We start from the raw sequence: 46489 nt of genomic DNA on the forward strand, positions 1-46489 counted from the left end.
CCTCACGGTGGACACCCTTGCCTTTAGCTAACAGTTCCTACTGCCAAGTCTGTAGTGGACTTTCACCACCAAGTTATCGCCCATGCCGGGCGCACATAAAAAAAGAGCCAAGGTGACTGCGTCACCTGGCTCCTCGGTCCACCAACATCAAAAATTCATGAACCCAAAAAAATAAGTGTCGGTGAACTATTTCACTAACACTTATTTATTATATCGCTTAAAAAGATCTAAATCGTTTATTACGATTGGCTAATCGTGTATCAACATCTAGTTGACTTAATTCTTTAAACTTCGCTTTAATATCATTTATAGTACGTTTTAAGATGACATCTCTATTTAAAGGAACTCCATGATTTATCTCTGGAATGATTTTTTCTACGACTTTTAATTCGTGTAAATCAGATGCCGTAAGTTTCATGACGTCCGCTGCTTTAGAAGCCAGTTTCGCGTCCTTCCATAATATTGATGCAAAGCCTTCTGGAGATAAAATGGAGTAAACACTATTCTCAAGCATCCACACTTCATCTGTTAATGCTAAAGCTAACGCTCCTCCACTTCCGCCTTCTCCTAGAATTATCGATAAGGTAGGTACTTCAACTTTCGCAAAAGTTAATAGTGATTGGGCGATTGCTTCCCCAATACCTGTCTCTTCTGATTCTGGTGAGGCATGTGCTCCAGCTGTATTAATTAAGGTTAATATCGGACGATTAAATTTATTCGCTTGTTCGACAAGGCGAATAGCTTTTCGGTAACCAGCCGGGCCGACGGACCCAAAGTTTCGTTCAATGTTCTCACGGGTTGTACGGCCTTTTTGAATACCGATAATCGTTATAGGTTGCCCGTCATACATACCGATACCGCCAATAATGGATTTATCGTCTTCCATATGACGGTCCCCATGTAATTCAATAAACCAATCGGTTAAATTCTCAATGATATCAATCGTTGAGATTCTTTTTAAATCTCTTGCTTTTAAGACTTTTTCATATGCTTGGCTCATAATTACACACCACCTTCATATGAATGAGCTTGGACTAATTGGCTGATGATTTGTTTCTGGTTTGATCTCGGTACAATTGAATCGATAAAACCATTATCAAATACCCATTCAGCTTGTTGAAAGTCTTTCGTCAATTTACTTTTGATTGTTTGTTCAATCACACGCTTCCCAGCAAAACCTACGATCGCTCGCGGTTCAGCAAGAGTTACGTCTCCTTGCATCGCAAAACTCGCTGTGACTCCACCCGTTGTCGGATTTGTCAACACACTACAATAGAATAAGCCTGCATCTTGATGCTTAGAAACCTCTTGCGAGATTTTCGCCATCTGCATTAAGGATAAGATACCTTCTTGCATTCTAGCTCCACCCGAAGCAATGTACAGAACTACTGGAAGTTTATTCTCAGTCGCATGTTCGAACAGTCGTGTAATTTTCTCCCCAACAATTGTTCCCATACTCGCCATGACGAATCGTTTATCCATCACACCAATTGCTAGTTCTCTACCATCAATCCTTGCCTCGCCTGTGACGACTGCTTCTTTCAATTGAGTATTTTCTTGCGCTTTTTCTAACTTGGCACTATAGCCTGGAAAATCTAGTGGGTTCTTCGCGTTTAGATCGCTATCCCATTCCTTAAATGACCCTTCATCTACTAACCATTGGATACGTTCATAAGCTGGAAAATGTAGATGTTCACTGCAATGTGGGCAACAGTAATCTTCTGTAATTTGATTTTGTAATATAATTCGATTACAATGTGGACATTTTTCTGCAATATTATCTGGAATAGATGATCTTTGTGTGGCTACTTCAGCGGGACTAATTGGATTAATTCTTATTGATTTCTTTCGCCTAAATAAAGCCAAAACATCACCTCTTATTCTTCAGTATTTTCTTCTATTTCTAACCATTTTGGCATATAGTGGGTTTCTAACCACTTCGTATGCACTCTGTCCCAATCGATATATTCATCACTTACAAGTGCTTCAAGTAAGTCGATATTTGTCTCAACACCTTCAACAGTCACTTCATATAAAGCACGCTCCATTATCTTCAAAGCGTCTTCTAAAGTATTTGAATGCGTAATTACTTTCGCAACCATTGAATCATAGAATGGTGGTAATGTGTAATTAGGATATAGAGCCGATTCAACTCGTAAACCTAGACCGCCTGAAGGAAACATTAATTGATCAATGTGACCAGCGGAAGGTCTAAAATTATCTCTTGGATTCTCTGCGTTCAAACGTACTTCAACCGCAAAGCCTTCTACTTGAATATCAGCTTGCTTATACGTTAATGGTTCACCCATGCCTACACGGATTTGTTCTTTTACAATATCTACACCTGTTACCATTTCGGTTACGGGATGCTCAACTTGTAAACGAGTATTCATCTCCATAAAGAAGAAGTTATTGTCTTTATCAACTAAAAACTCAATGGTTCCAGCGTTCTGATAGCCTATGGCTTCCGCTGCTTTTACAGCTGTTTCACATATGTTTTTTCTGACCTCTAAAGGCAGACTGACCGCAGGTGAGATTTCTAGAACTTTTTGATTGTTACGTTGGAATGAGCAATCTCTTTCTCCTAGATGGATAACATTTCCGTATTTATCGCCTAATAATTGAACTTCAATATGTTTTGCAGGCGCAATGATACGCTCAATATATAAATCTTTATTCCCATATATTGCTTCCGTCTCATTTTGCGCTTGATTAAATAATAAATCTAATTGTGAAGCATCTTCAACACGGCGCATCCCTTTACCGCCACCACCATCTGCAGCTTTAATCATCAATGGGTAGCCAATATCAAGTGCGATATCACGGGCTTCTTCTATTGAATAAATTAAACCAGCACTACCGGGAGTAATTGGAATACCAGACTTACGCATTGTATCTCTGGCATGTTGTTTATGTCCCATGACATCAATAATATGACTATTTGGTCCGATGAATTCAATCCCTACATCTTCACATAAAGTCACAAAGTCACTACGTTCTGATAAAAAACCGTAACCGGGGTGAATCGCATCCACACCTGTTGCTAAAGCAGCACTGATGACAGCGACTGGATTTGCATAAGAATCCAATGATTTTGCTGGACCAATACAAATGGCTTCGTCCGCTAATTCAGTATGCAAGGCATTCCGATCTGCTTCACTGAAGATAGCCACTGAAGTAATATCCATCTCGCGGAGCGCACGTATAATTCTAACCGCGATTTCTCCACGGTTTGCCACGAGAACTTTTTTAAACATCTTATTTCGCCCCTATAATGAATGTCATTTCACATTCACATACGACTTTATCCCCAACGTATGCTTTACCAATTCCGATACCTGCATTACTTTTTAGTTTTTTAATATTAACTTCAAGACGTAATACATCTCCAGGAACAACTTTTTTACGGAATTTAACTTTATTTAAACCACCTAAGTAAGCTGTCTTTCCGTCAAATCCTTCTAATGATAATAATGGAATTGATCCGGCTTGTGCTAATGATTCTACAATTAGAACGCCTGGGAATACAGGTTCTCCAGGGAAGTGTCCTTGGAATACTTCTTCGTTAATTGTCACGTTCTTACGTGCGACAACTTTTTCACCCGGAATTAATTCATCCACTGCATCGATAAAGAAAATTGGGTAACGATTTGGAATAATTTCCATTACTTGAGTTGCTGTTAATAGTGTCATTGTTTTCCTCCTACTTAATTCTCATAATTGGTTGACCAAATTCAACAACAGTTTCATTCTCAACAAGAATTTCTACAACTGTTCCTGAATGGTTCGCTTGAATTTCATTCATTAATTTCATTGCTTCTATAATTACGACTGTATCTCCTTCAGACACAGTGTCACCAACCTTAACGAAAGCATCGCTATCTGGGTTAGGTTGTAAATATACTACCCCAACCATTGGTGATGTAATTAATACACCTTCCTCAACGTCGATGTCGTTTGTTACTGGTTTCGTTTCATCGATCTGAGTTGGAGCTGTTTCTTGCTCCACTGTCGGTGTTGGTGTTGGTGTTGGTTTACTTTCTTCTTGTTGACCGTAGTAAACCGGGGCTTCTTTAGGCATTTCTTTTGAAAGAACGAGTTTTACATCGTCTGTTTCATAGTTTAAGAAAGCTAATGAAGATTGATCTAATTTATCGATTAATGATAGTAATTGTTCTTGATTCAAAATTACGCACCGTCCCAACGTTTAAAGCAAAGTACCGCATTATGTCCACCAAAACCTAGCGAGTTAGATAGAGCATATTGAATGTCTTGTTTACGTCCTTCACCAGGTACATAGTCAAGATCACATGCTTCGTCTGAATTTTCTAAGCCTAATGTTGGTGGGATAAAGCCTTCTTGTAATGCTTTAACCGCCATAATTGATTCAACACCACCGGCAGCACCTAATAAATGACCAAAATGTCCTTTAGAACTTGAAATTGGCACTTTATGTGCGTAATCTCCTAAAGCATATTTAATCGCTGTCGTTTCACCTGAATCATTTGTTGGTGTACTTGTTCCATGGGCATTAATATAATCAACATCTTCTGGTTGAATACCTGCCATCTTAATGGCTTGGAGCATCGCTTCTCCTGCACCACTTCCGTCAGGTAATGGAGCAGTCATGTGGTAAGCATCTGAGTTTGAACCATAACCAACGACTTCACCATAAATTGTTGCATTACGTGCTTGAGCTGATTCTAATGATTCTAAGAATACAATCCCAGCACCCTCACCCATAACAAAGCCATCACGATCTTTATCAAATGGACGAGACGCTTTTGCTGGATCTTCATTTGTAGATAAAGCAGTTAAAGCCGCGAAACCAGAGATTCCGATTTCGTTAATCGTTGACTCAGCGCCACCCGCGATACAAGCATCTAATAAACCATTTTGAATCTTAATAAACGCCTCACCTATCGCATTAGTTGCACTGGCACAAGCTGTTACAATATCTAAACTGATTCCACGTGCACCAAACTGCATTGAAATATTCCCAGCGGCCATGTTCCCAATTGTTAATGGAACAAATAAAGGCGGTACTCTTTTAGGACCTTTATCTTTCATCTTTAAAATACCGTTTTGAATAGCATGTAGTCCACCAATTCCTGAACTCACCATTACCCCTACATTAAATGGATTACTTGAAATATCATAACCACTCATCTCAACAGCTTCTTTACTTGCTGCGACACCAAATTGTGAGAATTTGTCCATTCTCTGGCTATCTTTTCTTCCTAATTCTTCTCTTGCATCAAAGCCTTTAACTTCCCCTGCAACAGTTACGCCTGTTTCAGATGCATCAAAACCTTCAATTGGTGCAATACCTGATTTATTTGTTAATACACTATCCCAGAATGCATCGACACTATTACCAATAGGTGATACAGTTCCTAGACCTGTTATTACGACTCTTCTCATAGAATCCTCCTTAAATATGTAATCCACCGTTAACTTCGATGACTTGACCGGTAATATATCGGTTAGTAATCAAAAAATCAACGACAGAACTAATCTCTTCAACTTGACCAAAGCGTTTTAATGGAATGTGACTTAACATAGTTTTCTTAACTTTATCACTCAAAGCGTCAGTCATATCTGTTTCAATATAACCTGGCGCTATCGCATTGACAGTGATTGATCGACTTCCTAGCTCTTTCGCTAAAGACTTAGTTAAACCGATTACGCCTGCTTTACTGGCAGCATAATTTGCTTGCCCTGGATTTCCTGTTACACCTACAACACTAGACATATTAATAATTGTCCCAGATTTTTGTTTTAACATAATCGGTGATACAAATCTTGTTAAGTTAAAAGTTCCTTTTAAGTTTGTATTGATCACGTTATCAAAATCTTCTTCTGTCATACGAAGGAATAATCCATCGCTTGTAATACCCGCATTATTAATTAAAACGTCGATTCTGCCATATGTTTCGCGAACTTCCTCAACAAGTTGTTTCGCTCCATCAAAATGACTAATATCTCCGATGGCTTGACCTACTTCCAATTCATAGTCAGCAAATTCTTGAAGTACTTCCACAGCAATTGGTTTACGACTATTTAAAATTACTTGATGCCCAGCTTCTGCTAAATGTTTAGCGATGCCAAGTCCAATTCCTCTTGAGCTACCGCTGATTAAACATGTTAATGTCATTATTTCCCTCCACTACTTAACCATTGTGTTAATTCTTCAACATCTTCAACTTTATCCACTACAAAAACTTCTGGAGCCAATTCATCCTTCGCCATTAATTTAGCTAAGGTATTTCCTGGTCCAATTTGGATAACATGTGTAATTCCCTCTTCTTTTAAGCGATGAACCGTTGGGAACCATTTCACTGGTTTAACCAAATGGTCGCTTAATAAAGTACGAATCTGATCTGTTGAATGATTCTCAACAGTTACATTACTAATTACTGGAACTGTTCCTGCTTGAAAGTTTGTGTCGGCAAGTACTTCTTCGTAGTCTGCTTGCATCCCTTTCATAATCGGAGTATGGAAAGGTCCTTCTACTTTTAAAGGGATAACCTTCCGATAACCTAAACTTTTTGCTTCTTTTCTAAAAGCAGTGACTGCTTCTTTTATGCCTGCGACGACAATTTGAGTCGGCGAGTTGTAATTAGCAATATATAAAGGCGTCTCTTCAGTATGAATACTTTCAACAAGTGTCTTAATTTCATCGATAGGCATATTAATTACTGCTGCCATAAGGTAACTTGCATCCTTTTCGATGTGTTCACAGTACGCGGACATAATATCTCCACGCTTTTTGATTAAATTTAATCCTTCGTCAAGTTCTAATATGTTACTGGCAATTAAAGAACTATACTCACCTAAACTTAACCCAGCCATATATTGTATGGCTGGGAGTTTAGTTTTAATCGATTCATAAATAGCTAAGCTTGTTGTAACGATTGCAGGTTGAGCATTTTTTGTTAAAGCCAATTGATTGATATCAGAATTGATCCACGTTTGAATCAGTAATTGAGTGATGTCTTCTGCTTGAGTGAAGATTTCTTTTGCTTCTTGAAATGCTTCGACAAAATCCATTCCCATACCTTCATAATGTGCACCTTGACCATTAAATATAATAGCCAATTTCATAAAATCACCCTTTCAATTAAGCTTCAAAATAATTTGCTTTTTCCTTATATGTTTCTTTCGCTACTTGAATATAATCTTCGATAATTTCTTTAACAGTTTGTCTTTCTTTAATTAAACCGGCAATCTGGCCAGCCATCATTGATCCACCTACTGTATCGCCTTCCACAACGGCCTTTCTTAAAGCGCCTTGAGCCATTTGCTCCAACCGTGAAAAGTCTTGACCTGGAAGACTTGTGATTTCTTTCTCGACTTGTAAATATTCTTTTGTTAGTCGGTTTCTCAGAACTCGGACTGGATGTCCTGTAATCTGACCTGTTACAACAGTATCAATGTCACTTGCTTTAAGGATCGCGTCCTTAAAGTTATCATGAGCATTTGATTCATCTGCAACAACGAAACGTGTACCCACTTGGATACCGTCAGCACCTAGCATTAAAGCTGCTGCTAAAGCACGACCATCTCCGAATCCTCCTGCAGCAATGACAGGAATCGTTACAACTTCTGTGACTTGAGCTAAAAGGGCTAAACTCGTTAATTTACCGATATGTCCCCCAGCTTCCATCCCTTCAACAACAACAGCGGCAGCTCCGATTTTCTCCATTCTTCGTGCAAGAGCGACTGAAGCTACAACTGGAATCACTTTAATTCCTGCATCGTGAAATCTTTGCATGTATTTTGCAGGGTTTCCTGCACCTGTTGTAATGATTTTTATTCCAGATTCGATTAAGTAATCAACAACCTCTTCGGTATTTGCGTTTAAAAGCATGACATTCACTGCAAAAGATTTGTCAGTTTTTGACTTCATTAATTCAACTTTTTCTCGAACTAATTCAACAGGGTCATGTCCTGTTCCTATAACGCCTAATCCACCAGCATTGGATACTGCGCTCGCTAAATCTGCATCAGCAACCCATGCCATTGCACCTTGAACAATAGGATATTCAATGTTTAGTAATTCTGTAATGGCTGTCTTCATATATACCTTCCTTTATCTAACGAGAAAAATTATTTGTCTAATCCTTCTACGTAACTAACTAAATCTCCAACTGTTTTTAAGTCTTGGTCAGTATCAATTGTAATATCGAATTCGTCTTCGATTTCATTGATTACTTGGAAGATATCTAAGCTATCTGCTTCTAAGTCGTTTTCAAAGCTAGTTTTTAAGGTTACTTCATTCTCTTCTACACCTAATTGATCCACGATAATTTCTTTAATTTTTTCAAACATAAAATTTTCCTCCAATAATTTTTATAATTTTGTGTGTACTTCGCCCCATGTTAAGCCTGCACCAAAACCAATCATAACAATACTTTGAGTGCCATCTAGTCTGATTTGCTTTGCTTCAACCATTTCATTTAATAAAATTGGAATACTTCCAGCAGATACATTCCCAACACGGTCTATGTTCGATGGTATTTTTGATAAATCCATCTTTAGTTTTTTGGACATCATCTTTATAAAGCGGAAATTCGCTTGATGACTAACGATATAATCTAAAGTTTCTTGTTCGTTTACAAATTGATCTAATGACGGAAGAACCGTTCTTTGAACGAAATTGAACACTTCGCGTCCATTCATCGTCAAAGTAATATCTCCTTCTTCATTAGGAGCTACTGCGATGGATAGATTTTCATCGCCACGAGAATTCAAACAACTATCATATTCAGGTAGGCCTTCGCCGTCATTGGCAATTAACAATGCCCCAGCGCCATCACCGAATAAGATAGATGTACCACGATTATTGAAATCTAAAATCTGACTCATCTTCTCAGCACCAATTACTAATGTGTAGCCAGATGAAAATGATTTTGACATTTTCTCAGCAATATCCAATGCATAGACAAATCCACTACATGCGGCATTAATATCAAAACTAATGGCATTGTGACAATTAAGATTTAACTGCACTTTATTGGCTGTCGATGGTGTATATTCTCTTTGAGACATTGTTGCAACTATAATCAACTTAATGTCATGTCGAATATCTTCATCCAGTTTACTAAGTAAATCGTCTACGGCATTTGTCGCAATACTCGCCACTGTCTCTTCATCATTTGCAAAAAAACGTTGTTTTATACCAGTTCGTTGTTCAATCCATTCTGTGGATGAGTCTAACTGATTTACTTCGATTAATTCTGTGTTTGATACAGCTTTCTCCGGTAAATACGCTCCTGTAGCAATAATACGACTCATATCATCTTCCTTTTCTACAATTTCTCTTTAATGTCATTTAAGAAATTATGTAGATTACCTAATCCCTTAATTAACATTTCCGCTTCTTCTTTATCTAGACCTGCGATTGTATCTCTTACCATATCTAGATGGAATTTGCGGTGCAAGCGAAAGAGTAGTTTTCCTTTTTTAGACAACTTAAGTCTAACAACTCGACGATCTTCTTCTAAACGCACCCGTTCAACATAGCCTTTTGTCACAAGATTTTGTATGGACACAGACAAAGTACCTTTAGTGACAGATAATTTCTCTGCTACTTGTGATGAACTTAAATCTCCTTTAAGACCAATTGCTTCAATAGTATGCATCTCTTTAATAGTTAGATCTGAAAACTCACTTTGTCTAAGCGAATTTTCTTCAATTAATAGTACTTCATTAAATATTTGGACCAAATAATCGTTAATTTTTGTAACGGTCCCATTATCCACTCATTATCACCTCTCATCAACTTCGTTTGATATTCAAACTATTTGATAGTCAAATAATAAATGAAATTAGTTTGGTTGTCAAACTATAAAAGTTTAAAGTTTTTTTAAGATGATAGAAACTATTAGGAATGGCGATTATTCAAATCATTATTGTTATATTGTGTAATCGTTTTAAGTATTATTATAGCTTTATTTTGTTGAAGATATGTGTTGGGTCGTATTTAAAGTGTGGAAATATGAAAAATGTCCCTGAGATTTTTGAAAATAAAAAAAGCTATCAGATGAAAAATTCACCCAATAGCTTATTATTTCGTGTGTATTATACGACACCATTCATAATCATTAATTTAGCAATACTTTCAAATGACGCAATATCTGCTCCGGCAGCATAATCATGATCTAAGTTGTAATTATTACTTGCATCTAATGCTTGTTTGAAGATATCTTTCATGATGACTTTAAGTTTCTCGTCAACTTCTTCCGTTGTCCATCTTAGTCTTTGAGAGTTTTGACTCATCTCAAGCGCAGATACCGCAACCCCACCAGCGTTAGCGGCCTTACCAGGCCCATAGTATAATTTGTTTTCTTTATATACTTTTACTGCATTTGTATGGCTTGGCATATTTGCCCCTTCAGCGACAAATTTAATTCCATTATCAACTAAACGTTGGGCTTGTTCTTCGTTAATCTCATTTTGAGTTGCACATGGTAAGGCAATATCTGCTTTAATATCATGATCCCAAAGTGAACCTTCAAAATACTCAGCATCTGAATGAGCATCAATATATTCTTTAATTCTTCCACGGTTATCAATTTTAATTTGTTTTACCGTATCTAAATCGATACCATTTTCAGCATAAATTGCCCCATCTGAGTCACTTAATGAAACAACTACACCACCAAGTTCCATGGCTTTCTTAGCAGCAAAATAAGCTACATTCCCAGATCCAGAAATCATCACTCGTTTACCTTCTAATGATTCATTCACTTCAGTCAACATCTCTAATAAGAAGTAAATTAATCCGTAACCCGTTGCTTCAGTACGTCCTTGACTCCCCCCAGCTGGAATTGGTTTCCCAGTTAATACACCTGGAGTCTTAGCGTTTAAGCGTTTGTATTGCCCGAACATGTATCCAATTTCTCGTGCACCTACACCAATATCTCCAGCAGGCACATCTTCGTCCGCACCAATGTATTTTTGTAATTCAGTCATAAAACTTTGAGTAAAGTTCATAACTTCATTGTCTGATTTCCCTTTAGGATCAAAATCAGCACCACCTTTACCTCCGCCGATTGGTAGACCTGTTAAATCATTTTTGAAGATTTGCTCAAAAGCAAGAAACTTCATGATACTTTGGTTTACTGATGGATGGAAGCGAATACCACCTTTATAGGGTCCATTTAAGGAATTAAATTGCACACGGTAACCACGATTCACTTGAACTTTCCCCTGGTCATCTACCCAAGGAACACGGAAAGAAATAATTCTTTCTGGCTCAGTGATTCGTTCAAGTATTGCCAAATCTTCATATTCAGGATGTTTTTCAATCACTGGTTCAATTGCATCAAGAAAATCTTTCACAGCTTGTAAAAATTCTGTTTCATGCTCAAAAGTTTTTGATAACTTGTCATAAACACGCGTCATATAATTATTTGCCATTATGTGTCACTCCTCTTTTCGTATATGTCATTATAACACAGCTTTTTTCCATGATAATATTTTAATAAAGGTCTCTAATTTCTCATCTCATTTAAATAGAAATATATATCTGATTTACCCTCTTGCTGAGTAAAATCATAATCGTAATTGTTAAAGCCACCAATCTCAAAACCTTGTTTTAAATAAAATTTACAAGCGCCTAAATTATTATCTTGTCCAATAGTGAATACGCCTTTATAACCTAGACTTTGGGCTTCTATGAGACCCTGTTTAATCAATGCTTGACCGTGTCCAAATCGGCGGTATGCTTTCATTACTTTTAAATCAGCTAAGTACATATACTTATTCCAGTGATTTTCAAAGATTGCTAATGCGACACATTTTGAATCTTGAAAAGCTCCAATGGCAAATCCTTTTTCAACAATCTCTTCATATATATAGTTCTCTTCAGGAAAAGTTTGTTCTTCAACTTGCTCGAACAATTCTTCTTTATAAGTCCATTGTTTATTATTTAATGAAACAACTAACTTGCCATATAATTCAAACGGCTCATTCGGTAAATTCAATGCTGCTTCTTCGTCTTTAGTTATGAGTTTATATTCCATGCCGATCACCTACCTTTTTTGATAATTACTACTATACACCTTTCAGGAAAATGTTACTATTCTCAGATAGATGTTCTATCTGAAATTTTAAAAAGCAAAAAACCTCCTACCTTAGTAAGTAAGAGGTTTATTCAGTCAACAATATAATCCTATTTCAGCATGATACAACAAGCTTATAATAGGCGACTTTTAGGGGATTTTTCATAAAATAACTTACTCTCAGTTAGAACGCCACGATACAAACCGCGTCATATCAATGTTTCTTTACGATCTAGGCAGGATTCGAACCTGCGACCGTTATTACGCTCTGGGAAATGCTAATGTGAGCTGACTGCTGACCTATCAATACCTAAGCGCTCTGGATATTCGACCTATTTACTGAACCTTTTTCGAACCCCTTATTACCACGATTCGATTGTGGTTTGTAAAGTATAACATAGATAGTCTTATCCTATTTAGTGAATACATTGCCTAAAATAAGAATATCATCTCTTCTGTTATCCTCAAATGTATCAATCTTCTTAATCTCATACATTTTATTTTTATATACAATACGATTATTCGTACTTAATCCTTCTTCACGGTAGTTGATCATGAATAGTCTATCCTCAAAATTAATATCCATGTTATCGTACATATACTCATTAGCTCCTACTTGTCTTACATATGCTTTGCAATCAAATAGTTTTCTCCACTTAACAACTAAACGACCTGTTTCTCTATCCATAACATTCACTGGTTCATAGAAGGTAATTATTTTATCCTTACGATTTCCCTTCTCACGTCTTAAACTAAATAATCTATCGTTGGTAATCATCTGTTCAATCCTTTCTATATAGTAGTTGTGTTTCTTGTATCTCTATGCTGATATATACCCCTCAGCATGGGGTTTTCTTGTATCTCTATGGTGATGTAACACCTCAGCATGGGTTTTTCTTGTATCCCTATGCTGATATAACACCTCAGCATGTTGTTTCACTGTACGTTACTAGGCTGTAGGTTCTTAATCTCCTCGTAACGCTCCAATAATCCAACGTAAGCATCTAATAAACTGGCTGTACCGTCTATACGTCTGCTAGGGTTAGAAGTTTTCTTTGGTTGGATATTACCGTTAATATCTTCCTTCACTGCTGTGTTAGTTAAACACCATTTCAAGATAGGGTTATTATTATAGTTCACTCGTTTCCCTGCTAGATCAGCACCTAGTGTTTGCATTGGTAAACTTAGCGTTTTAACCCCTTGTGCTGTAGGCACCATGTTAAAGCCTTCTCGTTCCAATTCAAGGACTAGATGACTAGCGCTGTACCTATCATAGTATATATAAGGAAGGTTTATGTTATAGACGTTCACTATATCTAAGAACCATCTTGTCAACAGTGAGTAATTTATAAGATTCCCTTGAGTGAAAGTTAGCAATCCTCGTTCTTCCCATTTCTCAAGTAGGCTTCTTTCCTCAGCAGTTCGTATCTTCTTACTATCCTCTGGAATCCAATAATGCTGATGTACGTATTTAGTATTGTCATCTGGATTAAATATCAGTACTGTAGCGCATGTTAAATCGACGTTAGAGGATAGATCCATACCACCGATGGCATAATAGTTCTGAAATGAGCTTAAATCGAACGTTTTTTCATTGTTTATTTGAGAAAAGTCTAACCATGTACCTGTTTCACTTCCTCGAACGTTAAAATCCTTAACTAAAATACCTCGTAAATCAACTGGATTATTCTTAGCACGGTCTAATTGCTGTTCAATATATGAGTGTTTTTTTATCGTACCTAATGCTGGATTAGCTTTCATCCAATTATCTGGATCTAAATATTCTTCTGGATCATCTAGTTCATATATAATAGGAAGGAATGTTTCATCTTGGTATATACCATCAGCTACTTTAGTAGCATATTCATATGTATCATCAAAGATTGATTCCCTAACCGTACCTGCTGTACTAATCATAATCAGCAGTGGTTGATCTCGACTTGATAATGATTGTTTCATAACTTCATATGTACCTCTGCTTTTAATCGCATGAACTTCATCGATGATAACTAGATGGCTGTTTAAACCATCTAAGGTATTACTATCTGAGGATAAAGGTTGAAACTTACTCATATTAAAATCACAATAAATATCTGTTTTCCGTTTCTTTAATACGCTTGATAAGTGTGGATCTTGTTTAATCATATTCAAGGTACTTTCAAATACGATATAAGCTTGTTCTCGTTTAGTAGCAATTGAGTATATCTCAGCACCTGTTTCATTATCCGCTAGTAACATATATAAGGCAATGGCACTTAATAGTGTAGATTTACCGCACTTTCTCGCTACTAATAATAAACTCTCTCTATATTGTCTCAATCCTGTATCAGCATCCACAAATCCAAATAAAGCCTGTATATAAGCCTTTTGAAATAACTCCAACTCTATAAGTTGTCTCGCTTTATCTCCTTTAGAGTGCCTGCAAAACGATTCAATGAATTTAATTGGTCTCAATGCTGATTCCTCATCAAAGATATATCTACCTGTGGGATGTTCTATCCTATCCTTTAGTTCGTTATAAACCTTAGCTACACGCTTACTAGTAACTATTTCTCCTGATTCTATCTTATTTACGTATTCTATAATATAGTTCAATTATTCAACTCCTTTCATATTTAAATTAATCTCTCTAATTAGAGGTCATGAACTCAGCAAGTAATTGAGCTTCTGGTGTTAATTCATCTGTAGCATTTTCTGATTTCGGATATAAGTTCTTCAATTCACCTAAGTATTGCTTGTATCTATTTGATAGATCCATGTATGATTTAAACTCTGGTGTTTGTCGTGTATTACTCTGAGCACCATTAACAAACATGCTAGTAGCACCTTCATTTATAAGTTCCTGCTTCACGTTATCTAAAACTTCTCGCATAAATACTAGTTCTTCTATCAATTCTTCAGCAATGTGTTGGTGTTCTTCTGGGATTATGTGTAAAGTTTCTTTCAATTTGTCTGTATATTCGGTTTTATTCAAGGTAATTAACCTCCTTATTATTTTCAAAATTCAGTTTAGGGGTGTGGGAAAGGGGGGTGGCGGTCTTTGAGGTTATATGAAGAATGTTGATATAGGGGGGATTGTTTGAAAACACTATGAAAGCTTGGTGTATCAACGTTTATCAACTTGTATTAAATTGCCATCAATATCGAACAATAATCCTTTGTCTGTTAAACTCTTATCGTTGCTTGCATGCACTTTCGCATGACAATCAGTACATAAAGGAATCAAATTCTCTTCTCCATAAGCAATCATTGGATCATGAATGTTCTGTGCATTAAGATGAACGATGTGATGTACTACCTTAGCTGGTGCTTGGCAGTGCTGACATATCCAATCATATTTACTCATGATATATTCTCTTGTATCTATCCATTGCTTACGCTTATAGAAGTTCCCTGCAAATTCTCTCGCCATTTGTTATTCACCTCTTTTATGTTTAATGTAGTGTGTAGTCATATGTACTAGTACTTACATATTTATACCCCTATACTTCTAAGGTATAGCCTGTATAATTACCCCTTGTACTTTTTAAAATAGCACTCTGTTTAAAAACAGATGCTGTCTTAAATCAGCAGTTGTTGGTAAATGGATAAATATGTACGCTTTAGTATTTGTATTAGTATTAGTATTAGTATTAGTATTTTAAAGGTAGTCGTTCAATTGGTATGGGCTCGTGATTGAGCTAGTTTGATGGTATTGATAATGATAGCTGTTACTTAATATGTTATGTACTCAGCACGTTGTGTGTGTGCTGATCTAACATAAGCAAACGGTAATCACTTATCATAGAAGGTATATATAACATAAAGGGTAGCCATAAATTGACTACCCCCTATGTGTAAATATACTAAGTTGTTTTTTTGAAAGGTGGTATTAATTATTTAGAGGTGTAAATAACAATATATTGAAAGGTATAGATATGATAGATGGTTACTGAGTATCTCGATTATGCTTTATAGTAGATGTTAATGAATCAATAACTCTTTGTAATCTGTAGGATTGGGTATCCTCAGCATTGAACCATAATTGAATTAAGAAGGATGATAGTGTGAACACTAACGGTTCCTTCTCCTGTTCCTCAATCGTAAGCCCTGTTGTTTTCTCAATTTGGCTTGGTAAACTCTCTACTAAGGGTACGACTAATGAATCAATTAAATAGCTATCACTATCTAGACCTAATATATCTACAGCATCTGGTGTACTAAAAACCATTCCTATTCACCTGCTGTAGCTAACTTAACAAATGCTTCTGGTAAGATTACTTGAGTATCAGCGATAGCTAATGCACGGTAATCAATTAAACCTTTATTGAATGAGCTTTGAGTTGATACTTCTAAGGCAATTCCATTAGGCATGTTGTAACCTAAGTAGCTTGAGAAGTCTCCTAAGTAGATCTCATTATCAGCAATGTTATCATCAATAACGATTACTTTACCTAAGATTGTTCCGACATCAGCGTTACGTGCATCAGGGTTAAAGATAGGACGGTTGTTATTATCCACTACCCCATATACTAAGTTGTATAATGTGGCGTTGTTCATAGCGAATTTAGCATTTTTAGAGTAGCCACGTTTCAATAAACCTAATGCTTTTGTAAAGTCTGTGTATGCTGGTGCGCTAGATAATTCTACTAAGTTACCATTTACTTCTGAGAACTCGATAGATTCTAACCCTTCACCTTGTCCAACTCCTGTTCCGTTAACTAATGATTGTTCAATAGCTTCCATAACAGAAGAAACTAATTCGTCTGTCACATATGATTCAAATGCTTGAATACTCATCTTCTTAGCACTTGCTGACATTGAGAAGATCTTGATTAATTCATAGCCTTTAAATTCAACCGATGTAGGTGTAGTCTTTTCACCTGCTACTTCAGCACCTTCTGTATGCCATTCTGCTACAGTTAATGGAGTACCGACTGGAATCTTTAAGTTACTTGGGATATTGAATCCACGTGCTTCAGCTAATAATCCACCTTGTGTACGTGCTTTACGAACCACTTCATTTAATGTAAGTGTTGGGATTACTTGAGCGTTTGTAGTTACTGTATTAAATCCGTCTAAACGTTTCTCAGTTTGTAAGGCTTGTTCTGCTGTCTCTAATGCACGTTGCTCTGTTTCTTCTAATGGTTTGTTTAATAAGTCTTTGTAAAACGCTGTACGGTATTCCTCAGTTGCGAAAATATCTGTATTGTTCATATGTGTTTTGTCTCCTTTATTATCTGTATTGTGAGTTCCTGTAATTGGGTTAAATGATTCTTGTACGTTTGTCTTAAATTGACTACGTTTATCTTCTAAGTTAGCTTTAGCATCTGTTAATCCTTGTACTTCAATATTAAGTACCTCAATATCAGCATCAGGGTTAGTGTCAACTTCAATAACAATCTGCTGAGAACGTTCCTCAATCTCACCAATTGTACGTTGATTCCAGTAGTTAAATGATTCCTCAATAGTTTTAAAATTCATGTTTTATCTGTCTCCTTTTAATAATAATTTATTTAATTGAATCTTTAGATCCTTACGTTCTGTACTATCTAACTTACTATGAACATCTTCTATCATACTTCTAGCTTCAACTGAAACTACCGTTTCCTTATAAGCTGGGTATGGTACGATACTTACTTCAAACACCTTATCAATTTTATGAATACTACGTGTTCTAGTTCCAGCATCGTATATGTGTCCATCATCAGATACGGTAAAAGCAAATGACATATTCTCTAAGTCTCCACGTTGTACTGCCGTATAAACGCTTCTTGCTTCTTCTGTACTGGGTAATGTAGCTCTCATACGTAAACCTACCTCATCCACGTATAATTCCATCGTTTTACCCGTTCTAGCCAATGGAATTTTATTCATATCGTGATTGTAGATTAAGCGTGTATCATTAAAATCTACGCCATCTAATGCACCACGTTGAATAACTTCGGTATAGACATTGTCTCCTTTGCCTATGGTAGTAGGTGTGTCGAATAGGATAGGGTAACCTACGAGTATCATATCCTCTTGAGTATCAGCATCTCGTTGTTCAATTTGAATGTTATTTATTCTAATCTCTTTCATTTGATTCTCCTTCATTTGGATTGGTGGATGTATTATCTTGTTGATCGTTTGTACTTGAATTACCTTCTGCTTGATTACTCATGCTTAAATGAGTTCCTGCTTGACCGTTCACGCTTGAATGAGCTTCTAGCTGGTATTCATTGACGATTGATGTATCAGCATAGTTTAATGATTGTAATCGTTTATTACCATCCTCATCAGTCAATTTAGGTAAGTTCAATATACTTCTAGCTTCATTAATAGTAACCAATCCCATCGGAATGATTTCCTTTAATAACTTAGTCTTAGATTCCATGCTAGCAAACTGAAGCCCAATTGATGTAAATTCAATCTTGTTACCATAAGCCTTTTCTCTATCAGTAAATAGCTTATTTGTAAATTCTAATGACAACTGTATAGCAAGTGGTTCGATAACTGATTCGTAAAACGATGCAAACTCGTCTTCATTATAATCACTTGAAACAATCTTAGGATTAACACCTAAGTAGTTGTAAATCTGATTGCTGATCGTATTAATCTGCTGTTCACTAATTGTATATGGTTTGCTGTCAATGGGTGTATATTGCACTGATTGATCAGTAGCAACAACGCCACCTGAGTTTTCTAATGAAAGATACTGACTTGTAAATTCTTCTTTTCTTTTCTTCAAGGTCTCTGGTGATAATGTTGTTTGATAATTTACAATACCTCTCAGATTAGCACCTAACTCAATACCTCGTACCGTCCCACTCATTTGAGCATCTGATACTTTCAGCAATGGATTGAGTGATGAGTTATCATCTCCTAACAACTCATCTGATCTGTAGTTTCTTCTCAGATGGATGAGCTGGCTATAAGGGATATAAACTTCAAAGCCTGAACTATATGTAAATTTACAAACTAAGTCGTTATCAGCATCCAGTCCGAATTGCATGGATTGACCTTTAATTGGATATAGTCCTGTAAGATTACCTCTTTCATCACGTTCTATGTAGACAAAGCTGTTGTTGTGTAAAAACAAGGTAGATATGATTTTATATTGAAAGTCGTAAGTGGATTGATAGGGATTAGGTTGGGTTTGTAACAAACGATTAATCCTCTCAGTTCCTTCTCCTTGATTAATGTAATGAATAGGCTTTAACTTAGCCCCGTTTCTTGCAATTGCATCTACAGCAGATGTTAGCGTGGGATTGCTGTGTGTTTCAGCATGTGAAGATGTGAAACTCCCACCCAAACTAGGTAAATAATCAAAATCAATTTGATTAGATGTGTTGATTGCTGATTGTTTATTTTCATTTTTAAATAAACCGTTAAACCAATCTATAATATTTGCCATTTATTGCTCCTTTCATTGAAACTATCTGATGAAGTCCTCAATTGGGGATTCATCTAATATATTTTCTCTAATGGTTTATCGAGTTCTTGTAAGTATTCAGCAAGGTCTAGCCAATGATTGTAAGGAAAGCCTTCTAGTTCATCGAATGGTACTTTGTTTTTTTCAAGGTTGAATATTCGAATCATTTCACTAATTATAAAGTCAGTCGATTGTAATGTCGATATATTATAGACTGTTTCAAAGGATCTGATTGAGTTTTCTAGGCTATAGATTTCAACCTCATAACCGCCAGTACTATTCCAGACTTCTAATCCCCAAAAGTCGTTGATTCTAATATTAAATGTTTCTATTTCTGATATCTCAGCATTGTGTTTTTGTGATAATTCTTTAAATGTTTTCATATGTTTTTGCTCCTTCTTTTTGTGTGTTTTTTATTATTGGTTGCAAGATTGAGTTAAAAGTTGCAAGTTGGTTGCACGTTTTTTTGAAACTTGCAACCATATAAACGTTGTTACATCAGCATTTGTGAGGTGTGGTTGCAAGGTTGCAAGTTTTTCTCACTAGTTTCTTTAGTATTTACGTACGTATTTTAATAAACCTATAGGATAATCTTGCAACCTTGCAACCACCCTCTATAAACGTTATTCCCATGCTGTTTAGGTGGTTGCAAGATTGAATAAAACTTGCAACCAAACTTGCAACCTTGCAACCAAACTTGCAACTTTATTACTTAATCTATTCTTCTATCTTTTTAAATGTACTGTAATTATTTCCTGGTTTTACTTTCTCTAAGTCATATGCTGAACCGTTAGAATATGTTGATGGGTAAGTATCATCTATACCTTTAAACTTCACATGCTTACGTTCCCACTCACTCCCTAATATATATTCTAACTGTTTCGTAAATTTAATCTGACTTAATGGTCTATAAGTATTCTCTTCACAAAATTCCTTATAATAATCGTAAACGATTGTGGTAGGTATTTCAGTCCACTCATACATATCAAAGAATGATTCTTTGAAGTCCGCTACTGGGTCATTCTCAGCAATGTAATCTTTCAATGCTTCTTTAGATGCTCTAGGTTCTGTAAAGCTTTCAAAATCCATATGAATAGCTTTATGAAGTACGTACTCTAATAACTCTCTACGTTTAATATAGTCGTCTTTTATTGCTCTATTATCACTGCTGACATCGAACTTAGCATTAAACGGTACAATTAGAATCCTTCTGTATGTTCCGCCTGTCTTGTTATGGATCTTAGGCATTCCATTGGTAGAGAATATTACCGTCATATTGAACTCTCTTGAATACATTGGCTTCATTTTCTGTTCAATGTTAACTGGATCGCCAGTTACTACTGAGTTAAAGTTACTGGAATCATCTATATACACCCCTGCTGGGACATCATCACCAATATTCACTGTCTTACCTTCCAGCATTGATAGTGAGAATCGTTCTTGGAATTGGTTAATTTTTAAGGTAGATACATTATCCTTACCTACGATATTTCTAATTAGATCTTGATACGTACCCTTACCATTATTCCCATCACCAACTAACCATATTGATTTTTTACGTGAATAGTTACCGTTCAAACTTGCTGAGATAACTTGCCATAAAGTAGTTGCTACCTCTGGGTCATTATCAGCAATGCTCTCAATCCATGATTCTACGTTCCAACCATCATTCATGATTGGGTGAAGTGGATTGTGAACATAATCAGTTTCAATCTTGGCTGTAAATACATAATCTGGTGTGAATGGTTCAAGTTCTTTAGTTTTTAGATTGAATACCCCATTTCCAACTGGTATTAAGTAGCGTGAACTTGTTAGTGGTTTATACTTAGCTCTCATCTTTAAATCAAAAATTACCTCGTTGGTATCGTGCATAGTTACGTTACGCTCAACACATTTGATTAACCGTTTAATAGCATCTTCATTTGTGGTATAGATACCCTCGTCTTCTAAGTACATTGCTACTCTAGCATCTTCTCGTTTGTCATAAACGATAAAATCAATGTTTTCTTCTAAGATGGTGGCTATTTGAACAAAGGCTAATTTCTTAGGTTTTCTTCCTCGACTTCCCTCGTTCATCCATTCATCAATGTTTGCTGATCGTTGTTCATTACCTAATTTTTCAAGTAAATCATCTAAGTTAAACTCTGATTCATGGAATAAGCTAACTCTACTGGTAAAATTCCATTTAGTTCTTGGTTTTACATTATTCTTCAATTCTCTTTCCAACCGTTGCTGATTGTTGTTTTTCCATTCAGAATTACCATTAGCCAGCATCGTGACGTATTTAAACGCTTGTTCTTGGGTAATCAATTTTTCTTGAACGTCCTTAATGATTGAGTAATGAAGATTTACGTATTGACCTTCATCTTGAACATTCTCCCAATCAGCTTCAATGTAATTAGCCACCATTTCATCTAGTTCTTCCTCTGGTATAGCTTGAACTACAGAGTGCTGAACGTACCTAGGTTGTTCTTCCTGTATAACCTCAGCAACTGGATAAGGAATACCTTCATTGTAAGAAATTTCATAATCTGTTACTTCGCTACTATGTGCTGGTAGACCTTGTATCTGTGAAAACGTGGAGCTACTAAAATCAGCATTCAATCCAATTTCTTCTGTTACTTTTTTGAATGTTTGTTCAAATTCCAACTTATTTAATGGTCTCTCTGGCTCTATTACAAATCTATATCTAGTGCCTTTAATTCCGTTACTAACAGTTGGATAAGTAACGTAACGGTATCGCCCCATGATACTCTTCACATGCTGCTTAAACTCATCGCCTGACATATCTAAATCATCATAATCAATGATAATTAAATCTCTATTTTCAACTGATTCATTATTTCTGACATAACTACCGTTAGCTTGCGGTTTAATCGAACCTGAGATGAAGTATAAAGCCTCGTCTTTTTTGAAGATTTCTAATTGTGAACTATCAAACACTTGCGGACTATACTCAGCCAGATATTTTACTGGGTCATCTGTATCAATTTTTCTTAATTTGTTGTTTCTCAATCCCTTTTGTACTTTCAAATAATCACTTCTTTCTAGTTATTTGTCTTAGTACAATTTCTTCTTATGTTAATTCCCATCTCTCTCCAAAATGGAAATTCTTCTTAATAATCTCGTACTTTCTAGTAATAATTTATTAATCATTGGTGTTATACTTGATTTTTACATAGCTACATGGTATGATTGCTATGTAAAGTATTTTACAAACTTTACTACTTTCTACGTATTAAAACGTATTACTTTAAGCAGTAATCTCCTAGGGGCTTGAAATAGCCTCTTTTTTTTGTGCGTTCAATTATGCTGAGTACCTCCTTTCGGTCATCTATTAAAAAGTACTGATATCATAGTACTAAACTTAAAATAGTACATTATCTGAAAAAAAAATATCATCTATAGTAATATCAGGATAATATCCCCTCAATTCTTCTTTAATGATTATTTTTTCCTTATCAGTAAAAGGTACTAATCCTTTTTCTTTCCGACTATATGCTTGTTGTGAAATAGTCAAAAATTTAGCCATTTCTTTTTGAGTATAACCTAATATACTTCTCCATAAGAAAATATTTCTGTTCAACATAGCCACCTCCTTAATGTACTATTATAATTCACTAAGTACCGTTGTTTTTGTACTATTATTTTTTCAGTACTTAATCTACTTGTATTCTACCATTAATGATTGTTATTATCAAGTATAAAATCACTTCCAAAAAAAACTTGTTCTATTATTCCTTATTTATTTTTGATAAAATTATTACGAGGTGATTCAATGAGTACTTTCAGCGAGAACTTGAAGAAAATTAGAAAATCAAAGAATCTAACTATGGAAGAATTTGGACAGATGTTTGATCCACCAGCAAGTAAAGGGGTAGTTAGTAACTGGGAAAATAATTATAACTTCCCTAATAATGAAAGATTAGAATTTATAGCAACACTAGGTGGTATGACAGTGGATGAATTATTAGGTGGTGTGAAGATTACTAAAAAAGGAAAAACCGACATTGAAATGTGGAAACGTATTCTTGAAAACCATACCAAAATGTTAGATTCATTGGAACGTTTAAAAAATAGTAATTATCATGATAAGCTTATGAACATCACAACTAAACTAGAGAATGATCTATCAAAAATAATTGATGATATTAATGCTGATAAACTTAATCTTGAAGGTGTGAAGATAAAATTAGATACCCTACAGACTGGTTTAAGTGAAGTAAGTTACAATACGTATGATGATATGAAAGTTCTGGATGCAAATATAGCTAGTAATAAAAACACAATAGATCTAGCCAACCGTAAACTAAAAGAACTTGGATATAACTCAGCATCCGATAATAAAACAGATGCTGACTAACTAACATTTAGATCCATACACAACTCAGCACCTAATAGTAAAACAGATGCTGACTAACACATTTAGATCCATACACATAAAAAATAAGCCCTACTCAATATAGAGTGGGCTTTTTTATAGGCTCTTATTTCGCATTTAAAGGCTGTTTTCAGGCGTTTGGGTATTGAGTGAGTATTTATATATTTTAGTATATAACTATCTAAAAACAATGTTTTTATCAATATTACAATGATTATCAGCACTTGGTGACAATTCGCTATTGGGATTCTTATTTGAATAGTTATTCCTTACCTGTAAGGCTTTGTACAAATCACCGCAAGCTTTACTCAGCATCTTGTACAAGGAATGAACGATTCAATCAATACTTAGAACCTTCAAAACGGTGCTGTAGTTCACCGACCCCCTACTTAATCATTCAATTCCTCTCATAGCATCCAGTAATTCATGATTATCAATATGTAAATACCGTGTAGTCGTCTCAATACTCTTATGATTCAATGCTTTACTAATTAAAGGAACACTCAGTCCATTATCCAATAATCTTTTAGCAAACCCCCTACGTATTGCATGTGGATTAATATTCTCTAGTCCTGTACGTTCTTTATAATACTTAACTCGCTTGCTGAACGTCCTACTCTCCATTGGATTAGCAAGTGATGATAGGAATACATGACCTGTACCAATTCTCACTTGATTATATTCAAGAACTTCTCTATTGACCTTTTTTAAAGTAGATAACATAATTTTTAACCTATCTGATATAGGTAAAGTTAAATATCTGTAATTCTTCATTGATTCTCCAGAATAGCTAATTAACTTTGCATCAAGATCTAACATTTTATAAGTAACTTGGCATATCGTACCTAGTCTTGCTCCTGTTTCCCACATTAATAAAAACATTGTACCATCTCTTAATTCAGTGAAGTTATTAAAATCTAAGCTACCTAATAGGGTTTCTATCTCATCTTGAGATGCTCCAATTTTCACTTCTTCATTTACTCTAATTCGTATTTCGCTCCAAAAATCATGCTGAATAATACCTTCACTATACCACTTATTCAGCACTGCTTTCATTAACTTTAACCTTATTCTCATTGTACTACGTGACACATTATTATGATTGATATACAAAAGAAGCGAATCTTTATCCATTTCTGAAATAAGATTCACTTCTGTTATCTTCATATACCGTTCGATGTGATACTTGTAATCAGACATAGTCCTTTCCTTATATCCCATCAACTTTAATTGATGTAATGTTTCTTCTAACCGTTCCTTAATCGTTAACTTGCTGTTATCCAATTCTTGAATAGTTACCTTCTGACGATGTAAAGTATCTACCAATTCCTTACTCTCACCAAAAATATTAGAAACATCAGTCTCAAAACCTGTTTCGAACTTCTTACTGTAACGTTGCTTACTCATACTGTTTTCCTCCTATTTTACTAGGGATTAAAACAAGGGTTATAAATAGGGTTCGATTTCCCCCCTTGATACAGCAAGGTTATGTACGATCTAGGCAGGATTCGAACCTGCGACCGTTCGCTTAGAAGGCGAATGCTCTATCCAGCTGAGCTACTAGACCATGTTTAATACTGACAACTCTTATATTATATCCTATGATTGACTGATTTGTCAATAACATTTTTAAAAGAGTTGCCGTATTTTTTCTCACTAAATCAATGTTGTATCTTCATCTGGTTCCCAAGGTGTTTTTTCGTCAATATGATCGTAGAACAAGATTCCTTTTAAGTGATCAATTTCGTGTTGTACAACCACTGCTTCATAATCTCTTAAACGAATTTTCTTTTCGTTACCTTCTAAATCATTATATTTAACCGTTACACGTTTAGGTCTTGGAACGATTCCTGGTACTTCACGAGGAACTGAAAGACAGCCTTCGCCCTCTTTCAACGCTACTTTTTGAACCGCATGGCTTATGATTTTTGGATTAACAAAAATTTCATCAATCAGAGGTTCAGTTTCATTTCCCTCTTCATCATAATCCATTAAATATACAGCAAATATTTGTTGGTCGATACCAATTTGTGGTGCTGCTACTCCTACGCCTGGACGCAAGTTATATTTTTCAGCCATTTTTGAATCTTGGCTGTTTATTAAGAATTGTCTCATAGCCACAACTGTCTCTTTCAATTCTTCATTGATTGGAAACTCTACTGGCTTAGCTTTTTCTCTTAAGATTGGTTCTTTTTCAGGAACAAAATCTTTCATTGTTATCATATTATTCCTCATTTCTTATATCAGTTAAACGTCGTCGATATCCCGATAGTATATAATACTGATATTCTTCATTAAATTCAATATCTTTTATTAAAGTTTTTTGTCGGTATAGCGCTAATAACTCTGCTTCTTCAGGTTGAATTTCTACTTGAAACTCTTCTGCATTCGATATACAGATATCCCAAATCGCTTGTTTTAAGGTTTCAATACCTTTTTTATCCAGTGCTGAGATAGTTACATTAGGTTGCAATGTCGGTTCAAACCCTGGATCTGCTTTATCTATCTTGTTGTAGACAGTTAAGACCGGGATATGATCCATATCTAACTCTTTTAACAACTCTACGACGGTATCTTCATGCATATTGCTTGCAGGATGAGAGGCATCTACGACGTGTATTAATAAATCCACAAAGCGAATCTCTTCCAATGTTGAATTAAATGCATGAATTAATTCTGTAGGTAGTTCATCAATAAAACCTACCGTATCTGTAATAGTGAAGGCATCATGACCGTTAATTTCTAACTTACGCGTTAAAGGGTCTAAGGTTGCGAATAATTGGTCTTGAACATACGTCTCACTTTCAGTTAATTCGCGTAACAAGGTTGATTTCCCTGCGTTTGTATAACCTGCTAGACCAATATTAAATTCTCGACCAGACTGTCTTCTAATACGCGTTCTTTCACGGTGTTCTTCCAATTGTTTCAAGTCTTTCTCAATCGTATGAATGCGACCACGAATGACACGACGATCTTGTTCTAGTTTAGTCTCACCGGGTCCTCTAGTTCCAATCCCACCGGCTAGTCGAGATAATGATGTCCCTTGTCCGATGACTCTTGGAAGTAAATATTGGTATTGAGCTAGTTCAACTTGAAGTTTCCCTGCTTGGCTTCGCGCTCTTTGAGCAAATATATCAAGAATCAATTGTACACGGTCAATGACTTTTACGTCAAGTTGTTCTTCTAAATACATATTTGTGTTTGGTGATAATCTATTTAAAAAGATAACTAAATCAATATCAGAGTTAATGACAAAATCACGAACATCCACTAGTTTTCCACTACCTACGACGGATTTCTGATCGATGCGCCTTAATTTTTGAGTGATTTCTCCAACCGGTAGACCATTAGCGGTCTCCGTTAGTGCCTTCATTTCTTTCATGATCGTTTCAAATTTTAAATCTGAAATGTTTTCTGTTTGTACTCCGACTATAAGTACCCTCTCGGGGTGATTTTCAGTCTCTATCATATTTTTTTTATCAACCTTTCAATTATTCTCTATATGTTCTTTCACTATACGTGAAGCTTCATTTATTGCGCCTTTTTCATTCGTCATATCGATCCATTGTGGGTGCTTCATACGGTTTCTAAACCACGTTAATTGTCGTTTGGCATAACGTCTGGAGTTTTGTTGAATTGTTTCAATGACTTCTTCTTTATCCATTTGATTATTGAAGTAAGGCCACCATTCTTTATAGCCGATACCTTTCACACTTTGCCAATCGGCACCTTCTGCCTGATCATATAACCATTTTGCCTCGTTTTCTAAGCCGGCTTTGACCATTTCATGCACTCTTAAATTTATTCTATCATATAATGCTTCTCGTTCGCGATTTAATACTAATAAACATTCATTAAATACCGATTTTTTTGTGTCATGTCCTGTTTGACTGGAAAAAGACCTTCCCGTTACTTGAATAACCTCAAGCGCGCGAATGGTTCTGCGAACGTTTTGGTATGGGATTTTCTTGGCTGCTTCTGGATCGAGGTCGTTCAATCGGTTCCACATGGCTAAGTTACCTAATTCTGACGCTTGTTCTTCTAACTCTTTTCGAACTGCCTCATCTTGGCTATCGTCTCTCCCAAATTCTAAGTCGTATAACAAGCCTTCTAAATAGAGTCCTGTTCCACCGACAATTATTGGTAGTTTCCCTCTTTGATGAATTTCTTTGATTAATTTTGTAGATTCATGTTTAAATTCACTTGCGTTATAAGGTTCTGAAACTTCAAGAATATCAAGCATATGATGGGGAACGCCGTCCATTTCAGAAGGCGTAATTTTTCCTGTTCCAATATCTAAGTGCTTATACACTTGCAGACTATCGCCATTGATAATCTCACCATTAAATTCTTTCGCTAAATCAATACTCAGTTGCGTCTTTCCTACACCTGTAGGTCCGGCTATGACGAGTATTGATATTGATTTTAAATCCATGTACATTATCCTTTATACTTACTTTTTCATTGGGTGATATTCTTTTAATAATTCTTTAGCCATACGAAGCGATGTTTGAGTCATATCTCTTCCTGAAAGCATGAGTGCTATGGCTTCAATACGTTCATTCGATGACAATTGCTTCACATTTGTAGCTGTTTTTTGATCTTCGACATGCTTAAAGATATACAGTTGCTTATTCGAAATTGCTGCAACTTGTGGTAAATGCGTAATACAAAATACTTGATGGAAATGAGATACTTCGCGAATCTTTTCAGCGATGGCTTGTCCAACTCGGCCAGAGACTCCAGTATCTATCTCATCGAATACCATCACTTTTGGTGATGTTTCACGACTAAATACGGTTTTCAATGCCAACATAAAACGCGATAACTCTCCCCCACTAGCGACTTGTACCAAGGGTTTCTGTTCTTCACCTACGTTCGTTGCGACGTGAAATTCCACACTATTAAAGCCAGTTGGCGTTAGTCTCACAATTTCATCGATATTAACCATGTTTAAAGCCGTATCAATACTAGGTTCACTAAATCGAACTGTAAAGCGGCTATTCTCCATATATAAATCTTTTAATTCTGCTTCAATGGCTGAAATTAAATCTTGGGCAATGGATTGTCTTTTGTCATTAAGTCGTTTAGCTTTATCTAACGCACTTTGATAAGCTTCACTCAATTGAGCTTCAAGTTCTTCAAGATAACTTTCCCGATGAATAATTTGATAAACTTCTTCAGATATTTCGTTGAAATAATCTAATATCTCACTTAATTCCATCCCATACTTTCGCTTTAAGCGACTTAATTCGCCTAATCGGTCTTCAACTTGATCAATGGTTTGATTTTCTTCATCGAAGTCATTATCAAGTGCGGCCAATTGATGACTGTATTCTTCTAAATCATATTTAGATGACGAGAGTCCGTCATGGATTTTTGCGAGTTGAGGTTGATAATCTTTAATCTCTTCTAATAGTAACAAGATTTGATCTAATTGCGTGATGACACTTTGATCTGATTCGCTAAGTAAGCTATTAATAGTGCTCATATTTTGATTAATTTGTTGAGCGTGTTGCAATTGTTTACTCATCTCTTCGAGTTCTTCATCTTCACCTATAACTATTTGCGCTTCTTCGATCTCATTAATTTGAAATTCAAGGAAGTTTACCCGTTGGCGGTCATTCGTATCAGATTGCTGAGCATCTAGCCATTCTTTACGAAGTTGGCTATAAGTTATATAAGCTTTCTGATAGTCCTCCAACTCTTTTTTAATTCTTTTATTGCCATAATTATCCAATAAAGATAAATGCTTTGTACGGTCCAACAATTCTTGATGTTCATTTTGTCCATGAATATCTACGAGATAATTCCCTATTTCTTTAAGTAAGGTGACGTTAGCTAATTGACCATTAATTCGAATGGTATTTTTCCCTGATTTATTAATTTCTCGTCGAATAATCAAACCATCCATGGCTATATTAACCTCTAATCCAAATTCGACTAGGACATCTTCTAAGTCTTCAGGTATTTGCTCAAGAGTAAATAAGCCTTCAATTAATAATTTATCGTCTCCGTGTCGAATATAATCACTTGACCCACGACCACCACAAAGAATACCTAGGGCATCAATAATAATTGATTTCCCGGCTCCTGTCTCACCTGAAAGAACCGTCATCCCTTCGGTAAAATCGATATTCACTGCTTCAATAATCGCAAAATTCTCAATTGTTAAACTTTGTAGCATGACTTCACCCCATTGGTTTTTATAAATTATCGTGTGCTATTTGCACTATCCCTTCAATATTTATGTTTGCTTTACTATCATTGTTCAATTCTTTTGAGTTTTTAATATGGGCTAGAAATTCAATGTTTCCTTCGCCACCAGTAATTGGTGAATAAGTTAAATTCTCGATGGTATAGCCGATACGGCACATCATATCGATGACTTCGTGTAAGACATCTTTATGAACGGTCATATCCTTAATAATCCCTTTTTTACCGACACGCTCTGGTCCTGCTTCAAATTGTGGTTTAATAAGCACTAATACCGATCCGTCTTCTTCTAAGATTGGAATAAGTGGTGGTAAAATTAATCCAAGTGAAATAAACGAGACATCAATACTCGCAATCGTTGGCATTCCTTCCGTGAAATCCTCAGGCACTGAATGACGGAAGTTTTGACGCTCCATCACTACCACTCGCTCATCTTGACGTAATTTATAAGCTAATTGATTATAACCTACATCCAAGGCATAACTTAACTTTGCACCATTTTGTAAGGCTGCATCCGTAAAACCTCCGGTAGAAGAACCTATATCAAGTAAGATATGATCGGTCATATCGATATCAAAATGTTTAATCGCTTTTTCTAATTTTAAGCCTCCGCGACTCACATATGGGATGGTCTTTCCTTTAATATGCAACTCTTTTGTAATATCAATCTTCTCACCAGGTTTATCATAGCGCTGGTTATTCGCATCATAAATTTGCCCTGCCATAATCAAGCGTTTCGCTTGCTCACGTGTGTCTGTTAGTCCAGATTGAACTACTAATTTATCTAATCGTTCTTTTTTCATATGACTCCTTAGTCTATATCTGTGAATGAGAGAAATTTATTTAAAATACTGTAATCCGTTCCACTCAACTTAGTAATTTTTTCAATAATTTTTTCAGCTTTTTCACGTTCTTGACCTAAAACTTCTTTTGATTCTTCTAAACCAAGTAAGTTTGGATAGGTTGATTTCTTGTTGAATTCATCACTTGAATGTCCTTTTCCAGATAACGTACTGTCATCAATCACGTCAAGTAAATCATTATGAATTTGGTATAAAACGCCAAAGGTTTCACCAAAGTTTACTAATAATTCTTCAACTTCAGGACTGAATTCCCCAATAATGGCTGCGGCTTGTGTCGCAAAGATAAATAATTTACCTGTTTTAAATTCATGTATTCGATTTAATTCTTCTAACGTTATCTCTTTATTCTCTGCTTGCATATCACCTAATTGGCCAGCGACCATCCCGTGTGAACCTGCGGCAGAACTCAGTAAAGAAATAATTTTAACTTTTTGTTTGCTCTTTAATTTTGAATCGTCGCTAATTAAACTGAATGCATCCGTTAATAATGCATCCCCTGCTAGGATGGCTGTCGCTTCATCAAATTTAATATGAGCGGTTGGTTGACCCCGTCTCAAGTCATCATTGTCCATCGCTGGTAAATCATCATGAATTAAAGAATACGTATGAATAAATTCTAAAGCAACCGCTGTAGTTGCTCCTTTCTTCATATGTTTCTCTGATTCTGCGTTTAAGATAGCCAGTAATAGTAACGGACGTAGTCGTTTGCCGCCACCTTTTAATGAATAAATCATTGGTTTTAACATTTCAATCGGAGTTTGAAGAAGGCGAATATGTTTGTCTAATTCAGTTTCAAATACATTTCTTAAATCGTTTAAATCTTGCTTAATCATTCATAACCTCTCTATCTAATTCAACATCGCCTTTGTCTGTCATCATCTTAGCGACTGTGCTTTCTGCATCAGTTAAAGATTTTTGGCAATATTGGCTTAATTCTACACCGCGTTGGAAAGATTCTAACGCTTTTTCTAAAGGTAAATCGCCTTTTTCAAGTTGAGATACAATTTGTTCTAATTCTTGTAATGCTTCTTCGAAATTTTCTGGTTGTTTTGTTTTTGCCATTGTTTACTCCTTCTCTGTATCAGAAAGCTGTTGAAATATATTGTCTGTGGATGTTTTTGTTACTTGCGCTTCGATTTGTCCATCACTTAAATTCACCTTAATCATATCATCTTTTTCAACATCAGTGATATGTTTTACAATGTTATCTTTTGAAGTCACGACAGCATAACCCCTTTGAACGCTCTTTAATGGGCTATATGCGTCAAGTAATTGCATGAGATTGCCAAAGACAACTTTCTTATTGTATTGATATTGTTCCATATTACGATTTAATTGTTTCCTAAAAGCAGTTAAATCTTTTTGATATTGATTAATAAGTCCTTGCGGTTGTTGTAAGGACAGTCGTTGTTTTAACACTTTTACTTGATTATTTTGCTCAGTAAAGTAATTATCTTTGTTATTATTCAGTCTTTCATTCGCTAAGTCTAGCTGTTGCATGTATGGTTGATATAATCTCTCAGGTTGAGTCATGACATAAGATTGTGCAAAGCGGTCATAATACTTTCGCATATATTGAATGCGTTGATTCATTGAGTAAAATACGCGCTCTTCCATCTGAGTTAAATAAGTTAACACTTCTTGTAAGACCGGTACGGCAATTTCAGCCGCAGCAGTCGGCGTAGCAACTCGAATGTCAGCAACAAGATCAGACAAGGTTATATCTGTTTCGTGACCAATTGAAGATATTACTGGAAGCGGGCAATTTAGAATAGCCATCGCGACTTGCTCGTCATTAAAGCACCAAAGGTCCTCAATAGAACCTCCACCACGTGCAACAATGACTGTGTCAAATTCGTCTTGTCTATCTTTCACTTTATTGAAGGCTGTCACGATTTCTCCAGCGGCTTCTTTCCCTTGTACTCTGGTTGGAATGACAGTAATTTCAACAATGGGATAGCGACGATTGATGGTCGTAATAATGTCTCTAATTACTGCTCCACTTGGACTCGTTATAACTGCAATTTTCTTAGGAAAGCGTGGAATTGGTAATTTAGGTCGATCAAATAGACCGGCTTTGTTGAATTTTTCTTTTAATTGTTCAAGTTGTTGATATAAAGCACCAATACCATCTGGTTGAATACTATCAATCACGATTTGATATGCGCCAGAGGGTTCATATAAAGTAATCTTTCCGGTAACGAATACTTTCATCCCTTCTTCAATATTAAACTTGACGCGTTGAAAAGCCGAACGATACATCACTGCACTAATTCTTGCTCCTTCATCTTTCAAGCTAAAATATTGATGAGAATTGGGTCTCAAGCGAAAATTTGAAACCTCTCCTACAACAAACACTCGTTGTAAATGTGAATCGACATCAAATTTTCTTTTAATATATTTGGTTAACGCTTGTACTGTTAAGTACTCTTGATTTTTTTCACTCATAAACTAACTCCGTCTATATAGTCCTCGCTATTTAATCCATGTTGAATGCAGGCACATAGAATCGTTTGTTCCATTAACATCGCTACCGTCATTGGACCAACGCCACCAGGTACTGGAGTAATGGCACTCACTTTATCAAATACCCCTTCATAATCAACATCCCCGACGAGTTTCCCATCATCTAAACGATTAATCCCAACGTCAATGACAATCGCGCCCTCTTTTAAATCCTCTTCTTTCACCAGATGCGGTGAACCGGCAGCGACCATGACAACATCGGCATGAATTAAATGTTGATGCAATTCTCGCGTTAAGAGATGTGTAATTGTGACAGTACTACCTTTATTAGCTAATAAAATCGACAATGGTTTTCCAACAATTTGGCTGTAACCTACAACAGTAACGTCTTTCCCTTTAATATCGATATTGTAACGGTCAAGTAAACGTAAAATTCCTCTTGGTGTACAAGGATATAAATCGCCAGTGCCTTCGACAATTTTCCCCATATTATAAGGATGAAAGCCATCAACGTCTTTATCTGGTCGAATAACTTCTGTTACTGCCACTTGACTTAAATGTTTTGGTAGTGGGAATTGAACAATCATCCCAGTGACTGTTGGGTCATCATTTAACCCTTCAATCGTTTCATGTAATTCAGCTTGAGTAATCGAATCTTCTAAAGTGAGCCACTCAAAATCAAAGCCAATATATTGAGCCGTTTTTTCTTTTTGCCCAACATAAATTTTACTTGCTGGATCTTCACCAACAGTAATTACGACTAATTTCGGGATGATATGCTTTCCCTTCAGCTTTTCTACCGCATGTTTATATTCTTCACGTAGTTGTAACGATAATTGCTTTCCATCTAAGACTAGAGTTTTAGACATTGTATCGCCTTCTTTCTGCAATTTAAATTCAAGATTAACCGATATCTATAAACCCCATCGGTCACTTTAATTCGTAGACTCAGTATAACTGAATTCGTAAAATCTAACAATCTTAGTCGACATTTAAAGTAAGTAACTGCCCATATCGTTCGAATTGTTTAGGACATACGTTTTAATCACAAAAACGAACTTTAAATATTATACTCAGCAAATTATCTGAGTTTATAATATTTAAAGTTCGATGCTTATTTATTGAATTGTCATTGAGAATCTAACTGGTTGATTATTCAACAGGATCAGTTAATTCCTCTACAGATTGTTCTTCCGTTTCAGTTGCTTCACTTTCTGATAAGTCTTCACCTGGCTCTTCTTCGACTGGAACTTCCTCAGAAGGAACGTCTTCTGAAAGTGACTCTTCAGATGAAACTTCATCTTCACTTGTCTCTTCTTCTGAACTTGTTTCTTCTACTTCTGATTCTTCTGGAACATAACCAGGAAGAGTGTAGTCTGCTGGAATTTCAACTTGTGATTGGTATAAGTTCTCTACAGAAACTCCGTAGATAGCGTTAAAGTCGTAAGCAGCTTGTAATGGAACCATCTCATTCGTTACAACATCTAATTCACTCATCTCGTCTGTCGCAACGTCAAATGAATACATTGTGAAATCAGCTTGGTTACCCGCTGGATTATCCCACATGTTTTCTAATGAAATAACAGTTCCTTCTTGAGTTGGATTCACATAGTTATACACTTGCGGTGCGCGACCAGTAGCAATCGCTAAGCATGAAATAATTTCTGCTTGAACTGGATCTGATGCTTTTAAGCCTTCAAAAGCGTTTAATTTGTTTGTCCAGTTTTCTTTAATGCTTGTAAAACCAGGTTGATACTCACCAGATGCAATAAATTCATCTTGGTTCGCAGCGTATTGATACATTACTGTTCTTAAGTGGTTTAAAGCAGATTTTTCTTCAGATGTTAAATCTGGAGACATTGCTTCAAAGATAAATGTATCACTATAAACACGGTCAACAACTTCACCAGCTTCAATCACTCGATATAGTTCATCCGAGAATGCTTGTAAGATTGGGTGATAAGTTTCAGTGTCCGAGAAGTCCACACGTTCAGCAGATAATAATTCCTCAGCTGGAACTGAACCTTCTAAGCCAGCTAACACATCTGTCCAATCTTCTTGGATACTTTGTTCAAGTTGGCCAATTGTATCTTCAGATTGTGCCGCTTCAGTTTTAGCAAACTCTTGTGCGAATTGTTCTAAAGCAAGTTGTAATTCTTCATCAGATACGCCGTAATTGTTTGTAATGTTGTTGACGATATTATTGATATTTGTGTTAGTTTCTTCACTGTTATCAACATTGACGTCCGAGTTTTCAGCATTAATATTAGTATTTACAATTTCCTGTTTGATTTCTGAAATCATTTGGTTGACTTGTGAATCAGAAATCGTTGCTCCTTCGCTCTCAATAATTTCATTTACTAACGAAATTTCATTTTGAGCTACTTGAACATCTTCAGGATTTAATGCAACACCTTGTTGCTCTAGTAACGCATAAACACCCGCTAAAGCTCCTTCACCTGTTACAGGAGATACTGTTGCGATACGGATTTGAGCGTTACGTGCACCGGCAGTAATTGCAGCATTTTGGTAAGTTGTTGCTGATACGCCAGTAATGTTTTGCGGTGTGACGATTTGAACTTGAACACCGTAGCCTTCGTTCATACCTTGGATGTATGCACTTGAGTATACAACTGTTCCTGGACCTGAACCGTCTTGTAAGTATTGGTTAATCATCGTACCATCAACATAGATAATGTTGCTCGAATCAACAGCGTTTGCACCTAACAATTGTAATGTTTGTTGTGCTTGGTTTTGATCTAATGATCCACCTAAGGCAACTAATTGTAATTCTTGTGCTTGAACGTGTTGAATACCATCTGTATTAAAGTTTAATACTGGTTGAGTTAATGGTGCACCGACTAAGGCAATCATTGCTGATAATAGTAATCTCTTTTTCATTTATATACCCCATTTATAATTTTTATGTACCCTTATTATATCACAGAACATTTCTTTATTTTACTTTGAGACATTTCTGCAAATATTATTCATACATTTTTCGTAAATGTGAATAATATTTAGTATTAGATAGCAAAAAACGCCATCCAACTGAATGGATCGCGTTTTTTGCTTATTCGTTATCTGCTTCGGCTTTTGTATCATCTAAAACTTTTGAAACAACACCACTCACGAATTGACGTGATTTGTCGTCACTAAAGAATTTACTTAATTCAATCGCTTCGTCAGCTGCTACATTATTTGGAACTTCTTCTTTTGAGACGAAAAAGATTTCATAGAATGCAACGCGTAAAATAATTAAATCAATGCGTGCGATTCGATTTAAACTCCAACCTGTTAAATAAGGTTCAATGAGTTTATCAATTTCGGTTTCTTTTGAACGAACCCCTTCGATGAGCTCATAAAAGTATTCATTATCGATGCCTTCATAGCCTTCTTCAGGAAATACGCCTGCTTCTAAAGCATAAGCCACCGCTTCATTGATATCTAAATCTTTGTGAGCTGAGATCATCTGATAAAGTGTTTGAACAACAACTTGACGCACTTCGCGTCTTTTCACTACTTTCTTACTCAAAAGCTTCACCAATTGTTTCAACAGTTTCTTCAACAAGATTTGAGTCTGATTCTGAAGATTCAGTCTCAACTGACATAACGTGAACATTGACTTCTGTCACTGCTAAGTCGGTCATGAATAGAATTTGTTCTTTCACCTTATCTTGGATGGCAATTGCAATTTCAGGTACTGAGTAACCATAAAGAACACGAATTTCAACGTCGACAACGATTGAATTGTTCTCTGTTTTGATTTTTGTGTTAATACGGTCACGGTCCATCCCTAAGAAGTTTCCTACTTCTTTTTGGAAACCAGTTACTTTAGAGGCAACACCTTCGATTTCACTTGCTGCTTGAGCGGCAATTGATTCTAGGACACCTGTGGTAATTTTAATTTCACCTAAATTTTCTTTCGCTTGAGTTTCAAATGGTACTTCGGTTATTTTAGCCATAATAGCCCTCCTTTATATACTTTACTCATCTATGTTCGCATTTTCCTTATTGTAGCGGAATTTCTAAGAAAGTGCTATACAATTATTAATTTTTTAGGACTACGGTTTAAACTTTCTACCCCGTCTGTTTTAACAATTAAGTCATCTTCAATACGAACGCCACCTAAACCAGAGACATAAATACCAGGTTCATTGGTAATGATATTGTTTTCAACTAATGGTTTTTCATTTCGGCTAGCAACCGCTGGTCCTTCATGAACATCTAAACCAATCCCATGACCTGTTGTATGACCAAAGTTTGGTCCATAACCTTTCTCGGTAATGTAATCACGTGCAAGGGCATCGACTTCTTTACCAGTCATCCCTGCTTTAGTTCCAGCAATTACACGGTTATGTGCTTCTAGGACGATATTGTAAATCTCTTCTAATTTCGGATCTACTTCACCTACAGCAATTGTACGTGTCATATCTGAAGTATAACCTTTATAGTAGCAACCAAAGTCAAGTGTTACTAAATCACCGTGTTCAATTACTTTATCACTGGCAACACCGTGAGGCATTGATGATCTTACGCCACTGGCAACAATTGTATCAAACGACATGCCTGATGCCCCTTTACCTTTTAAGAAGCGGTCTAATTCATTCGCCACTTCAATTTCGGTAACACCTGGTTTGATAAACGTTAAGATATGTTCAAAGGCTTGGTCAGTAATGTCACAAGCTTCGCGAATCGTTTCAATTTCGTCTTCGCTTTTAACTTCACGAATCGTTTCAATGACGCCAGATGTTTGAACTAACATTGGTTCGAATAAGTCACTTAAACGAGAATAAGTTGATACATTCATATCATCAGCTTCAATTCCCATAGCTCTAACGTCTTCTGCGTTAAGAAGTTCGCTAATTTCTTCATACATTTTTCCTTGATGGATAATGACATCAAAGCCTTTCGCTTGCTCTTTGGCTTGGTCAGTATATCGGAAGTCTGTAATAAAGTATTCATGTTCAGGTGTAATGACTATTAATCCCGCTGATCCTGTGAAGCTTGATAAGTAGCGCACATTTTTAGGCGCTGTTACTAAAAATGCGTCTAAGTTTTGTTTTTTCATTTCTAATCTTAATTCAGTTATTCTATTATTCATACTTTGCCCTCTTTCTAAATCAATAGTTGTATTATATCAAATAAAACATAGATGTTAAACTTGTTGCTATTATTAATTTAAATGAAGGGATGGCTTAAATATCTTCAGTGAACTCTCTCTCAAAAAGGTAGCCCCTCCAACGAACAGAGTAGTTATATCGCATTTGTTCCCTTTGTTGTTGTCGACTAAATGACCGTGGCAGTAATTCCGTTGACCACATTTCAATCCCATTTGATCGGGAGTAACTCGTGAGACCATGATTAGTTTGTATTTGTAACGGCCCAATATCTTCTGGGGTCCAGTCATATGTCCGTAGGAAATCATCTACTTTACTCAAACGGAAGCCTTGGTCCAATAAAGATGCCTCTGTCGCTTTCCATAAGGCTTCAAGTTCTGGATTGCTTCCTTCAACTTGACCTGGTCGTGTAATCACGCCACTACAAACGATGGCATTGAATGCATCACAATAGTCTAGCGCTACCTCTTGTAAAAATACCTTTTGAGTATAAACATATAGTTGCTCGTATTGTTGGTTAGCGGCTAATTGTAAGACACCAAATTGCTTATGTGAATCGATGTGATCTAAGACTTGTTTCGGTTTATAAGCCGTAGCCTGTTCATTAAAGCGTATCATAATGGCTTCTTCTAAGTTTTGTGCGTCCATCTGTTCAATCGGTGGCAATAAATTCATCACAAGTTCTTCTTGAATGTTCGCTGTGTAATAATCATTAAAATTCAAATACCGACTTAAGTTGATTTGATTGAGTCTCAGTAAGCCCCAATAGATGAGTTGGCTAACGAGTAGAAAGATAATAACGTAAACCATAACCATTCCTTGTTTGTTATTTCGCATCATAATACTCCTCTAATTAGCTTTTTAGTTTCACTGAAATGAAGCCCGAAAAGACTTGTCCATTATTAAAGGTTACCGTAACACTCACTTTGCTAGCAACTTGAAATACTTGCCAAGAATATACGTCATACAATAAAGGTTGATGACCGGGTGCGATATAAATTTTATTGTTCTGGTTGATGATGCGACTACTTCTCTTTGTTTCAGTACTTTCAATGCGAATAAGGTTAGAATCAACCCCTGTCACCGTATATTTCTCCAATTCTAATTCAAGCAGCGTCATAAAGTGTAAGAAATCCGCACTGCGATCCGTGCGAATTTCTGTTTCAATTGTGTTGTAACTATTGTAGATTGTCATAATGGAATGCATGAATAAACTCAGTACGAATAGACTGATTATTACTTCTAACAAAGTAAATCCTTTTTTAAAAGTTGAGGTCTTGAATTTCGACATACAATTCACTCCCGCCTTCTAGCGATATGTAACAATAATTTAAATCACATGCGAATTCACTCACGTTATCTTCATTTAAGGCTTCCCAATTTAGAATTAATTGCTCGCTCACAAGTGCTTTCGCCTCATCTTCTATCTGTTCATCCAATTCGACATCTACTAATTCTGAGAATAAGCGCCAGGCTTGACTCGTCTGTGACGCATCATCTATCCGCCTCAACTCATTATAATAAGCCGGCAAGTAGAGGAGCATCATCGAACTAAATAAGAAAAAACCAATCACCGTTTCTATCGTTGAAAATCCGGCTTTATGTTTGTAATTCAAATTGACCATTCCCTAACTGAAAGACTAAATAAATTCGTTGATTACGATCATAGTCATAAAAACTAATCGTTCTAAATTGATTCACACCCCCACCTTGCAAATACATAAACATATAAGGTGTTTGAAACTGTATGTGTTCAGGAGCGTCCAACGTCGCAATCCTTTCTTGACTATAAGCATCTCTAATTCTTAACTGATTTAAACTGGCGTGAAACTCAACTGAAATTAGTCGCTTTTGTAAGATAGCTATTTGTTGAGCTTGCTTTAAGTGACTCATGACTTCATCAAAGAAGATTCGACTTTCAATTTGCTTACTTAAATTGACATTAGGACGAAACATTAGCAGCATACTCATGGCTGAAAGTAGGACGAGTACAATTAAGGACTCCATGAGCGTATAGCCTTTTTTACTCATACATATTAGTTACCGGTATCATTCGTTAATAAATTTTGAGCTTCTTGGAGTTGTCGTTCAGTAATGTATCCTTCATCATATAATGTTTGTAAATCAGGCGCCTCAGACCCATTCACCATTTGATACGTACTTGACTGTGTTTCAATTACTTCTTCGATATTTGTACGTGCTTGTTCATTAATACGCTCTCTTTGCCCTGCGACGTTTGGAATTATGATTGCCATAAGCAGACTTACTACGACTAAAACAATTAGCATCTCGATTAATGTAAACGCTTTTTTGTTTAACTTTTTGAATTTTTTCATTATGTTTTATATCCTTTCATATGCCTTGCATCGTTAACATAGGTAACATCATCAATAAATACATCGACATGACTAATATTCCGATTAGAATAAACAATATTGGCTGGACTAAAGTTAGCTTCGCTTGAATATCATTCATCAAATCTGAATAGACTTTCCTTGAATACAGATAACATTTCTGTGCTGTTTGACTTGTTAACTCTCCTTGGTAAATCACTAAAGGTAATTCCTTCGTAAAGATATTCAACTCATCTAAAATGGCAGCCAAGTCTTCACCCTTTAACATTCTTTCTTGTATTTCAATGGCTAGTTCACTTAAGAATGGATCAATCGGATAATCGACGATAACCGTCAGCGTTTGTTGAATAGAATACCCTCCAGAAAAGAAATGCCCTATTTCTTTAGAAACTTTATAAGAACTATAACTTCTTACCCATTTTTCGACTAATGGAATTCGAGTTAATATTTGGTAGCGTCTCATTTCACTTTGTTTCAGCAAATACATGTCAACACCGCCATAAATAATTAACACGAAGGCTAGTAATATTCCAAAAATCTGTGGCAAATAAGTAAAAAAGTAAACTAAAACACGAACTAAATATTGCTCATCATACACTTCTTTCGAAATAAAGCTGGCGACTTGCGGTAGAAGAAATTGCCTCATAGCAAATAACATCCCAACCAATCCCACCGCTAGAAATACTGGATAGACTAAGGTTTTTACGAGCTTCTGCTTATAATGATGAGCCTCTTTTAATTGCTTACTCGCATCAGCCAATGACTCAGTGAATCTGCCTTGTCGTTGGGCGTAGAATAATTGAGCAATGAGTGAATTAGAATAACCTAAAGCACGTAATGACTTTTCAAAGGAAATACCCGACTCCAACTGTCTAATGATATAGTCAATCGCCGTTGTTTGTTTCTTCATCAATACACGCATAAAAACTAAACTTTGATGAATAGAGAAGCCTTCTAATAATAACTCACTCAGAGTTTGCAATAAATAAGCTTGTAAGACCTTAGGTAACTTTAAATCCTTAGATAATTTCGAATTTTGTATACGTTGCTTCATCAATGTAACCATATGCCCATGCCTTTCGTAATTTATCATTTAACGTATCGTACTGACTTAATGTGTGATTATTATGTAATACGCCGTTTAATGCTCCTTTAGCCAAAATCTCAAAGATTGCTGCCCGTGAATAGTGTGTATCCTTTTGAATTCCGGACGGCACAAGTCTTTGAGAAATAACACCAATTAAGGTTTGTCTGAGTTGTTCATCGCTAATACTTAACTCTTGCATTCTTGCGATAACTCCTCGGGTATTCTTAGCATGGATGGTCGCAATCATTAAATGCCCCGTTAAAGCCCCTCGAATGGCCATCCTAGCGGTCTCTTGATCACGAATTTCTCCGATCATCAAGACATCAGGATGGTGTCTTAGAGAAGATTTGATTAGCAAATCGTAAGTTATTCCGGCTTTTTCATTCACTTCCGTTTGCAAGAATCGCTCTTCAAATATTTCCACCGGGTCTTCCATCGTTATAATTTGCAGTGCCTCATGTTGAATCAGCTCACGTAACAATTGATAGATTGTCGTCGTCTTTCCAGATCCCACCGGTCCTGAGAATAAAATCAGCCCACTCTTTCTTTTTGTGAGTTTCCGAAGCTCATCAATGTCTTGTGGAAAGTAAGTCACAACTTGATCATAATCAAACTTCTGAGTTTGTAAAACTCGAATAACCATTGACTCAAGTAATAAGACATTTGTAATGGTTGAAAACCTTAATTCTACCGATTCAGCATCAAGTTCAATGGCGGTGGAGCCAGATTGCGGTCTTCGCTTCTCACCTACATCCATATTCGCTAAATACTTAAAGTGACTAATCAATCGCTTTCCCCACTCTAATGACTTTTCCTGAAATAACATTAACCGTCCATTCGCTCTGAAATGAATCACATACTTTTCCTTCGTTGGTAATATATGAATATCAGAAACCGATTCATCGATTGCCGCTTGTATTAGTTTTTTAGCATCACCTTCAATCATCATCTCACTCCTTTAAACTAGCCTATATATATATACGTAAAAAATGGCCATTTCCATTATTTTATTTTTACTTTTTTTAAAAAAAGCAATTTCGGGTTAAAACATTTGACTATTCTGGATTTGAAAGGATAATATGAAGTATTGGAGTAAGTTCATCCGTTTTTTCCCTTTTTAGATGAGTTAACTAAATTGGGATATACTTGAAATAATGAATGTGATAAAATGGTTATAGCTGTGAATTCAATAAATTCACTACTCGTTTGAAAACAAATTAATGAAAAGGAGCAAATATTAATGATATTTAAAGTATTTTATCAAGAAACAAAAAATGAAGCACCGCGTCGTGAATATACTAAAACTATGTACGTGGAAGCTAATGCAGTAAGTGAAGTGCGAGAATATTTATCTGAAACTACACCATACATGATCGAACACATCACTGAAATATCAGGAGATTTCTTAGAATATGAGAAAGAAAACAATCCTGATTTTGAGGTTGTGAAACCCTAGATGGCAGTAAATCTTAGAAACAATGAAGTCGGAGTATTCGCCATTGGTGGACTAGGCGAAATTGGGAAAAACATGTATGGTGTCCAATTCCAAGACGAAATTGTTATTTTAGACTGCGGAATTCTCTTCCCGGAAGATGAATTATTAGGAATTGACTACGTAATTAATGATTTTCAATATATCTTAGAAAATCGTCATAAAGTTAAAGGGCTTTTTATCAGTCATGGGCATTTAGACCATATTGGTGGAATTCCATATCTATTAAAACAACTCAATGTGCCAATCTATGCTGACCCTCTTGCAGCCGCGTTAATTCGCGACAAACTGCAAGAAAATGGCTTATTACGTGATGCGGAAATTACAGAATATAATGAAGATACAGTCGTTAACTTTCGTAAATTGTCAATTAGCTTTTACAGAACCGTTCACTCGATTCCTGAAGCATACGGTATTGTTGTAAAAACACCTGAAGGAAATATTGTCTTTACAGGGGATTATAAATTTGACTTTACACCTGTAGGAGAGCCTGCTGATATTCACCGTATGGCTGAAATTGGTAGCGAAGGCGTTCTACTCCTATTAGGTGATAGTACAAATGCAGAAATTCCGACTTTCACCCTTTCAGAACGGGTTGTGGGTCAATCGATTCATAATATTATCCAAGGTGTTGAGGGGCGTGTTATCTTTGCGACTTTCGCATCGAATGTGTCACGTCTTCAACAAATCGTTGAAACAGCGATTAAAACAAATCGTAAAATTGCAGTCTTCGGACGTAGTATGGAAAACTCAATTAAAACTGGGACTGAACTTGGTTATATTGATGATTATGGCTTGGATATCTTTGTTGATAATCGTCAATTAGATCAATATCCTGCAGAAGAAATGATTATCGTATGTACAGGTTCTCAAGGTGAACCTATGGCTGCTTTAAGCCGAATTGCGAACGGGACACACCGTCAAATTTCAATTCAACATAATGATACAGTCATCTTCTCAAGTTCACCGATTCCTGGAAACACTTTAAGTGTGAACCGTGTCATTAACCAATTAGTTGAGACTGGTGCCAACGTCATCCATGGTAAAGTGAATAACATTCATACATCGGGACATGGTAGCCAACAAGAGCAATTGTTAATGTTACGTTTAATGAAGCCTAAATTCTTCATGCCAGTCCATGGTGAATACCGTATGTTAAGTATCCAAGCAAAACTGGCTGAATTAACTGGGATTGACCGTGAGAACACATTCATTATGAAAAACGGTGACATGCTTGCTTTAACTAAGAATAGCGCAAGACGAGCTGGCTTCTTTAATGCCCAAGACGTCTATGTAGACGGAAGTGGTATCGGAGATGTTGGAAATATTGTCTTACGCGATCGTAAAACACTTTCGGAAGATGGTTTAGTTATTGTTACAGCAACCATTGATTACGAAAACAAACAGCTTATTAGTGGCCCAGACATTATGTCACGTGGCTTCATCTATATGAGAGAATCGGTTGATTTAATTCAAGAGATTCAACAAGCTATGAAATCTGCAATTAACCGCGGTTTAAATGAAAACGGAAATAACGTCAACGAAAAGTTAATTCGTGATATTATCTTCGACCAAATCAAACCAATCTTATTTGAACGTACTCAACGTTCTCCTATGATTTTACCGGTTTTATTAGATGTTAATAAAGGTGTTCGTAAACGCAGTAGCAAATAATGTTTGAAGTGCCTATGTTTAATCATTGGCACTTTTTTTGTCTCTTTAATTGTCTAATGATTCAATTGAGTATAATTTTAAGTTAATAAAATAGAAAAAAGGTTAAAATAATGTCTGATTTTATGCGGAAAATTCCCGGAGGCCTATTATTAGTACCGATGCTTCTAGCAGCTTTAATGAATACTTTTCTACCAAACTTATTCACTAACCTCGGTGGTGTGAGTGAAGCTTTGTTTACAACAAGTGGGTTAAATTATGTGATTGGTGCCGCCTGTTTCTGTTCCGGTGCTGGTATTGATATTAAACGCTTAGCCATTGTCTTTAAAAAACAAGGATTATTGTTAGTCGTCAAAACCATTATTTGTTTAGTTGTAGGCTTTTTTTATATTCAATTCTTTGGCATGGGTGGCGTCTTTGGTATTAGTGCCATTGCACTAATCACTGCCATCTGTAGTACAAACCCGTCATTATATTTAGCCTTAGAGCAAGACTATGGAACACAAGATGATATGAATGCCTTTGGGTTGGTTGGCCTATTCTGTGTCCCAGCTTATCCTATGTTAGTCTTCAGTATTGCCCAATCTACCCCGGTTGACTGGACACCTATTCTGTCAACACTTGTACCAATTATATTCGGGATGATTGTTGGGAACCTTGATAAGAAAATGGCTGATTACTTAGCCCCTGGTGTTGTGGTGTTAACTCCCTTTATGGGTTGGGTCTTTGGAGCAGGAATAAATTTATTCGATGCGCTTCAATCAGGACTACAAGGAATCTTATTAACAGTAGTTTTCTACGTCCTTTTAGTGCCAATCTTGGTTATCTTTGAACAACGTATCTTACATGAAGATGGTGTATCTTCTCTAGCGGTATCTTCAATTGCAGGTATGTCTGTGTCAGTTCCTGCTTTAATTGCTTTTTCAGCACCTGAATATGCTATCTACGTTGAAAGTGCGACAGCTCAAATTGCGTTAGGTGTTGTTATTTCAAGTATTGTGACGCCAATGTTAGCCCGTTGGGAATTTAAACATACACACCCGAATGCTTAGTGCAAAATAAGTTCATACAAAAAAGTGCTTAAGAATTTTCATTTTGAAAATCTTAAGCACTTTTTATGGTTCATGAATTTTTGATGTTGGTGGACCGAGGAGCCAGGTGACGCAGTCACCTTGGCTCTTTTTTTATTCCTATGTTTAAGTGTCTCTCTATGCAACGATAGTTTGTGTTGTGTTCTCATCTTTAAAGAAGAGCGGTCGTCTCTTTTTGGTCTGTCTAACCAGTACGTTCTGAGTAATCAAAATACGAAAACGTAAGTGATTAAAGTTCCGATACCCATACCCGCTGCGTTTTATGTTCTTGATTTTGTTATTGG

At 36.0% G+C, this 46489-nt stretch carries 51 protein-coding genes and 1 tRNA gene; 4 read left to right on the forward strand and 48 right to left on the reverse strand.

Annotation, left to right across the window (positions count from 1 at the left end; all coding sequences use genetic code 11):
- Positions 1-217: 217 nt before the first annotated feature.
- The 25 genes from accA to ACEN31_RS03650 all read right to left on the reverse strand — a co-directional run bounded on the left by accA (position 218) and on the right by ACEN31_RS03650 (position 23050).
- Complete coding sequence (gene accA, locus ACEN31_RS03530) at positions 218-1000, reverse strand: carboxyltransferase subunit alpha (RefSeq protein ID WP_407108650.1); 783 nt, start codon at positions 998-1000, stop codon at positions 218-220.
- Positions 1001-1002: 2 nt separating this feature from the next.
- On the reverse strand, positions 1003-1866 hold the full coding sequence (accD, locus tag ACEN31_RS03535) for an acetyl-CoA carboxylase, carboxyltransferase subunit beta (protein ID WP_407108651.1): 864 nt from the start codon (positions 1864-1866) through the stop codon (positions 1003-1005).
- An 11-nt stretch (positions 1867-1877) separates the two neighbouring features.
- A complete protein-coding gene (locus ACEN31_RS03540) occupies positions 1878-3257 on the reverse strand; it encodes an acetyl/propionyl/methylcrotonyl-CoA carboxylase subunit alpha (protein WP_138404058.1) in 1380 nt (459 codons plus the stop codon).
- A 1-nt stretch (position 3258) separates the two neighbouring features.
- Complete coding sequence (fabZ, locus tag ACEN31_RS03545; protein ID WP_138404059.1) at positions 3259-3693, reverse strand: 3-hydroxyacyl-ACP dehydratase FabZ; 435 nt, start codon at positions 3691-3693, stop codon at positions 3259-3261.
- A 10-nt stretch (positions 3694-3703) separates the two neighbouring features.
- Positions 3704-4186, reverse strand: coding sequence for an acetyl-CoA carboxylase biotin carboxyl carrier protein (gene accB / locus ACEN31_RS03550; protein WP_407108652.1), 483 nt, complete (start codon positions 4184-4186; stop codon positions 3704-3706).
- A 2-nt stretch (positions 4187-4188) separates the two neighbouring features.
- Positions 4189-5424 (reverse strand): beta-ketoacyl-ACP synthase II, encoded by a 1236-nt coding sequence (fabF, locus tag ACEN31_RS03555; RefSeq protein ID WP_138404061.1) that lies wholly within the window; start codon positions 5422-5424, stop codon positions 4189-4191.
- Between the two features lie 10 nt (positions 5425-5434).
- The gene (gene fabG / locus ACEN31_RS03560; RefSeq protein WP_407108653.1) at positions 5435-6157 is read right to left on the reverse strand and encodes a 3-oxoacyl-[acyl-carrier-protein] reductase; all 723 of its coding nucleotides are present in this window, start codon (positions 6155-6157) and stop codon (positions 5435-5437) included.
- Positions 6157-7107 carry an ACP S-malonyltransferase gene (locus tag ACEN31_RS03565; RefSeq protein ID WP_407108654.1) on the reverse strand — a complete coding sequence of 317 codons (951 nt, stop codon included), beginning with the start codon at positions 7105-7107 and terminating at the stop codon, positions 6157-6159. The genes fabG and ACEN31_RS03565 overlap by 1 nt, the downstream gene beginning before the upstream one ends.
- A gap of 16 nt (positions 7108-7123) precedes the next feature.
- On the reverse strand, positions 7124-8083 hold the full coding sequence (locus tag ACEN31_RS03570) for a nitronate monooxygenase (protein ID WP_407108655.1): 960 nt from the start codon (positions 8081-8083) through the stop codon (positions 7124-7126).
- A 29-nt stretch (positions 8084-8112) separates the two neighbouring features.
- The gene (locus tag ACEN31_RS03575; RefSeq protein ID WP_407089195.1) at positions 8113-8334 is read right to left on the reverse strand and encodes an acyl carrier protein; all 222 of its coding nucleotides are present in this window, start codon (positions 8332-8334) and stop codon (positions 8113-8115) included.
- Between the two features lie 21 nt (positions 8335-8355).
- Complete coding sequence (locus ACEN31_RS03580) at positions 8356-9300, reverse strand: beta-ketoacyl-ACP synthase 3 (protein ID WP_407108656.1); 945 nt, start codon at positions 9298-9300, stop codon at positions 8356-8358.
- A gap of 14 nt (positions 9301-9314) precedes the next feature.
- Entirely contained in the window at positions 9315-9767 is a 453-nt protein-coding gene (locus ACEN31_RS03585; RefSeq protein ID WP_407108657.1) for a MarR family winged helix-turn-helix transcriptional regulator, read from the reverse strand.
- 319 nt (positions 9768-10086) lie between these two features.
- Positions 10087-11427: an NADP-specific glutamate dehydrogenase gene (gene gdhA, locus ACEN31_RS03590; RefSeq protein ID WP_407108658.1), complete on the reverse strand. Its 1341-nt coding sequence runs from the start codon at positions 11425-11427 to the stop codon at positions 10087-10089.
- A gap of 74 nt (positions 11428-11501) precedes the next feature.
- Positions 11502-12032 (reverse strand): GNAT family N-acetyltransferase, encoded by a 531-nt coding sequence (locus ACEN31_RS03595; protein WP_407108659.1) that lies wholly within the window; start codon positions 12030-12032, stop codon positions 11502-11504.
- A 451-nt stretch (positions 12033-12483) separates the two neighbouring features.
- Positions 12484-12849 (reverse strand): phage head closure protein, encoded by a 366-nt coding sequence (locus tag ACEN31_RS03600; protein ID WP_407094416.1) that lies wholly within the window; start codon positions 12847-12849, stop codon positions 12484-12486.
- A 158-nt stretch (positions 12850-13007) separates the two neighbouring features.
- Positions 13008-14666 carry a terminase large subunit gene (locus ACEN31_RS03605; protein WP_407108660.1) on the reverse strand — a complete coding sequence of 553 codons (1659 nt, stop codon included), beginning with the start codon at positions 14664-14666 and terminating at the stop codon, positions 13008-13010.
- A 34-nt stretch (positions 14667-14700) separates the two neighbouring features.
- Entirely contained in the window at positions 14701-15045 is a 345-nt protein-coding gene (locus ACEN31_RS03610) for a hypothetical protein (RefSeq protein ID WP_407094419.1), read from the reverse strand.
- 132 nt (positions 15046-15177) lie between these two features.
- Positions 15178-15483 (reverse strand): HNH endonuclease, encoded by a 306-nt coding sequence (locus ACEN31_RS03615; protein ID WP_407094420.1) that lies wholly within the window; start codon positions 15481-15483, stop codon positions 15178-15180.
- Positions 15484-15999: 516 nt separating this feature from the next.
- Entirely contained in the window at positions 16000-16281 is a 282-nt protein-coding gene (locus ACEN31_RS03620) for a hypothetical protein (protein ID WP_407108661.1), read from the reverse strand.
- A 2-nt stretch (positions 16282-16283) separates the two neighbouring features.
- Positions 16284-17534: a phage major capsid protein gene (locus ACEN31_RS03625; RefSeq protein ID WP_407108662.1), complete on the reverse strand. Its 1251-nt coding sequence runs from the start codon at positions 17532-17534 to the stop codon at positions 16284-16286.
- Between the two features lie 3 nt (positions 17535-17537).
- Positions 17538-18131, reverse strand: a complete 594-nt coding sequence (locus ACEN31_RS03630) for an HK97 family phage prohead protease (protein WP_407108663.1) — start codon at positions 18129-18131, stop codon at positions 17538-17540.
- Positions 18118-19446, reverse strand: a complete 1329-nt coding sequence (locus ACEN31_RS03635) for a phage portal protein (protein ID WP_407108664.1) — start codon at positions 19444-19446, stop codon at positions 18118-18120. Before ACEN31_RS03635 ends, ACEN31_RS03630 begins: the two co-directional genes overlap by 14 nt.
- 53 nt (positions 19447-19499) lie before the next feature.
- Positions 19500-19847: a hypothetical protein gene (locus tag ACEN31_RS03640; protein ID WP_407108665.1), complete on the reverse strand. Its 348-nt coding sequence runs from the start codon at positions 19845-19847 to the stop codon at positions 19500-19502.
- Between the two features lie 334 nt (positions 19848-20181).
- Positions 20182-22479: a phage/plasmid primase, P4 family gene (locus ACEN31_RS03645; protein WP_407108666.1), complete on the reverse strand. Its 2298-nt coding sequence runs from the start codon at positions 22477-22479 to the stop codon at positions 20182-20184.
- Positions 22480-22831: 352 nt separating this feature from the next.
- Complete coding sequence (locus ACEN31_RS03650; protein ID WP_407108667.1) at positions 22832-23050, reverse strand: helix-turn-helix transcriptional regulator; 219 nt, start codon at positions 23048-23050, stop codon at positions 22832-22834.
- Positions 23051-23242: 192 nt separating this feature from the next.
- Here ACEN31_RS03650 and ACEN31_RS03655 point away from each other — a divergent pair, with 192 nt between their 5' ends.
- The gene (locus ACEN31_RS03655) at positions 23243-23827 is read left to right on the forward strand and encodes a helix-turn-helix domain-containing protein (RefSeq protein ID WP_407108668.1); all 585 of its coding nucleotides are present in this window, start codon (positions 23243-23245) and stop codon (positions 23825-23827) included.
- Between the two features lie 411 nt (positions 23828-24238).
- Here ACEN31_RS03655 and ACEN31_RS03660 read toward each other — a convergent pair whose 3' ends face one another.
- From ACEN31_RS03660 to comGA, 22 genes are all read right to left on the reverse strand, one after another.
- Entirely contained in the window at positions 24239-25252 is a 1014-nt protein-coding gene (locus tag ACEN31_RS03660) for a tyrosine-type recombinase/integrase (RefSeq protein WP_407108669.1), read from the reverse strand.
- Positions 25253-25338: 86 nt separating this feature from the next.
- Positions 25339-25412 (reverse strand) — tRNA-Arg (locus ACEN31_RS03665).
- Positions 25413-25501: 89 nt separating this feature from the next.
- Positions 25502-26068 carry a peptide deformylase gene (def, locus tag ACEN31_RS03670; protein ID WP_138404070.1) on the reverse strand — a complete coding sequence of 189 codons (567 nt, stop codon included), beginning with the start codon at positions 26066-26068 and terminating at the stop codon, positions 25502-25504.
- 1 nt (position 26069) lies between these two features.
- The gene (hflX, locus tag ACEN31_RS03675) at positions 26070-27314 is read right to left on the reverse strand and encodes a GTPase HflX (protein WP_138404071.1); all 1245 of its coding nucleotides are present in this window, start codon (positions 27312-27314) and stop codon (positions 26070-26072) included.
- An 18-nt stretch (positions 27315-27332) separates the two neighbouring features.
- On the reverse strand, positions 27333-28280 hold the full coding sequence (gene miaA, locus ACEN31_RS03680; protein WP_138404072.1) for a tRNA (adenosine(37)-N6)-dimethylallyltransferase MiaA: 948 nt from the start codon (positions 28278-28280) through the stop codon (positions 27333-27335).
- A gap of 18 nt (positions 28281-28298) precedes the next feature.
- A complete protein-coding gene (gene recN, locus ACEN31_RS03685; protein WP_407108670.1) occupies positions 28299-30032 on the reverse strand; it encodes a DNA repair protein RecN in 1734 nt (577 codons plus the stop codon).
- 19 nt (positions 30033-30051) lie between these two features.
- Positions 30052-30864, reverse strand: a complete 813-nt coding sequence (locus ACEN31_RS03690) for a TlyA family RNA methyltransferase (RefSeq protein WP_407108671.1) — start codon at positions 30862-30864, stop codon at positions 30052-30054.
- Positions 30865-30872: 8 nt separating this feature from the next.
- A complete protein-coding gene (locus tag ACEN31_RS03695; protein WP_407108672.1) occupies positions 30873-31757 on the reverse strand; it encodes a polyprenyl synthetase family protein in 885 nt (294 codons plus the stop codon).
- Positions 31750-31986 carry an exodeoxyribonuclease VII small subunit gene (locus ACEN31_RS03700; protein ID WP_138404076.1) on the reverse strand — a complete coding sequence of 79 codons (237 nt, stop codon included), beginning with the start codon at positions 31984-31986 and terminating at the stop codon, positions 31750-31752. Before ACEN31_RS03700 ends, ACEN31_RS03695 begins: the two co-directional genes overlap by 8 nt.
- A 3-nt stretch (positions 31987-31989) precedes the next feature.
- Positions 31990-33372 (reverse strand): exodeoxyribonuclease VII large subunit, encoded by a 1383-nt coding sequence (gene xseA, locus ACEN31_RS03705; RefSeq protein WP_407108673.1) that lies wholly within the window; start codon positions 33370-33372, stop codon positions 31990-31992.
- Positions 33369-34259 carry a bifunctional 5,10-methylenetetrahydrofolate dehydrogenase/5,10-methenyltetrahydrofolate cyclohydrolase gene (locus tag ACEN31_RS03710; protein ID WP_138404078.1) on the reverse strand — a complete coding sequence of 297 codons (891 nt, stop codon included), beginning with the start codon at positions 34257-34259 and terminating at the stop codon, positions 33369-33371. Before ACEN31_RS03710 ends, xseA begins: the two co-directional genes overlap by 4 nt.
- A 283-nt stretch (positions 34260-34542) precedes the next feature.
- The gene (locus ACEN31_RS03715) at positions 34543-36291 is read right to left on the reverse strand and encodes a DUF1002 domain-containing protein (protein WP_407108674.1); all 1749 of its coding nucleotides are present in this window, start codon (positions 36289-36291) and stop codon (positions 34543-34545) included.
- A gap of 172 nt (positions 36292-36463) precedes the next feature.
- A complete protein-coding gene (nusB, locus tag ACEN31_RS03720) occupies positions 36464-36925 on the reverse strand; it encodes a transcription antitermination factor NusB (protein ID WP_407108675.1) in 462 nt (153 codons plus the stop codon).
- Complete coding sequence (locus ACEN31_RS03725; RefSeq protein ID WP_338488407.1) at positions 36918-37355, reverse strand: Asp23/Gls24 family envelope stress response protein; 438 nt, start codon at positions 37353-37355, stop codon at positions 36918-36920. The genes nusB and ACEN31_RS03725 overlap by 8 nt, the downstream gene beginning before the upstream one ends.
- A 74-nt stretch (positions 37356-37429) precedes the next feature.
- Positions 37430-38494 carry a M24 family metallopeptidase gene (locus ACEN31_RS03730; RefSeq protein WP_407108676.1) on the reverse strand — a complete coding sequence of 355 codons (1065 nt, stop codon included), beginning with the start codon at positions 38492-38494 and terminating at the stop codon, positions 37430-37432.
- 94 nt (positions 38495-38588) lie between these two features.
- Complete coding sequence (locus tag ACEN31_RS03735) at positions 38589-39347, reverse strand: hypothetical protein (protein WP_407108677.1); 759 nt, start codon at positions 39345-39347, stop codon at positions 38589-38591.
- 16 nt (positions 39348-39363) lie between these two features.
- The gene (locus tag ACEN31_RS03740) at positions 39364-39801 is read right to left on the reverse strand and encodes a competence type IV pilus minor pilin ComGF (RefSeq protein ID WP_197104530.1); all 438 of its coding nucleotides are present in this window, start codon (positions 39799-39801) and stop codon (positions 39364-39366) included.
- A complete protein-coding gene (locus ACEN31_RS03745; protein ID WP_197104483.1) occupies positions 39773-40126 on the reverse strand; it encodes a hypothetical protein in 354 nt (117 codons plus the stop codon). The genes ACEN31_RS03740 and ACEN31_RS03745 overlap by 29 nt, the downstream gene beginning before the upstream one ends.
- Complete coding sequence (gene comGD, locus ACEN31_RS03750; RefSeq protein ID WP_407108678.1) at positions 40110-40541, reverse strand: competence type IV pilus minor pilin ComGD; 432 nt, start codon at positions 40539-40541, stop codon at positions 40110-40112. The genes ACEN31_RS03745 and comGD overlap by 17 nt, the downstream gene beginning before the upstream one ends.
- Positions 40542-40546: 5 nt before the next feature.
- Positions 40547-40846 carry a competence type IV pilus major pilin ComGC gene (gene comGC, locus ACEN31_RS03755; RefSeq protein WP_407108679.1) on the reverse strand — a complete coding sequence of 100 codons (300 nt, stop codon included), beginning with the start codon at positions 40844-40846 and terminating at the stop codon, positions 40547-40549.
- A gap of 16 nt (positions 40847-40862) precedes the next feature.
- Positions 40863-41918 (reverse strand): competence type IV pilus assembly protein ComGB, encoded by a 1056-nt coding sequence (gene comGB, locus ACEN31_RS03760; RefSeq protein ID WP_407108680.1) that lies wholly within the window; start codon positions 41916-41918, stop codon positions 40863-40865.
- A complete protein-coding gene (comGA, locus tag ACEN31_RS03765) occupies positions 41884-42897 on the reverse strand; it encodes a competence type IV pilus ATPase ComGA (RefSeq protein WP_407108681.1) in 1014 nt (337 codons plus the stop codon). Before comGA ends, comGB begins: the two co-directional genes overlap by 35 nt.
- 294 nt (positions 42898-43191) lie before the next feature.
- Between comGA and ACEN31_RS03770 the strand changes: the two genes are divergently transcribed.
- The 3 genes from ACEN31_RS03770 to ACEN31_RS03780 all read left to right on the forward strand — a co-directional run bounded on the left by ACEN31_RS03770 (position 43192) and on the right by ACEN31_RS03780 (position 46166).
- On the forward strand, positions 43192-43407 hold the full coding sequence (locus ACEN31_RS03770; RefSeq protein ID WP_218930521.1) for an RNA polymerase epsilon subunit: 216 nt from the start codon (positions 43192-43194) through the stop codon (positions 43405-43407).
- Positions 43408-45117, forward strand: coding sequence for a ribonuclease J1 (gene rnjA / locus ACEN31_RS03775; RefSeq protein WP_407108682.1), 1710 nt, complete (start codon positions 43408-43410; stop codon positions 45115-45117). It begins immediately after the preceding gene.
- Between the two features lie 122 nt (positions 45118-45239).
- Positions 45240-46166 (forward strand): 2-keto-3-deoxygluconate permease, encoded by a 927-nt coding sequence (locus tag ACEN31_RS03780; protein WP_407108683.1) that lies wholly within the window; start codon positions 45240-45242, stop codon positions 46164-46166.
- 156 nt (positions 46167-46322) lie between these two features.
- Here the strand turns inward: ACEN31_RS03780 and ACEN31_RS03785 are convergent, their stop codons facing one another.
- Positions 46323-46478: a hypothetical protein gene (locus tag ACEN31_RS03785; protein ID WP_407108684.1), complete on the reverse strand. Its 156-nt coding sequence runs from the start codon at positions 46476-46478 to the stop codon at positions 46323-46325.
- Positions 46479-46489 lie beyond the last annotated feature (11 nt).

It is taken from the genome of Ruoffia sp. FAM 26255 (genome assembly GCF_045528525.1).
GTDB classification, from domain to species: domain Bacteria; phylum Bacillota; class Bacilli; order Lactobacillales; family Aerococcaceae; genus Ruoffia; species Ruoffia tabacinasalis.

Excerpts from the sequence above, each read along its gene's own strand:
- xseA (WP_407108673.1), bottom strand. The coding sequence starts at position 33,372 with ATGAGTGAAAAAAATCAAGAGTACTTAACAGTACAAGCGTTAACCAAA.
- ACEN31_RS03700 (WP_138404076.1), bottom strand. The coding sequence starts at position 31,986 with ATGGCAAAAACAAAACAACCAGAAAATTTCGAAGAAGCATTACAAGAA.
- fabF (WP_138404061.1), bottom strand. The coding sequence starts at position 5,424 with ATGAGAAGAGTCGTAATAACAGGTCTAGGAACTGTATCACCTATTGGT.
- ACEN31_RS03660 (WP_407108669.1), bottom strand. The coding sequence starts at position 25,252 with ATGAGTAAGCAACGTTACAGTAAGAAGTTCGAAACAGGTTTTGAGACT.
- comGA (WP_407108681.1), bottom strand. The coding sequence starts at position 42,897 with ATGATTGAAGGTGATGCTAAAAAACTAATACAAGCGGCAATCGATGAA.
- fabZ (WP_138404059.1), bottom strand. The coding sequence starts at position 3,693 with ATGACACTATTAACAGCAACTCAAGTAATGGAAATTATTCCAAATCGT.
- ACEN31_RS03770 (WP_218930521.1), top strand. The coding sequence starts at position 43,192 with ATGATATTTAAAGTATTTTATCAAGAAACAAAAAATGAAGCACCGCGT.
- ACEN31_RS03570 (WP_407108655.1), bottom strand. The coding sequence starts at position 8,083 with ATGAAGACAGCCATTACAGAATTACTAAACATTGAATATCCTATTGTT.
- ACEN31_RS03725 (WP_338488407.1), bottom strand. The coding sequence starts at position 37,355 with ATGGCTAAAATAACCGAAGTACCATTTGAAACTCAAGCGAAAGAAAAT.
- comGC (WP_407108679.1), bottom strand. The coding sequence starts at position 40,846 with ATGAAAAAATTCAAAAAGTTAAACAAAAAAGCGTTTACATTAATCGAG.
- comGB (WP_407108680.1), bottom strand. The coding sequence starts at position 41,918 with ATGAAGCAACGTATACAAAATTCGAAATTATCTAAGGATTTAAAGTTA.
- accA (WP_407108650.1), bottom strand. The coding sequence starts at position 1,000 with ATGAGCCAAGCATATGAAAAAGTCTTAAAAGCAAGAGATTTAAAAAGA.
- ACEN31_RS03735 (WP_407108677.1), bottom strand. The coding sequence starts at position 39,347 with ATGCGAAATAACAAACAAGGAATGGTTATGGTTTACGTTATTATCTTT.
- miaA (WP_138404072.1), bottom strand. The coding sequence starts at position 28,280 with ATGGATTTAAAATCAATATCAATACTCGTCATAGCCGGACCTACAGGT.
- ACEN31_RS03655 (WP_407108668.1), top strand. The coding sequence starts at position 23,243 with ATGAGTACTTTCAGCGAGAACTTGAAGAAAATTAGAAAATCAAAGAAT.
- ACEN31_RS03640 (WP_407108665.1), bottom strand. The coding sequence starts at position 19,847 with ATGAAAACATTTAAAGAATTATCACAAAAACACAATGCTGAGATATCA.
- hflX (WP_138404071.1), bottom strand. The coding sequence starts at position 27,314 with ATGATAGAGACTGAAAATCACCCCGAGAGGGTACTTATAGTCGGAGTA.
- ACEN31_RS03575 (WP_407089195.1), bottom strand. The coding sequence starts at position 8,334 with ATGTTTGAAAAAATTAAAGAAATTATCGTGGATCAATTAGGTGTAGAA.
- ACEN31_RS03595 (WP_407108659.1), bottom strand. The coding sequence starts at position 12,032 with ATGGAATATAAACTCATAACTAAAGACGAAGAAGCAGCATTGAATTTA.
- ACEN31_RS03580 (WP_407108656.1), bottom strand. The coding sequence starts at position 9,300 with ATGAGTCGTATTATTGCTACAGGAGCGTATTTACCGGAGAAAGCTGTA.
- ACEN31_RS03710 (WP_138404078.1), bottom strand. The coding sequence starts at position 34,259 with ATGTCTAAAACTCTAGTCTTAGATGGAAAGCAATTATCGTTACAACTA.
- ACEN31_RS03565 (WP_407108654.1), bottom strand. The coding sequence starts at position 7,107 with ATGAAATTGGCTATTATATTTAATGGTCAAGGTGCACATTATGAAGGT.
- ACEN31_RS03625 (WP_407108662.1), bottom strand. The coding sequence starts at position 17,534 with ATGAATTTTAAAACTATTGAGGAATCATTTAACTACTGGAATCAACGT.
- gdhA (WP_407108658.1), bottom strand. The coding sequence starts at position 11,427 with ATGGCAAATAATTATATGACGCGTGTTTATGACAAGTTATCAAAAACT.
- ACEN31_RS03730 (WP_407108676.1), bottom strand. The coding sequence starts at position 38,494 with ATGAATAATAGAATAACTGAATTAAGATTAGAAATGAAAAAACAAAAC.
- ACEN31_RS03600 (WP_407094416.1), bottom strand. The coding sequence starts at position 12,849 with ATGATTACCAACGATAGATTATTTAGTTTAAGACGTGAGAAGGGAAAT.
- recN (WP_407108670.1), bottom strand. The coding sequence starts at position 30,032 with ATGCTACAAAGTTTAACAATTGAGAATTTTGCGATTATTGAAGCAGTG.
- ACEN31_RS03630 (WP_407108663.1), bottom strand. The coding sequence starts at position 18,131 with ATGAAAGAGATTAGAATAAATAACATTCAAATTGAACAACGAGATGCT.
- ACEN31_RS03780 (WP_407108683.1), top strand. The coding sequence starts at position 45,240 with ATGCGGAAAATTCCCGGAGGCCTATTATTAGTACCGATGCTTCTAGCA.
- comGD (WP_407108678.1), bottom strand. The coding sequence starts at position 40,541 with ATGAGTAAAAAAGGCTATACGCTCATGGAGTCCTTAATTGTACTCGTC.
- ACEN31_RS03540 (WP_138404058.1), bottom strand. The coding sequence starts at position 3,257 with ATGTTTAAAAAAGTTCTCGTGGCAAACCGTGGAGAAATCGCGGTTAGA.
- def (WP_138404070.1), bottom strand. The coding sequence starts at position 26,068 with ATGATAACAATGAAAGATTTTGTTCCTGAAAAAGAACCAATCTTAAGA.
- ACEN31_RS03635 (WP_407108664.1), bottom strand. The coding sequence starts at position 19,446 with ATGGCAAATATTATAGATTGGTTTAACGGTTTATTTAAAAATGAAAAT.
- rnjA (WP_407108682.1), top strand. The coding sequence starts at position 43,408 with ATGGCAGTAAATCTTAGAAACAATGAAGTCGGAGTATTCGCCATTGGT.
- ACEN31_RS03620 (WP_407108661.1), bottom strand. The coding sequence starts at position 16,281 with ATGGTTTTTAGTACACCAGATGCTGTAGATATATTAGGTCTAGATAGT.
- ACEN31_RS03740 (WP_197104530.1), bottom strand. The coding sequence starts at position 39,801 with ATGTCGAAATTCAAGACCTCAACTTTTAAAAAAGGATTTACTTTGTTA.
- fabG (WP_407108653.1), bottom strand. The coding sequence starts at position 6,157 with ATGACATTAACATGTTTAATCAGCGGTAGCTCAAGAGGAATTGGACTT.
- ACEN31_RS03690 (WP_407108671.1), bottom strand. The coding sequence starts at position 30,864 with ATGAAAAAAGAACGATTAGATAAATTAGTAGTTCAATCTGGACTAACA.
- ACEN31_RS03695 (WP_407108672.1), bottom strand. The coding sequence starts at position 31,757 with ATGATTAAGCAAGATTTAAACGATTTAAGAAATGTATTTGAAACTGAA.
- ACEN31_RS03715 (WP_407108674.1), bottom strand. The coding sequence starts at position 36,291 with ATGAAAAAGAGATTACTATTATCAGCAATGATTGCCTTAGTCGGTGCA.
- ACEN31_RS03615 (WP_407094420.1), bottom strand. The coding sequence starts at position 15,483 with ATGGCGAGAGAATTTGCAGGGAACTTCTATAAGCGTAAGCAATGGATA.